Below are 57,671 nucleotides of genomic sequence, written 5' to 3'. Positions count from 1 at the left end.
CAGATCCTGCCAATCATTAAGATTATTTGAGCGCGTAGAGACAATGACTGAGCAGCACGCGGGCAGCCGCATTCGGGTCGACAGCCTGACCCCCGACGGGCAGGAAACCGCAGCGCAGTGGGCGCAGCGACTGGGTTTGCCGCTGGACGACGCCGACGCGGATTTCGCCCTGCAAGTGGCCGAGGACGGCCTGCAATTGCAGCAACTGGGTGACGACGCGCCCGGCCCGGTGCGCGTGGATTTCATCGAGGGCAAGGCGGCCCATCGGCGTCTGTTTGGCGGCGGCAGCGGGCAGATGATCGCCAAGGCCGTGGGCATTCAGCCGGGCGTGCGCCCGCGGGTGCTGGACGCCACGGCGGGGCTGGGCAAGGACGCGTTTGTGCTGGCGAGTCTGGGGTGCGAAGTTAGCCTGATCGAGCGGCAGCCGATCATCGCCGCGCTGCTTGAAGACGGCCTGGCGCGCGGGGTAAAGGACCTGGAAGTGGGCGGGATCATCGCGCAGATGCGTCTGTTGACCGGCAACTCCATCGAGCTGATTCGCCAATGGGAAGGCGAGCCGCCCCAGGTCATTTACCTTGATCCGATGTTCCCGCACCGGGAAAAAACCGCGTTGGTGAAGAAGGAAATGCGCCTGTTCCGGCCTCTGGTGGGCGACGACATGGACGCCCCAGCGTTGCTGGAAGCGGCACTGGCGCTGGCCAGCCATCGCGTTGTGGTCAAACGCCCGCGCAAGGCGCCAAGCATCGAAGGAGCCAAGCCGTCCTATGCGCTGGACGGCAAATCCAGCCGGTACGACATTTACCCGATCAAGGCGTTGAAAATCGCGCGGCCGTGAGCTTCATCCGATTAGATGAACCCGGCAATCATCGGCGCAGTCATCTGCTGTGCCGATGCCAGAACATCCACCGTATGAGTGGGCTCGTCGGAAACAAACCTGACCTGATCCGTAGCCGGAGATAACCGATGAGCGCTTCCACTTTGTCTGTAACCCCATTGCCGTTCGAGCCGCAGTTCGAGCAGATACCTGATGACGAGGCTCAGACGAGCAAAGAACTCGCCGAGGCCATGCACAGTATTCTGGAAACCACCTACAAGGATGGCGGCCATGCCATACGCAGCGTGCATGCCAAAGCCCATGGACTGCTGCATGGGCAGATCCACATTCTGGATAATCTGCCGCCGGAGTTGGCGCAGGGTGTCTTCGCCCACCCCGGCACGCTGGACGTGAAGATGCGCTTTTCAACCAATCCCGGGGATCTGCTCGACGACAAGGTGTCAACGCCACGCGGTCTGGCCATCAAGCTGGTCGGTGTGCAGGGCCCACGCCTGCCGGGCAGTGAAGGGCAGGTCACCCAGGACTTCGTGATGCAGAACGCCAGGGCGTTCACGGCCGCCACGCCGAAGGATTTTCTCAAGACCCTGAAGCTGCTGGCCAAGACCACCGACAAAGTGCCCAACATGAAGAAAGCGCTGTCGGCGTTGTTTCGTGGTCTGGAGTCGACGGTCGAAGCGATGGGTGGGGAGAGTGGCACGCTCAAATCACTGGGTGGGCATCCGATGACCCATGTACTGGGTGAAACTTTTAACACCGTGGTGCCGTTTCTCTATGGCCGCTATTACGCGAAGCTGAGCGTAGTGCCTGTTTCTCCCGAACTCACCGCGTTGACTGACCAGAAGGTCGACCTGAATGGCCATCCCGACGGCCTGCGGGAAGCGGTGCGCAGTCACTTCGTGAGCAAGGGCGGGGTGTGGGACGTACGTATCCAGCTCGCCACCGACCTTGAAAAAATGCCGATTGAAGACGCATCGGTGGAATGGTCCGAAGAGCTGAGCCCGTTCGTGACCGTGGCCCGTATCGAAGTGCCGACACAGGACAGCTGGTCAGAAGAACGCCAGCAGGAAATCGACGACGGCATGGCCTTCAGCCCTTGGCACGGCGTTGTCGAACACCGGCCACTCGGCGGAGTGATGCGGGTGCGCAAGCCGTCCTATGAACTGTCTTCAGGCTTCCGCGCCAGCCACAACGGCTGCCCGATGCACGAGCCTCGCTGACAAGCTGGTCGTCAAATTCTATGGTGTCTTCCACTCCGCATTCCCGGCTAAAGCCAGTCCCACGATGAGTACGCGGTCGATTAGTGGGACCGGCTTCAGCCGGGAAGGGGCCGCTGTGATCACCATCCGATTTGTGGTGTCACGTCCGACGCCTTCCCCGCTAAAGCCAGTCCCGCTATGAGTACGCGGTCGATTAGTAGGACCGGCTTCAGCCGGGAAGAGGCCGCTGTGATCACTATCGGATTTGTGGTGTGTCGTCCGACGCCTTCCCGGCTAAAGCCAGTCCCGCTATGAGTACGCGGTCGATTAGTGGGACCGGCTTCAGCCGGGAAGAGGCCCGTGTTAGCACCATCAGTTCTAGGTTGTGGCGTCTGACGCTTTCCCGGCTAAAGCCGGTCCCACAGTGAGCACTGACCATCAGCGTCTAAACCCGATATGCCTTCAAGAACAGCGCCACCACATCCCTGGCATGGTGGTCGGCAGCGTGCTCGTCCGGTATTTCCCCGGTGCCGATCAGAAGCCTGAAATGGTGCACGCCTTTGATCAAACTCAAAAAATGCCCTGCCGCATTAAGCGGCGATTCAAAATGCAGCCCGTTTTTACCGCTGAGCTTACTCAAAAACCGCGCAAGTTCGTGCAGGACCCGCTGCGGTCCTGCTTCGAAGAACACCTGAGTCAGCGATGATTCCTGAGGCCCCAAAGCGATGATCAAACGGTTCAGGTCGATGGACTCAGGGCTGTTGATCAGCGTTTGAAACCCTCTGGCAATACCCAGTAATACCTTTTCAACGTGCTCATCATCGGGCACGTCCACGAATAACTCGGGCACCTGCTCCTCGCAGCGAGCAACCACCGCGCAGGAAAACAATGTCTCCTTGTCGGTGAAGTGGCTGTAGACGGTGAGCTTGGAGACCCCGGCTTCAGCGGCAACGGCATCCATGCTGGTGTTGGCGTAACCGTTGCGAATGAACAGGTTCTTGGCCGCTTCGAGAATGGCCTGGCGCTTGGCCAGATCCTTAGGGCGGCCGGGTCCGGCGGGGGAGGTTGAGTCGGTCATGGGGTCGTCAGGCATCTTCGTTGAATTAGTGGACTGTTAAGTTCGGTAATTTTAAATATACTCGCCGGTACAATTATTCAAAGCTCTCCTGCCAAGGTGCCTCATCATGCTCCGCGACGCCCTGCTTCGTGCCCAGCTTCTTGCGCTGCCGGTCGGCTTGATCGCTGCACTTGCCGGTTGTCGTCAGGAGGCGCCGGTGACCGCCGCAGTGCGTCCTGCCATGGTGGTGCAACCGCATCCAGCTACCCAGTCCATTGACAGCTATCCGGGCGAAGTGCGTGCCCGTTTCGAGCCGGAACTCGCCTTCCGCATTCCCGGCAAGGTCAGTAAGCGCCTGGTCGAGGAGGGCGAGCGGGTCAAGGCCAACCAGCCGCTGGCCGAACTCGACGCCCAGGACGTGCGCCTGCAACAGGACGCCACCCGCGCGCAAGTTGCAGCCGCTGAAGCCAACCTGCAGACGGTCCGCTCCGAGCGCGACCGCTACAAAACGCTGATGGACCGGCAGATGGTCAGCAAGTCGCTGTACGACAACGCAGAAAACACCTACCGCGCCGCAGACGCCCGGCTTAGACAGCTCAAGGCTGAATCGACCGTCGCTGACAATCAGACCGGCTACGCCGTGCTTCGTGCGTCGCAGGAGGGTGTCATCGCCAGACGACTGGTGGAAGTCGGTCAAGTGGTAGCTGCCGGACAAACCGTCTTCACCCTGGCCGCCGACGGCGAGCGTGAAGTTTCAATCAGCCTCCCGGAGCAGAATTACGGCCGCTTCAAGATCGGCGACCCTGTTTCCGTCGAACTCTGGACCCAGCGCGAGCAGCGTTTCCCGGGGCGTATCCGCGAGCTGTCGCCGGCTGCCGATCCGCGTTCGCGCACCTTTGCCGCACGCATTGCCTTCGCCGGCGGGAAAGTCCCGGCAGAACTGGGCCTGAGCGCCCGGGTGTACATCCAGTCCGAACACGCCGTGCCGTTGTCCGTGCCGCTGTCGGCGCTGACAGCCGAAAACGGCGTGACCTACGTCTGGCGTCTGCAAAGCGACTCCACCCTGAAACGCACGCCGGTGCAGGTCGGCGCTTACGGGCAGGAAACCGTGCCGGTGCTCAGCGGCTTGCAGGCCAGCGACTGGGTCGTCGCAGCGGGCGTGCACGTGCTGCACGAAGGCGAGCAGGTGCGCCCGGTCGACCGTAGTAATCGGGCGGTCAAGCTGGCGGCGAAGGAGTAGCGGGATGCGTTTCAATCTGTCCGAATGGGCGCTGCGTAATCGGCAGATGGTCCTGTATCTCATGATTCTGCTGGCCGCAGTCGGCGCGCTTTCCTACACCAAACTGGGGCAGAGTGAGGATCCGCCCTTCACCTTCAAAGCCATGGTCATTCGCACCCTCTGGCCGGGCGCGAGTGCCGGAGAGGTGTCGCGGCAAGTCACCGACCGCATCGAGAAGAAGCTGATGGAAACCGGCGATTACGAGCGCATTGTCTCGTTCTCGCGCCCCGGTGAATCCCAGGTCACGTTTGTCGCGAGGGACTCGCTGGTCTCCGCCCGACTGCCGGAACTCTGGTATCAGATCCGCAAGAAGATCAGCGACATCCGTCAGAACCTTCCGACCGGTGTGCAGGGCCCGTTCTTCAACGACGAATTCGGCACCACATTCGGCAATATTTATGCGCTCACGGGGGAGGGTTTCGACTACGCGGTGCTCAAGGATTACGCCGACCGCATCCAGATCCAGCTGCAGAGGGTCAAGGACGTCGGCAAGGTCGAGCTGCTCGGTCTGCAGGACGAGAAGATCTGGATCGAACTCTCCAACGTCAAACTCGCCACCCTCGGCCTGCCGATGCAATCGGTGCAGCAGGCACTGGAAGCCCAGAACGCGGTGGTGGCGGCGAGCTTTTTCGAGACGCCCAGCGAGCGCGTTCAACTGCGTGTAACCGGGCGTTTTCAGACCGTCGACGAGATCCGCAGCTTCCCGATCCGCGTGGGTGACCGCACATTCCGCATCAGTGATCTGGCCGATGTGCGCCGTGGCTTCAACGACCCGCCCGCGCCGCAGATGCGCTTCATGGGTCAGGATGCCATCGGGCTCGCCGTCGCCATGAAAGACGGCGGTGACATTCTGGTGCTGGGCCGTGCACTGGAGGGCGAGTTCGCCCGTTTGCAGAACAACCTTCCGGCCGGCATGCAGCTGCGCAAAGTCTCGGACCAGCCTGCGGCGGTGAAAACCAGCGTCGGCGAATTCGTTCAGGTGCTCGCCGAGGCGTTGGGCATCGTGCTGCTGGTGAGCTTTTTCTCTCTCGGCGTGCGCACCGGAATGGTGGTGGCGCTGACGATTCCACTGGTGCTGGCGATGACCTTCGCCTGCATGTATTACCTCGGCATCGGCCTGCACAAGATTTCCCTCGGCGCGTTGGTGCTGGCGTTGGGCTTGTTGGTGGACGACGCAATCATCGCCGTGGAAATGATGGCCATCAAAATGGAGCTAGGTTACGACCGGCTAAAGGCCGCCAGCTTCGCCTGGACCAGCACGGCGTTCCCGATGCTTACCGGCACGCTGATCACCGCAGCAGGTTTCCTGCCCATCGCCACCGCGCAGTCGAGTACCGGGGAGTACACCCGCTCGATCTTTCAGGTGGTGACCATCGCGCTGATCGCCTCATGGATTGCCGCCGTGGTGTTCGTGCCGTATCTGGGCGCACGGCTGTTGCCGGATCTGGCGAAGATCCATGCGGCCAAACATGGCGCCGGGGCACACGCTCCTGACCCTTACGGCACGCCGTTCTACCGACGTGTTCGCGGGCTGGTGGGTTGGTGCGTGCGGCGCCGCAAGACGGTTATCGTGCTGACGATTGCGCTGTTCGTCCTGTCGATTTTCATGTTCCGCTTTGTGCCGCAGCAGTTTTTCCCGGCGTCCGGTCGACTGGAGCTGATGGTTGACCTGAAGCTCGCCGAAGGTGCCTCGCTCAGCAGCACCGCCGAGCAGGTCATACGGCTGGAAGCGATGATCAAGGAACACGCCGGCGTTGAGAATTACGTGGCCTATGTCGGCACCGGTTCGCCAAGGTTTTACCTGCCGCTGGATCAGCAACTGCCCGCGGCAAGCTTTGCCCAGTTCGTCGTGCTGGCGAAAACCATTGAAGACCGCGAAGCACTGCGCACCTGGCTGATCCAGACCCTCGATGAGCAGTTTCCGATGCTGCGACCTCGCGTCACCCGCCTGGAAAACGGCCCGCCCGTGGGCTATCCGGTGCAGTTCCGCGTCACCGGCGAGCACATCGACGAGGTGCGTGCGCTGGCCCGCAAGGTGGCGGCGAAGGTCAGGGAAAATCCCCATGTGGTCAACGTGCATCTGGACTGGGAAGAGCCAAGCAAAGTCGTTTATCTCAACGTCGATCAGGACCGGGCCAGGGCGCTGGGCGTGACCACGGCGGACCTGTCGCGTTTTCTGCAAAGTCAGCTGACCGGGTCGAGCGTAAGCCAGTACCGCGAGGACGACGAGTTGATCGAAATCCTGCTGCGCGGTACGGAGCAGGAACGCCATGAGCTGGGCAGCCTAGCCAGCTTGTCAGTGCCCACCAACAATGGCGGCAACGTCGCCTTGTCCCAGGTGGCGACGCTGGAATACGGTTTTGAGGAGGGCATCATCTGGCACCGCAACCGCTTGCCGAACGTGACGGTGCGCGCCGATATTTACGGCAAGGAGCAACCGGCGACGCTGGTGAAACAGATTCTGCCGACGCTGGAAGACGTGCGCGCGCAGTTGCCCGACGGGTACTTGCTGGAAGTGGGCGGCACGGTGGAGGACTCGGCCCGCGGGCAGAACTCGGTGAACGCTGGGGTGCCGCTGTTCATCGTGGTGGTGCTGACCTTGCTGATGATCCAGCTGCGCAGTTTCTCCCGTACGTTCATGGTGTTTCTCACGGCGCCGCTGGGGCTGATCGGTGTGACGCTGTTTCTGCTGCTGTTCAATCAGCCGTTCGGCTTCGTGGCGATGCTGGGCACCATCGCGCTGTCGGGGATGATCATGCGTAACTCGGTGATTCTGGTTGACCAGATCGAGCAGGACATCGCGGCGGGTCTGGGTCGCTGGCAGGCGATCATCGAGGCGACGGTGCGGCGCTTCAGGCCCATCGTGCTCACCGCGCTGGCGGCGGTGCTGGCGATGATCCCGCTGTCACGCAGCGTGTTTTTCGGCCCCATGGCCGTCGCCATCATGGGCGGCCTGATTGTCGCCACCGCGCTCACCCTGCTGTTTCTGCCGGCGCTGTATGCGGCGTGGTTCAGGGTGAACAAGGATGAGCGGGTCGAGGGTTAATGGCTTGACCCGCTACGGCGTGCGTTACAGCGCGCCGAACACCTTCTTCGCCAGACCGGTCGCCGCCGCTGCCGGGTTGGCGCGGATGCTTTCTTCCTGTTTGGCGATCATCTCGAACAGGCCGTTCAACGCCTTCTCGGTGACGTAGCCTTCGATGTTCGAGCTCTTCGCGTCCAGCACGCCCAGCGTCGCGGCCTGACCGGCGAAGGCGTTGTATTTCTGCGCCAGGCCGACTTTGTCAGTGGCCTGTTTGACGATGGGCAGGAACTTGGCGCGGATCTGTTCGCGGCTGGAAGTGCTCAGGTACTGAGTGGCCGAGTCCTTGCCGCCGCTGAGGATAGCCTTGGCATCCGACACACTCATCTTTTTCACGGCATCGACCAGCAATGTCTGCGCCTGGGGCATCGCCGCTTCCGCCGCCTGGTTCATGCTGGTTTCCAATTGATCGACCTGCGCGCCCATGCCGAACTGCTTCATCTTCTTGGCGACTTTGCCCAGGTTGCCGGGCAGCTCGATGCGCACGTCCTTGTTATTGCTGAACCCACCCGGTACGCCCAGTTGCTTGACGGCGACTTGCGCGCCTTGGGTCAGGGCATCTTTCAGCCCGCCGGTGGCGTCCGATTGCGACAGATCATTGAGCGACAGCGCGAAGGCACTGGCCGACAGCAGCAGGCCGGCACACACGCCGGTGAACGAGAGAGTACGACGCAACATGGGTAATGTCCTTTTCAGAGGTCTGTGATCCACGCCTGATTAACGGGCGGGGCTCAAACGAATTTTGACGGGCGGTTTTTCGTCCAGCGTCAGGTCTACCGTGTAGCGCTCGGTGCTGATCATCAGCAGCTTGCCGTCCACCTCGATGCGCGCGCTGACCGAGTAAGTGCGCCCCGGCTGGACCTGTTTCTGATCGTAGGTCAGGTGAAACGGCAGCGGCACCTGGCCTTTGATCGGACCGTTCTGGCTGGCGAGGATCTGCGCGGGTGCGTCCGCCAGCGATACGTCCTGGAGCGTGACCTTCAGCGTAGCCGTCGGTGGAAGCGCCATGCGCTGCAGGTAAAACACCTCGCCGTCCACCGAGCCCGGCAGGTTGTCCGGCGCATGGGCGCAAGCGGCCAGCAGGGTGGTCATGAGGGTGAGCAGGATGTGTTTCATGTGATTGTCCTTGTCAGGTGAAACGTTAGGTAGGGCGTGCGTCGTCGTTTAGGCGATCGGCGCGGCCCCGACGACTTCATCACTGCGGTGCAACGCCACCTGGCGAATCGACAGCCTGATTTCCGCTGGCAATACGCGCTTGGCGGCGCCTTCCGCCAGATCCCCCAACATATCGTGATAGCTCAATTTGCCGGCGGCGTCGGTGCGCAGGACACCCTGATCCAGCAGGGTCTGAATGAAATGCCGAAACAGGCTCTTGTCGAAAAACTCCGGCGCATTCAGGCCGTGCAGGATCGACAGCCGCTGGGCCATCGTCGTGCACAACTCTTCAAGCTCTTCGGCGGTGAGTGTGTGCTGACCGCTGTTGAGCAGCAGGGAAATCGCCATGTAGAAACGCTGCAGGGTCTGGGCAATCGCCCGCGACAACACCGTCAGCAGCACAAAGGCCCGCGAGCTTGGCGCCGGGCGCAGGTACACGCCGTTCTCGAATCGCAGCAGCCCCTGTTCAACAAACGCTGCCAGCCACTGATCGATGACCTCATCCAGATCGTCCAGCGACCAGCGGATGAACAGCTCCGATTGCAGGTACGGATACAGCGCCCGCGTATACCGCAGAATTTGCTCGCGGCTCATGCGCGACGAGCTCTGGAAGAAGCACGCCAGCAACGAGGGCAGCGCGAAAATGTGCAGCACGTTGTTGCGGTAGTAAGTCATCAGGACGGCATTTTGCTCGTCCAGGTACAGAATCTTGCCCAGCGCATCGCTGAGTTCCGAGAGCAGATTCATGCCCTTGACGTGCTCGATCAGCGCGCGGCCATCGCCGTCGGGCAGCGTCGTATGGGGCGAGTAAGGAACGGTGCGCAACAGCGTCAGGTACAGATCCAGCACCCGCGCCAGGGCTTGATCGTCCAGAGCGTGTTTCGCCGTCGACAGCAACGCCAGCGCCACCAGATTTACAGGGTTGATCGCTGCGGCTTCGTTCAGGTGGCGGGCGACGCGCTCGCCCAGACGGTGGGTGGTCTCGTGGAGCCAGTCCGGTTTGAACACCGGGCCCAGTTCCTGAGTGCGCCAGTCCGGCTGCTCGTGGTCGAGAAACTCGGTCAGCTTGATCGGCTCACCGAAGTTGACCGAGACCTGGCCGAAGCGCTGCTTCAGCGCGCCGATGACTTTGAAGATGTCGAAGATCGACTCTTTCTTTTTCGCCGCACCGCGCAGCTCACCCAGGTAAGTCCGGCCTTCCAGCACGCGTTCGTAGCCGATGTACACCGGCACAAACACGATGGGCATGCGCGAATTGCGCAGGAAACTGCGCAAGGTGATCGCCAGCATCCCGGTTTTGGGCTGCAACATGCGCCCGGTGCGCGAACGTCCGCCTTCGACGAAGTACTCGACCGGGAAACCTTTGGTGAACAGGGTGTGCAGGTATTCGTTGAACACCGCGGTGTACAGCGGATTGCCCTTGAACGTGCGGCGCATGAAAAACGCGCCTCCGCGCCGCAACAGGCCGCCGATGACCGGCATATTGAGGTTGATGCCAGCGGCGATGTGCGGGGGAGTCAGGCCGTTGCGAAACAACAGGTACGACAACAGCAGGTAGTCGATGTGACTGCGGTGGCACGGCACATAAATGATCTCGTTGCCCTGGGCGACGTTCTGCACGCCCTCCAGGTGACTGACCTTGATGCCGTCGTAAATCTTGTTCCAGAACCAGCTCAGCACCACTTCCAGGAAACGGATGGCGGTGTATGTGTAGTCCGAGGCGATCTCGTTGCCGTAATGCAGGGCTTTTTCCCGGGCCTTGGCTTCGGTGATTTTCTCCCGGGCGGCCTCGTCGAGAATGGCCTGCCTGACCAGCGGATCCGCCACCAGCCCTTTGACCAGATGGCGACGGTGCGAAAGGTCCGGGCCGATCACCGACGTTTTCAGGTTGCGGAAATGCACACGCAGCAGGCGTTGAGCCATGCGCACCGTTCGCTCGTACCCCTTGTTCTGATCGACCAGCTCACGCAGATGAACCGGCGCCGAGAACTGCACGCGGGTCTTGCGGCCCAGGATCAGAATGGTCACCAGACGACGCAGACGCCCGGTCACCGCCCAGCTGTCGGCAAACAGCAGTTTCCACGGGCTGTCTTCCTTGTCCGGGGACTGACCCCAGAACACGCTGACCGGAATGATTTGCGCGTCTTCCGTAGCGTTTTGCGTGACCGCGCTGACCAGACGTTCAAGGGTCGGCGGTGCGCCGCGTTTGTCGTGGCGCCCCAGCCAGTCAGGCTCGGGGGTCAGGTAGAAAAACGCAGCCGGCTCGGTCAGGTTGCCAACGGCCACGGACAACACCGGGCGCGGCAGACCGGCCTTGCGGCATTCGGTGTCGAGGACCGCGAGATCGCTCATCGAAGGGTTTTGCAGCGCATAGAACACCGGGCGGCTGCGGTCGAGATTGAGGGTGAAGGACGACTGGTTGATGGTTTCCGAGCGCACCCACAGGTAAAGCAGGCGGCGCACGGTGCCGAATACAAGACGGCGAAACGGGGAACGGGTCATAGAGTTCTGCTGAGAGGGGCGACGCCCGCGAGGCCGCCAGTTTGCCGCATCTGGTGGGGATGGGCAAAGCGGCGCGGGCGCCCGACGGGATGACGTCTCAGGACGTATGCCAGGTGATTTCTTCTTCACCATCAACGCTGATGCGAATCCATTGATCGGCTTCGGCGTCGCTCTCTTCCTCGACCCACGTCCCCGGCGCGCAACGCACTTCAACGTTCAACGCGGCGAAGGCGGCGCGGGCGCAGGCGATATCGTCTTCCCACGGGGTTTTGTCGCTGTCCAGGCACAGGCTGTTCCACTTGCCGACGGCTTTGGGAATCCAGGTCACCGGCACGTCGCCCGCCTGGCATTTCCAGGTCTGGCCCTTTTGCTTCCATTCGGTGCAAGGGCCGATGGCCGCGGTCAGCCAGGCAGTGATCGCCTTGTGATCAACGTCAGCGTCTTTCAGGTAAATCTCGATATCGGGTTGGCGCATGGATGCCTCTTGGTTGTTCTGGAAAATCCACTCGCGGATTCAGTCTGTTCGGGTGTTTCGAGCCGTCAGCTCAGGACGAAATAATCGTAGCGCATGGACACCGTGACCTCGAACGGCTCGGCCTGCCCGATCACGTTCGCACGACGTTCGGCACTGGCGCGCCAGCCGTGGGGTGTCATGGCCAGCAGATTGGCACGGGCCTGGCCGTCCACCAGCGTCAGCGTAAAGCGCAGGGTTTCGCTGTGCTGCAGGCTCATGCCTTCGGGCACCAGCGCCAGGTGCTTGTCATCGCTGTAGTCGCGGACTTCGTCGTACAGGCGCTGACGCAATTCCATCAGGTGGTCATTGGTCGGTCCTACACGCATCAGGCCGCCGCCCGGCGACAGCAGACGCTTGGCCTCGGCCCAGTCCAGCGGGCTGAACACGCTGGCGATGAACTGCATGCTCGCATCCGGCAGTGGCACGCGCGCCATGCTGGCAATCAACCAAGTGATGTTCGGATCACGCTTGCAGGCGCGCTTCACCGCTTCGCGGGAGATGTCCAGCGCGTAGCCGTCTGCGTCGGGCAGACCCTGGGCAATCTGGGCGGTGTAATAGCCCTCGCCGCACCCGATATCGAGCCAGTACGCGGGAGCACGCTCGGCAGCCAGTTCGGCGAGACGCTTGGCGACTGGGGCGTAATGCCCGGCGTTGAGGAAGTCGCGCCGCGCCTCGACCATTGCCTGATTGTCGCCAGGGTCGCGGCTGTTCTTGTGCTGCACGGGCAGCAGATTCAGATACCCCTGACGGGCGCGGTCGAAGCGGTGGCCGGCCGGGCACACGACGCCGTTATCCGCTGAATCCAGCGGTGCGGAGCAGATCGGGCAGGTCAGCATCAGGCGAGCAACTTGACCAGGGTCTGGTAGTAGATCTCGGTCAGCACGTCGAGATCGCTGGCGAGAATGCGTTCGTTGACCTGATGGATCGTCGCATTGACCGGCCCCAGTTCGACCACCTGGGTGCCGAGGGTGGCGATGAAGCGACCGTCCGACGTACCGCCGCTGGTCGACGCACGGGTGTCGCGGCCGGTGACGTGTTTGATGCTCGCCGACACCGCGTCCAGCAATGCGCCCGGTTCGGTGAGGAACGGCAGGCCGGACAGCGCCCATTCCACGTGCCAGTCCAGGTCGTGTTTGTCGAGAATATCGGCCACGCGTTGCTTGAGGCCTTCGACGGTGGATTCGGTGGAGAAACGGAAATTGAACACAGCCACCAGATCCCCGGGGATCACGTTGGTGGCGCCGGTGCCGGAATTCAGGTTGGAAATCTGGAAGCTGGTCGGCGGGAAGAAATCATTGCCGTAGTCCCAGTGCTCGGTGGCCAGTTCAGCCAGCGCAGGTGCTGCCAGATGAATAGGGTTCTTCGCCAGATGCGGGTAGGCAACGTGGCCCTGAATGCCTTTGACGGTGAGGGTTGCGCCCAGTGAGCCGCGACGGCCGTTCTTGACGACATCGCCTACCAGCGTTGTGCTCGACGGTTCGCCAACGATGCACCAGTCCAGACGTTCATTACGCGCCGCCAGACGCTCGACCACCGCTTTGGTGCCGTGATGGGCCGGGCCTTCTTCATCGCTGGTGATCAGGTAGGCGATCTTGCCCTTGTGGTCCGGGTGATCGGCGACGAAACGCTCGGTGGCGACAATCATGGACGCCAGGCTGCCTTTCATGTCCGCCGCGCCACGGCCGCAGAGCATGCCGTCTTCGTCGATCAGCGCGCTGAACGGATCATTCTGCCAGGCCTGAACCGGGCCGGTCGGCACCACATCGGTGTGACCGGCGAAGCACAAAACGGGACCGTCCTGACTGCCATGGGTGGCCCAGAAGTTGTCCACGTCCTGAATGCGCATCGGCTCCAGGGCAAAACCGGCATCGCTCAGGCGTTTCATCATCACGGCCTGGCAGTCGGCGTCCAGTGGCGTGACGGATGGGCGACGGATCAGGTCGCAGGCGAGTTGCAGCGTGGGCGAGAGGTCGGCTGGGGCTGTCATGAAAGGTCCGAGATATTGAGTGAAGGCAAGGCATAAACCGGCGAATAGCTTAAAGCAAAACGGCGACCCGAAGGCCGCCGTTTAGTACAGCGCCCCATTGTTTCAGGCGGTAGCGGGTTCGTCTGCCGGTTTTGGTTTCGGCAGTGACGACAGAAACGCCATGACCAGCGCCGCCAGATACGGCAGCGATTGCACCAGCAGCATGATGACCCAGAAGCGCATGTCGTTGCTCGGCAGACCCTGCACCAGACAGATGCCCAACGCGGCGCCCCACAGCATCAGCATGATGAACAGCTCTTCGCGCGCCTCGGAAATCGCCACCAGCAAGCCATGGCTTTCGGCGTTTTTCGGGGTGCGGAAGAACGGAATGCTGGTGGTGAAGAACCCGTACAGCACCGCTTTGGCGATGGTGTGGGACAACGCCAGTCCCGCAAGCGCCGCATAGAACGCGTCCGTGAGGTTCACGCCCACGGCGCGACGGTACAGAAAGATGATCTTGCCGACCTTGAAGAAGAACAGCGCCAGCGGCGGAATCGCGAAAATCAGCAGCGGCGGGTCAACACGGTTGGGCACGATGATCATCGCCGACGACCAGAGCAACGCGCCGACCGTGAAGAAGATGTTCATGCCATCGGCCACCCACGGCAGCCAGCCGGCGAGGAAGTGATAACGCTGGCCGCGGGTGAGTTCAGTGTCCTTGCCACGCAGCAGGCTGGCGGCGTGACGCTTGATGATCTGAATCGCGCCATAGGCCCAGCGGAAGCGCTGCTTCTTGAAGTCGATGAAGGTGTCGGGCATCAGGCCCTTGCCGAAGCTGTTGTGGGCGTACGCGGCTGAATAGCCTTTTTCGAACACGCGCAGGCCCAGCTCGGCGTCTTCGCAGATGCACCAGTCCGCCCAGCCCAGTTCTTCCAGAACCGAGCGACGGGTCATGGTCATGGTGCCGTGCTGAATAATCGCGTCGCGGTCATTGCGGGTGACCATGCCGATGTAGAAGAAGCCTTTGTATTCCGAGTAGCAGAGCTTCTTGAACGCACTTTCGTGCTGATCCCGGTAGTCCTGCGGTGATTGCACCACAGCGATTTTCGGATCGGCGAAATGCGGGACCATGTGCTTGAGCCAGTTGCGGTCGACGCAGTAATCCGAGTCGATTACCGCAATCACTTCGGCGTCCGGCGCAGTATGCGGGATGAGGTAATTCAGGGCGCCGCCCTTGAACCCGGCCAGCGGTGCGACGTGGAAAAACTTGAAGCGCGGACCGAGCATTTCGCAGTGGGCCTTGACCGGTTCCCACACGGCGGGGTCCTTGGTGTTGTTGTCGATCAGCAACACTTCGAAATCCGGGTAATCCAGCGCGGCCAGTGCGTTGAGGGTCTGTTTGACCATCTCCGGCGGCTCGTTGTAGCAGGGCACGTGAATTGACACTTTTGGTCTGTAGGCCGAATCCCCTTCAACGGGCAGGAATTCGCGGCGGCGCTTGTGCGTCCACACCGCTTCGGCCAGTTCGTGGGCCTCGGTCAGCAGCACAATGAACACGCCGAACGCGCCCAGCGCCAGTAAAAATCCTACGAGCAGACTGAACCAGGTGCTGTATTGCTGGCTGTAGTCGTATCCGATCCAGACCAGAACCGAGCCGCAGAGGAAGGCGATAAAGGTCAGGAATGTGCGGCCACGCTGACGCAGCGCCGAACCGTCAATCAGCAGCAAGGCGAGGGCCAGCATCGCTAACACTGCAGAGCCGATTGCCAGCACGCGCCACTGCGGGATCGCCACGACCGGTCCTTCGAAATTGAATTTCTGCTGGCGGGCGGCGTTGTACACGCCCCAATAGGCACCAACCGAGCCTTCGTCGCTGGCTTTCCACGGCTGATCGAAGGCCTCGATCACGAAGTAGTTGAAGCCTTGACGGTTGAGCTTGTTGACCAGCGTGCGCAGGTAAACCGCCTGATCCGCCTGGGTGGCGTCCGCACCGCCGCGCATGTGGCCATTGCTCGGCCAGCCGACCTCAGAGAGCAGCAGCGGTTTTTTCGGGAACATGCGTTTCAGTTCGCGGGCGCGGTCGAGCACGTACTGCCCGGCTTTATCCATCGGGATGTATTCCCAGTACGGCAGGATGTGCGCGGCGATCAGGTCAACGTGTTTGGCCAGTTCCGGGTACTTCTCCCAGATATGCCACTGCTCGGACGTGGTCACCGGGACTTTGACGGCGGCGCGTACGCGGTCGAGGGCGGCCATCAAGTCTTTGGGTTTGATTTCTTCGCGGTACAGCGCTTCGTTGCCGACCACCACGCGAACCACACTGCGCGTGGTGTTCGCCAGCTCGATCGCCGTGGTGATTTCGCGCTCGTTGCGCTCCAGGTCCGGGCTGATCCAGATACCGAGGGTCACCCGCAGGCCGAACTCCTCCGCCAGCTTGGGGATGTCCTTGAGCGTGCCGTCCACCGAGTAGATACGGATGTTGTCCGTCTGCTTGCTCATCAGCTCCAGGTCCTGACGCATTTCTTCGTCGGACGGGTAGAGATCTTTTTGTGGATTCTGGCCCAGCCGGAAAGGCGAATAGGAAAAGCCGGAGATCTGCTCAGGCCAGTTGGGCGCGGTGACGGGGCGGTTGATCAGCGCCCAGAAGCCGGTAAACAGCGCAGCAATCGCCACGACGACAACGAGGTTGAGTCCAAATTTACGCGATGACATAGATGCTTCAGGTTCCAAGAGGGGAACGGGGAGGAGTGACAGGGTACAGCGGGCCAGAACTTTGGCAACCGACACGTGTTGAAGTTCTGTTCGGCCATGCCTGTAGGGCTTGGCGTGTTCGTGGGTGGCTTGTGGGGAACGGGGCGACTTTCAGACCAAACGACTGCCACTCAGCGCTTTGCGAATCGCCTTCAGGGCCTATAATGCGCGCCGGTTTTTTGGGGTATTGGTCATGAGCACAGAAGATCCGCGTTTCGCTGGCGTCGCCCGCCTGTACGGCATCGAGGGCCTGGAACGCCTGCGCGCGGCCCACGTGGCAGTGGTCGGCATCGGCGGTGTGGGTTCCTGGGCGGCGGAAGCGATGGCGCGCTGTGGCGTGGGCGAGATTTCCCTGTTTGATCTGGACGACGTGTGCGTCAGCAACAGCAACCGCCAGTTGCACGCTTTGACCAGCACCGTTGGCCGCGCCAAGGTCGACGTCATGGCCGACCGTCTGCGTGAGATCAATCCTGATTGCGTCGTCCATGCCGTCGCCGACTTCGTCACCCGCGAAACCATGGCCGAATACATCACGCCGGACATGGACTGCGTGCTCGATTGCATCGACAGCGTCAACGCCAAGGCCGCGCTGATCGCCTGGTGCAAACGCCGCAAGATCCAGATCATCACCACCGGCGGCGCAGGCGGGCAGATCGACCCGACCCTCATTCAGGTCTGCGACCTCAACCGCACGTTCAACGATCCGCTGGCGTCAAAGGTGCGCTCGACCCTGCGCCGCGACTACGGCTTTTCCCGCACGGTCACCCGCCATTACAGCGTGCCGTGCGTGTTTTCCACCGAGCAACTGCGCTACCCCAAGCCGGACGGCAGCATTTGTCTCCAGAAAAGCTTCGTCGGCGATGGCGTAAAGCTGGACTGCGCGGGTGGTTTCGGCGCGGTGATGATGGTCACGGCCACATTCGGGATGGTCGCCGCGACCAAGGCCGTGGACAAAATCGTCGCCGGCGTACGACGCCCGTCAGAGCGGGCCAAGCCGCAGCCAACGGCTTGAAGGTCGAGGCGTGGGAGCAATCTCGCTGACGCCTTCTTCGTGAACCGCCGCCGGTAGTCCTGCAAATGAATGACCTGTGGGAGCGAGCTTGCTCGCGAAGAGGCCGGTACATCCGCTAAATATCCAGTGGTTGAAAGATCCTTTCGTGAGCAAGCTCACTCCCACAGGTTTTGTGTACGCCGAAGATTCTAAAGTGTTGCTCGGGACCCATTGTGGGAGCGAGCTTGCTCGCGAAGAGGCCGGTACATCCACTAAATATCCAGTGGTTGAAAGAACGCTTTCGCGAGCAAGCTCGCTCCCACAGGTCCCATGTTTGCCGGGCAACAGCGCGGCGCCTGGACGAAGGGGAATTTCTACCGTGCGAGCTGCCGCATCTTCTGAAGCACCGCATTCAGCCCGTTGCTGCGGGATGCCGACAGCTGACGGCTCAAGCCCAGCTGCGTGAACCACTCAACCAGATCCACCTGCTGCAGTGCTTGCAACGACAGGCCGTTGACCCGGGCCAGCAGCAACGCCACCAGACCCCGAATCAAACGCGCGTCACTGGCGGCGCGGAACTGCCAGTGAGCGTCGATCACGTCGCCCACCAGCCAGACCTTGCTCTCGCAGCCGTCCACCAGATGCTCGTCGGTCTTTTCATCGTCGCTCATGGGGGGAAGGCGGTCGCCCCATTGCATCAGCAATCGTGCGCGCTGCTCCCAGCTCAGTGACCCGTTGAAGGTTTCCAGCGCCGTGCGGGCATCGGTCGGCAGGCTCATCGCAACAACTCCAGCGCTTGATCCAGTGCAGTGAAAAACCGCTCCAGGTCCTCGGAATCGTTGTACAGCCCCAGCGACACGCGGATAGCGCCGGAGAGGCCCAAACCACTGATCAACGGGATGGCGCAGTGGTGACCGGCGCGAACGGCAACGCCTTGTTCGGTCAGCAGGTGCGCAAGATCGGCGTTATGCACGCCCTCGACCACGAAACTCACCAGCGCCACATGGGGGTCGCCCAGCACCTGCACGCCGTCGCGCAGCATCAACCCGGCGCGCAACCGCTCATGCAGGCGCGCTTCGTATTCGGCGACGGCTGACTGATTGAGACCGTTGAGGTAATCCAGGGTGGCGCCGAGGCCGATCACCGCGCTGATGGGCGGCGTGCCCGCTTCAAATCCCAGCGGCGCGGGGCGAAAAGTTGCCGTCTGATAACCGGTCTGCAGGACCATCTCGCCGCCGAACTGCCAATGCTGCAACTGCGCCAATGCGTCATGTCGCCCGAACAGCACGCCCACGCCATCCGGGCCATAGAGCTTATGGCTGGAAAACACATAGAAGTCGCAGCCAATGTCCTGCACATCGTGTCGGCCATGGACGACACCTTGGGCGCCATCAATCACCGTCAGCGCGCCATGGGCCTGGGCCAGCGCGACCAGTTGCCGAACCGGCTGCCAGGTGCCGAGCACGTTGGACAACTGGCTGACCGCCAGCAAACGGGTGCGGGGAGTAATCAGCTCGGCGGCGGCCTCGACATCAATCACGCCGGCCTCGGTGATGGGCAGCACCACCAGCTTCAGATTGCGACGCAGGGCCAGTTGCTGCCAAGGCAACAGATTGGCGTGATGCTCCAGCGCGCTGATGACAATCTCGTCGCCGGCCTGAAACACGCGCTCCAGGCCATAAGCGAGCAAGTTGAAGGCGGACGTGGCGCCGTGGGTGAAAACGATCTGCCCGGACGCTCCGGCATTCAGCCATTCGCCGGCCTTGCGCCGCGTGTCCTCGAAGGCCTGAGTCGCCATGGCGCCCGGCAGGTGCTGGGCGCGATGCACATTCGCTGCGCCGTTGGCGTAGTAATGCACCGTCGCGTCGATCAGGGCATGGGGCTTTTGTGCGGTGGCGGCGCTGTCCAGGTAGGTCTGGCCTTGCCGTTGCAGGGCGTCGATGGCCGGAAAGTCAGCGCGCCAGGGAGAAATGAGGGGCATATCAGTCACGCTCGTTGAGGCGGGTTCGGTACCCCGAGGGATACCGAACCCGCACGCAGCATCGATCAGTTGTGAGCGTGCAGCGCTTCGTTCAGCTCGATGGCCGACTTGTGGGATTTGCATTCCACGGCGCCGGTCTGCGAGTTGCGACGGAACAGCAGGTCCGGTTGACCGGCCAGCTCACGGGCCTTGACGACCTTGACCAACTCGTTCTTGTCGTCCAGCAGCGCCACTTTGGTGCCGGCGGTAACGTACAGACCGGCTTCAACGGTGTTGCGATCGCCCAACGGAATGCCGATGCCGGCGTTCGCGCCGATCAGGCAGCCTTCGCCGACCTTGATCACCATGTTGCCGCCGCCCGACAGCGTGCCCATGGTCGAGCAACCGCCGCCCAGGTCCGAACCCTTGCCGACGAACACGCCAGCCGACACGCGACCTTCGATCATGCCCGGGCCTTCGGTGCCGCCGTTGAAGTTGACGAAACCTTCGTGCATCACGGTGGTGCCTTCGCCAATGTAGGCGCCCAGACGCACGCGCGCGGTGTCAGCGATGCGCACACCCGCCGGCACGACGTAGTCGGTCATTTTCGGGAATTTGTCCACCGAGAAGACTTCTAGAAAATGGCCTTTCAGGCGGGCTTCCAGCTGACGCTCGGCCAGTTCGCCCAGGTCGATGGCGCCCTGGCTGGTCCATGCGACGTTCGGCAGCAGCGGGAACACGCCGGCCAGGCTCAAACCGTGGGGCTTGACCAGACGATGGGACAGCAGATGCAGCTTGAGGTAAGCCTCGGGAGTGGAGGTCAGGGCGGTGTCTTCGGCCAGCAGCGTGGCAACCAGCGGGTTGTGGCTCTCGGCCAGTCGGGTCAGCAGCGCGGCCTGGGCGTCGTCGACGCCTTTGAGGGCATTGGCCAGACGCGAGGACAGATCAGTGTTGAATGCGATGGCCTGATTGCCACCGGTGTAGCCCAGGATCGGCGCGATGGCGGCGACGATTTCAGCCGACGGGTTGAGCAGTGGCAGGGCGTAGAAAACTTCCAGCCAGGTGCCTTGACGGTTTTGTGTGCCAACGCCAAAGGCCAGGCTGAACAGAGAAGTGGACATGCAGATACCTCGTTATTTAGGGCTATCTCAATCAGGCGATAGCCGCAGCGTACAGTTCGGGTTTGAAGCCAATCAGGGTTTTGTCGCCAAGATCCAGCACCGGGCGCTTGATCATCGAGGGCTGAGCGAGCATCAGCTCAATGGCCTTTTCCTGATCGAGTTCGGCTTTCTGCGCCTCGTCCAGTTTGCGAAAGGTCGTGCCGGCGCGGTTGAGTACCGTCTGCCAGCCATGCTCGTTGCACCAACGGGTCAGGTGGTCGCGATCGATGCCTTGGGTCTTGTAGTCGTGGAAATCGTAATTCACCGATTTTTCATCGAGCCAGGTGCGCGCCTTTTTCATCGTGTCGCACGCCTTGATCCCAAACAGGTGCATCGTGTGGGTTTCCTTGGCCATGGGCCTGCTCCTTTCGGGACGGTTGAAAAAAACGGTGGAGGATTATGCCACGTACACGCCGGGTAAGCGCGGCGCGCCGACGCTTTGTCCATTTGAGACAGGTTTACGGGCGATGAACGCTGGCGACGCCGGCCGACCACGACTGATGTATCAACACCCCATGACCATCGCAGCCGCGAAGATGGGCACTTTGCCGGACGCATCGGGTCTGTTGCCGATGTCAGTCATGTGTCACACGCTTGGGGAAACACGCAATGCAAACAGCCTATACCGTCCTTATCTTGTTGACGCTGGTAGGTGTCTCGCGATTGCTGGCCCGGGTGATTCCGCTGCCGTTGCCGCTGGTGCAGATCGCCGCGGGCGCCTTGCTGGCCTGGCCGACCCTGGGCCTGCACGTGGCGCTCGACCCTGAGCTGTTCCTGTTTCTGTTCCTGCCGCCGCTGTTGTTTTCCGATGGCTGGCGGATGCCCAAGCGCGACCTCTGGCGCTATCGCGGCGCGATTCTGACCCTCGCGGTCGGGCTGGTGATTTTTACGGTGATCGGCGCCGGTTACTTCATCCACTGGCTGCTGCCTTCCATTCCCTTGCCCGTCGCCTTTGCGTTGGCGGCAGTGCTGTCACCGACGGACGCCGTGGCGGTCTCGGCCATCGCCCAGGACCGGCTGCCCGCGCCGATCATGCGCATGCTCCAGGGCGAAGCATTGATGAATGACGCGACCGGCCTGGTCACTTTCAAGTTCGCGCTGGCAGCCGCCATTACCGGGGTGTTTTCCCTGACCGATGCCAGCCTGAATTTTGTGCTGGTCGCCTGCGGCGGTCTGGCCGTTGGCGTTGCGCTGAGTTGGGTGGTGGGGCGTCTGCGCAGCTGGATGATCACCCGGGGCTGGGATGATCCAGCAACCCACGTCGTCTTCATGTTGCTCCTGCCGTTCGCCGCTTACGTGCTGGCCGAGCGCCTTGAGCTGTCCGGTATCCTCTCGGCGGTGGCGGCGGGGATGATGCAAAGCTGGGTCGATCTGCTGCCGCGCCAGACCAGCACCCGATTGCTCAATCGCAGCGTGTGGACCCTGTTGGAATTTGCGTTCAACGGCCTGATCTTTCTGCTGCTGGGCTTGCAGTTGCCGGACATCATCACCGCCGTCACCCACCACGAAGCCACGCTGTGGCCGACCCTGTTGTGGCGGTGCCTTGATGTGCTGGCGATTTTCGTCGTGCTGGCGGTGTTGCGTTACATCTGGGTGCAGAGTGTCTGGCGGCTGATGATCCAGATCCGGCGGTGGCGCGGCAGGGGCGACGGCACACTGGATCTGTCGACCCGTTCGTCATTGCTGCTGACCGTGGGCGGAGTGCGCGGTGCTGTCACGCTCGCGGGTACGTTGTCGGTGCCGATGCTGATCAGCGCCGGCGTCGAATTTCCCGAGCGGGACTTGCTGATTTTCATTGCCGCCGGGGTGATTCTGCTGTCGCTGGTGTCGGCGAGCATTGGCTTGCCGCTGCTCCTGCGTGGGCAGGTCAGTGAACCGGACATGCGCATGAAGCGCGAAGTGCGGGACGCCTGGAAGCGCACGGCTCAGGCGGCCATTCAGACACTGGAGAACGAGGCGATCCCGGCAGCGACGGATTCGCCCGACGCCGCGCAGGCGGTGCTCGCCATGGAAGTGAAGGCGCGGATCATGTCCGAATACCGCCAGCGTCTGGATATCTTCAATGACACCGCCGAGGCTCAGGCCCTGGCGTTCCAGATGGATCAACTGGAGAAACGCATGCGCCTTAACGCCCTGCGTGCTCAGCGCCTGAAGCTGTACGACCTGCACCGCCATCACCAGATCGGCGATGACGTGCTGCGGCTGGTGCTGGCAGAACTCGATTTGAACGAAGCCAATCTGGGGCTGGCGCACTGAAGCTGCAGGCTGGCCTCAGTGCGCCAGGTATCACCGGCTCGTCACGAAATCCCGGATGCGCTGCGCGGCTTCGATGCACTCGGCCAGCGGTGCAACCAGTGCCATGCGCACGCGACCGGCACCGGGATTGAAGCCGTCGACCTCGCGGGACAGGTAGGAGCCTGGCACCACCGTCACGTGCTGGGTGACGAACAGATCCCGGCAGAACGCCGCGTCATCAGTCCCGACGCTGGGCCACAGATAGAAACCGCCGTCCGGGTGTTGCACGTCCATGACCGGGCTGAGGATTTCCAGCACGGCGTCAAACTTTTCCCGGTACAGCGTGCGGTTGGCGCGCACGTGTTCTTCATCGCTCCAGGCCGCGATGCTCGCCAGTTGCGTCTGCACCGGCATCGCGCAGCCGTGGTAGGTGCGGTAGAGCAGAAACGCCTTGAGAATCTCGGCATCGCCGGCGACGAAACCCGAGCGCAGGCCCGGCAGGTTCGAGCGCTTGGACAGGCTGTGAAAGACCACGCAGCGCTTGAAATCCAGACGACCCAGTTCGGCGCAGGCGCTGAGCAGGCCGGGCGGCGGGGTCGCTTCGTCGAAATACAACTCGCTATAGCACTCGTCCGCGGCGATCACGAAATCGTGCTTGTCGGCCAGGACGATGAGCTTCTTCAGGGTTTCCACCGGGATCAGCGCACCCGTCGGGTTGCCCGGCGAGCACAGGAACAGAATCTGGCAGCGGTCCCAGACGTCAGCGCTGACCGCGTCGAAATCCGGGTTGAAACCGTGCTCGGGAAGGCACGGCAGATAGTGCGGGGTGGCACCGGCCAGAAACGCCGCGCCTTCATAGATTTGGTAAAACGGGTTGGGACTGACCACCAGACCGTTGTCAGCGCGGTTGACGACCGTCTGGGTGAAGGCGAACAGCGCCTCACGGGTGCCGTTGACGGGCAGCAAGTGTTTCGCTGCATCCAGCCAGCCGGCAGGCACGCTGAAACGGCGCTCGCACCATGTGGCGATGGCTTCACGCAACGCAGGAATCCCGGCCGTGGTCGGGTAGACCGCCATCTGGTCAAGGTTGTCTGCCAGCGCCTTGGCGACGAACTCCGGCGATTTGTGCTTGGGTTCGCCGATCGACAGGGCGATCGGACGTTTGTTCGGATTCGGCGTAACGGCACCGAGCAACGCACGAAGTTTCTCGAAAGGGTAGGGCTGAAGCTGCTGCAGGGCGTTATTCATGTCGAATCGTTCTCAAGGCTGGGCGCCCGCACTCGTGTTCACGATGTGGCAGGGCGCCGTTGAATCAAGTCGTTAAGTCGTGCCGTCCTGGCGGATTCAAATGCTGATGCGCAACTCGCTGCCGGGCTCGGGATTGACGCTGAGCTGCTCGACGATTTCATCCTGCAGGCGCCGGCACAGTTGTGGGTCGGACAGCGGCTGGTGGTTTTCATCAGTCAGGAAGAAAACGTCTTCCACGCGCTCGCCCAACGTAGCGATCTTGGCGTTCTGCAACGACAGATCGAACTCCAGGAAGATCTTGCCCAGTCGCGCCAGCAACCCGGGTCGATCCGGCGCACTGAGTTCCAGCACCGTGACCGGCCGTTGCGCGTCGTTGGAAATCGTCACCACGGGCGCGAAGGCAAAGTGCTTGAGCTGACGCGGTACGCGGCGCTTGATGATGGTCGGGTAATCGTCGGGGTTGCGCAGCGCCTCGGTCAGGCCTTCGCGAATGGCCTTGATGCGCTCCGGATTGTCACCGATCGAACCGCCTTCGCTGTCGAGCACAATGTAGGTGTCGAGGGTGAACTGGCTGGTGGACGTGATGACCCGGGCGTCGTGGATGTTCAGGTTCAGCTGGTCCATCGCCGCCACAGTCACGGCGAAGAAATCGTGCTGGTCGGGCGCATAAATGAAGATCTGCGTGCCGCCTTCGAACTCGCGCTGGGTGGTTTCCTTGATCAGCACCAACGGGCCGCCATCGGCTGGCTGCTGCAAAATCGCGTCGCTGTGCCAGGCCACGTCGCCGGCGGTGTGACGCAGGAAATAGTCATCACCCAGTTGCGACCACAGTTGCTCGACGTCGTCGGGATCGGTGCCGCTGCGCACCAGAATATCCAGGGCGGCACTTTGCGTGCGACGGATCTGCTCCTCGCGGTCGACCGGGTTCTCCAGCCCACGCTTGAGCGCGCGCTTGGTCTCGGTGTACAGCTGGCGCAACAGGCTGGCCCGCCACGAGTTCCACAGCGTCGGATTGGTCGCGTTGATGTCGGCGATGGTCAGCACATAGAGGTAATCCAAGTGCACTTCATCGCCAACGAACTGGGCGAAGTCGTGAATCACCTGCGGATCGGACAAGTCCTTGCGCTGGGCGGTGGTCGACATCACCAGATGGTTCTGCACCAGCCAGACAATCAGCTGGGTGTCCCAATTGGGCAGGTGATGACGAATGCCAAACGCTTCGGCATCCACCGCGCCCAGTTCCGAGTGATCGCCGCCGCGGCCCTTGCCGATGTCGTGGTAAAGCCCGGCCAGATAAATGAGCTCCGGCTTGGGCAGTTTGGCCATGAGCTTGCTGGCCAGCGGGAATTTCTCTGACACCTGCGTGTATTGCAGCTTACGCAGGTGCTTGATCAGGTTCAGCGTGTGGGCATCGACCGTGTAGATGTGGAACAGGTCGTGCTGCATCTGCCCGACGATATGGCCGAACTCCGGCAGGTACAGGCCGAGAATGCCGTAGCGGTTCATCCGCCGCAGATTGCGATGGATGCCGATCTCGCATTTGAACAGCTCGATGAACAGGCTGGTGTTGCGGATATCGTTGCGGAAATCGTCGTTGATCAGGTAGCGGTGTTCCCGCAGCAGCCGGATGGTGTCGGCCCGCACGCCTTTTATTTCCGGGCGCTGCGCCATCAGCACGAAGATCTCGATCATCGCGAAGGGCGTACGCTTGAAAACGTTTGGATGGGTCGCTTCGATGTAACCGTCATGCAGCTGGAAGCGCGAGTTGATGGTCTCGGTGACCGTGCCTTCGTCGTCCGCCAGGATGACTTCTTCGAAGTGCTGAATGATCAGGTCGCTGAGCTGCGCGATGCTCATGACCACCCGGTAGTACTTCTGCATGAAGCGTTCAATGGCCAGCTTGGCGTCGCTGTCTTCGTAGCCCAGCAGGCGCGCGATACTGGTCTGGTAATCGAACAGCAGACGGTCTTCGGAACGCCCGGCGAGCATGTGCAGCGCGTAACGGACCTTCCAGAGAAACTCCTGGGAGGACGCCAGCAGCGCGTTTTCGCTCTCCAGCAGAAAGCCCTCGTCGGCCAGTGCGTGCAGATTCAGCGTGCCGTACTGGCGACGGGCAACCCAGAGAATGGTCTGAATATCGCGCAGCCCACCGGGCGAGCCTTTGACGTTGGGCTCGAGGTTGTATTCGGTGTCGAAATACTTGTGATGGCGGTTCTTCTGCTCGGCGCGTTTGGCCAGGAAGAACTCTTTGCTCGGCCACATTTCGCGGGTGCTGGTGACGGCGAGCATGCGCTGACGCAGTCGCTCGGGACCGGCAATCGTGCGGCTCTCCATCAAATTCGTGATGACGGTCAGATCGGCGCGGGCCTCGGTGGCGCATTCGTCCACCGAGCGCACGCTCTGACCGACTTCCAGGCCGATGTCCCACAGCAGCGTCAGAAAGCGCTCGATGGAATCGCGGAAAACTTCATGGTCGGCGCTGTCCAGCAGGATCAGCAGATCGATGTCGGAGTAGGGGTGCAGTTCGCCGCGACCGTAGCCGCCGACCGCCAGCAAGGCGATGTCGGCGTCTTCGCTCCAGTCGAACTGATCCCAGGCCTGCTGCAGGATGTTATCGACAAACCAGGCACGGTCTTCGATCAGCCGGCGAATTTCCCGGCCGGACTTGAAGCGTCCGTCCAGCACTTCGCGCGCCTGACGGATGGCTTTCTTGAAGGCGGGTATGGGGCTGGCCTTCAGTGCCAGCTCGGCCTGAAACTGGCCGCGATCGAACAAATCTGGGTCCACCTGCGGCATCGAACTGCTTTCCTTCTATCTATACCGACCGTGCTAAACCGACCGTGCTGGCTGTACCGGCTTTGATCGCGGGTGACTTCGCGATCAGGCCGAGGTGCGGGCGATGGTGTCATCGCTGCGCAGGGTGAAGATCTCATAACCGGTCGCGGTCACCAGAATGGTGTGCTCCCACTGCGCCGACAGCTTGCGGTCCTTGGTGATGGCTGTCCAGCCGTCGCCCAGCAGGCGCGTGTCGGCCTTGCCCTGGTTGATCATCGGCTCGATGGTGAAGGTCATGCCTTCTTTCAGCTCCATACCGTGCCCGGCCTTGCCGTAGTGCAGCACTTGTGGCTCTTCATGGAAGACCTTGCCGATGCCGTGGCCGCAGTATTCGCGGACGACCGAGAAGCCGTTCTTCTCTGCATGCTTCTGGATCACTTCGCCGATATCGCCCAAATGCGCGCCGGGCTTGACCACTTCGATGCCTTTATAAAGGCATTCCTGGGTGACGCGGGACAGACGCTCGGCCCATTCGGGCACCTGGCCTACGTGGAACATCTTGCTGGTGTCGCCGTGGTAGCCGTCCTTGATGACGGTCACGTCGATGTTCAGCACGTCACCATTCTTCAGCGGCTTCTCGTTCGGGATGCCGTGGCAGACCACGTGGTTGATCGAGGTGCAGATCGATTTAGGGAAACCCTTGTAATTCAGCGGCGCCGGAATGGCCTTCTGCTCGTTGACGATGTAGTCGTGGCAGATGCGGTCCAGTTCATCGGTGGTCACGCCAGGCTTTACATAGTCACCGATCATTTCCAGCACGTCCGCAGCCAGGCGGCCGGCAATGCGCATCTTTTCGATGTCTTCGGGGGTTTTCAGTGTCACGGTCATTAAACAGGCTCTCTCGGCGCGGCGGGGCCACGGCTTGATACGGAAAAAACGCGATTCTACCAGACCGTCGTCAGGCGGGTTATCATCCCGTCCCCGATCGTGGCGGGCAGGGTGCCTGACCGCTTGCGCGAGGAGGACAAAAGCGTCGGAAAAACAGGCTCTTATTTCGAGTTCCGTTATCCAGTCTTTTGTGATATAAAATGCGCCGCTTTACGGGGTCTGCCCCGAAAGCTCTAACCCACACACGTGTCGACACGATGACCTGGGTGCCTTCGGCTCAAGCCGCTGGTTGGTCATTGGGATACGTGGAGGCCTAACCCGACTTATCAAGGAACTATCATGTCCCAAGTCAACATGCGCGATATGCTGAAGGCCGGTGTGCACTTCGGTCACCAGACCCGTTACTGGAACCCGAAAATGGGTAAATACATTTTCGGCGCGCGCAACAAGATCCACATCATCAACCTTGAAAAAACCCTGCCTATGTTCAACGAAGCTCTGACTTTCGTTGAGCGCCTGGCTCAGGGCAAAAACAAGATCCTGTTCGTCGGCACCAAGCGTTCCGCTGGCAAGATCGTCGCTGAAGAAGCAGCACGTTGCGGTTCGCCGTACGTCGATCACCGCTGGTTGGGCGGCATGCTGACCAACTTCAAGACCATCCGCGCTTCCATCAAGCGTTTGCGTGATCTTGAAATCCAGGCAGAAGACGGCACTTTCACCAAGCTGACCAAGAAAGAGGCGCTGATGCGCACTCGCGATCTGGAAAAGCTGGATCGTAGCCTGGGTGGTATCAAGGACATGGGCGGTCTGCCAGACGCTCTGTTCGTTATCGACGTTGATCACGAGCGCATCGCGATCACCGAAGCCAACAAGCTGGGTATCCCGGTCATCGGCGTTGTCGACACCAACAGCAGCCCTGAAGGCGTTGACTACATCATCCCGGGCAACGACGACGCAATCCGCGCCATCCAGTTGTACATGGGTTCGATGGCTGACGCTGTGATCCGTGGTCGCAACAACAATGCTGGCGGCACCGACGTTTACGCTGAAGAAGCTCCAGCGGCAACTGTTGAAGGCTGAGTAACAAACGCCTGGCGTTGACTCAGTACGCAAAAAGGGGGCTTGGCCCCCTTTTTGCCACCTCGAAAACCATCTGACGTTGCCATCGATCTTATTGTCATGTGCAGCAGTCACCATGGATTTTCAAGAATTTGAACGCCCGTCTTGCGGGTGGAATGGTTGAAGACCTATCCAAGAGGATTTTGAAATGGCAGAGATTACTGCAGCGTTGGTCAAAGAACTGCGCGAGCGTACCGGCGAAGGCATGATGGATTGCAAAAAGGCCTTGACCAAGGCTGGCGGCGACATCGAAAAAGCCATCGACGATATGCGTGCTTCGGGCGCAATCAAGGCAGCCAAGAAAGCAGGCAACGTTGCTGCTGAAGGCGCCATCTCCATCAAGGACGACGGCAAAGCTGCTGTCCTGATCGAAGTCAACTCCCAGACCGACTTCCTGGCTCTGCAGGACGACTTCAAGGCATTCGTCGCCAAGAGCGTCGAGAAAGCCTTCGCTGACAAGCTGACCACCGTTGAACCTCTGGTTGAAGCGATGGAAGCTGATCGTCTGGTGCTGGTCGGCAAGGTTGGCGAGAACGTCAACATCCGTCGTCTGGCGCGCATCGAAGGCGACGTGCTGGGTTCGTACCTGCACGGCAACAAGATCGGCGTGGTTGTCGTCCTCAAGGGCGGCGATGCAGAGCTGGCGAAAGACATCGCCATGCACGTAGCAGCGACCAACCCTGAGTTCCTGCTGCCGTCGGACGTTTCGCCAGAAGCGATCGAGCGCGAGAAGAATGTCTTCATGCAGTTGAACGAAGACAAGCTGAAAGGCAAGCCTGCTGAAATCGCCGAGAAGATGGTTGGCGGTCGTATCAGCAAGTTCCTGGCTGAAGCCAGCCTGGTTGAGCAAGCGTTCGTCAAGAACCCGGAAATCAAGGTCGGTGAACTGGCCAAGAAAGCCGGCGCTGAAATCGTTTCCTTCACCTACTTCAAAGTAGGCGAAGGCATCGAGAAGCCAGTCGACAACTTCGCTGAAGAAGTCGCTGCTCAAGTAGCTGCAAGCAAGCAATAAGACGGTTTTCCAACTGTCGCCCCGAAGAGGCTGCCCGCTAACGCGCGCAGCCTCTTTGTCAAAGCGGTACGCGGAATTGTTATTGCTGCACTGAATTTGTTTTTGCAGGGGGCTGGGCCTACGAGGCTGCATTTCCCTGAAGCAGTGACCTAGAGTTAGCGCAGGCCGAAAACGGCCCGCAACTCGAACGATTTTTTTCAAACGCCGCAGGAGAGATTCGCAATGGCTCAGCAGGGCAGTGGCTATCAAGCTCGCTATAAACGCATTCTACTCAAGCTCAGCGGCGAGGCCCTGATGGGGTCGGAAGAGTTCGGCATCGACCCCAAGGTGCTGGATCGCATGGCGCTGGAAGTCGGTCAGCTGGTCGGCATCGGTGTTCAGGTCGGTCTGGTCATCGGCGGCGGTAACCTGTTCCGCGGCGCAGCGCTGAGCGCGGCCGGCATGGACCGGGTCACGGGTGACCACATGGGCATGCTGGCCACCGTGATGAATGCGCTGGCCATGCGTGACGCGCTGGAGCGGGCCAACATCTCGGCCATCGTGATGTCAGCCATTTCCATGGTGGGTGTGACCGATCACTACGACCGTCGCAAGGCCATGCGTCACCTGAATGCCAAGGAAGTCGTGATCTTCGCGGCCGGTACCGGCAATCCGTTCTTCACCACGGATTCGGCAGCGTGCCTGCGCGCAATCGAGATCGACGCCGATGTCGTGCTGAAAGCAACCAAGGTCGATGGTGTGTACACTGCCGATCCATTCAAGGACCCGCATGCCGAGAAGTTCGATCGTCTGACCTATGACGAAGTGCTGGATCGCAAGCTGGGTGTAATGGATCTGACAGCCATCTGTCTGTGTCGTGACCACAAGATGCCACTGCGTGTCTTCAATATGAACAAGCCCGGCGCCCTGCTGAACATTGTGCATGGCGGCGCGGAAGGTACTTTGATCGAGGAAGGCGAACAATGATCAACGAAATCAAGAAAGACGCTCAAGAGCGGATGAAAAAATCCCTTGAGTCCCTGGCCCATGCATTCGGCCAGATCCGTACCGGCAAGGCGCACCCGAGCATTCTCGGCAGTGTCATGGTGCCGTACTACGGCTCCGACACCCCGCTGAGCGGCGTCGCCAACGTCACCGTGAAGGATTCCCGTACGCTGCAGGTCGTGGCGTTCGAGCGCAACATGCTTTCTGCGGTCGACAAGGCCATTCAGAGTGCTGGCCTGAACCTCAACCCGACCAACCTGGGCGAGATGCTGTTGATCTCCATGCCTGCCTTGACGGAAGAGACCCGCAAGGGCTTCACCAAGCAGGCTCGCAGCGCTGCCGAAGACGCCCGCGTTGCCGTGCGCAACATCCGCCGTGACGCTTTGGGTGAACTGAAGAAGCTGGTCAAGGACAAGGAAATCAGCGAAGACGAAGAGCGCCGCGCCGCTGCCGACATCCAGAAGCTGACGGACAAGGCTGAGGCGGACATCGACGCCGCGACCAAGTCCAAAGAAGCGGACCTGATGGCCGTATAAGGGCCGGGAAGCTTTCATGGATAAGACAAAGCTGGCTGCGCCGGCATCGGTGCCGCGTCATGTCGCGATCATCATGGATGGGAACAACCGCTGGGCCAAGAAGCGCCTGCTGCCCGGTGTAGCAGGCCACAAGGCCGGGGTCGACGCTGTTCGTGCGGTGATTGAAGTCTGCGCCGAGGCCAAGGTCGAGGTGCTGACCTTGTTCGCGTTTTCCAGCGAGAACTGGCAACGCCCGGCGGATGAAGTCGGCGCGCTGATGGAATTGTTTTTCACGGCGCTGCGTCGCGAGACCAAGCGCCTGAACGAGAACGGCATCAGCCTGCGCATCATCGGCGACCGTTCGCGGTTTCATCCCGAGCTGCAGGCCGCCATCCGCGAAGCCGAGCAGCGCACGGCTGAAAACAGCCGCTTCGTTCTGCAGATCGCCGCCAACTACGGCGGTCAGTGGGATATCGCTCAGGCTGCCCAGCGGCTGGCCCGCGAAGTTCAGGCAGGCCATCTGCGGCCGGACGACATCACGCCGGAACTGCTGCAGACCTGCCTGTCCACTGGCGACCTGCCGTTGCCCGACCTGTGTATCCGCACGGGCGGCGAGCACCGCATCAGCAATTTCCTGCTCTGGCAGCTGGCCTATGCCGAGCTGTATTTCTCCGACCTGTTCTGGCCGGACTTCAAACACGATGCCATGCGCACTGCGCTGGCCGATTTCGCTTCTCGCCAACGCCGCTTCGGGAAAACCAGCGAGCAGGTAGAAGCTGGAGCCCGCGCTTAATGCTCAAACAACGAATCATCACTGCGCTGATCCTTGCGCCGCTGGCCCTGTGCGGCTTCTTCCTGCTGGCAGGCGGCAGCTTCGCGTTGTTCATCGGCGCGGTCGTCGTGCTCGGCGCCTGGGAATGGGCGCGACTTTCCGGCTTCGAAGCGCAATCGGCCCGCGTTCTGTACGCTGTGGTGGTCGCTGCGCTGTTGTTTCTGTTGTATCTGCTGCCGGACCTCGCGCCCTGGTTACTGGTGGCGGCGCTGATCTGGTGGCTGGTGGCAACCTGGCTGGTGCTCACCTATCCCGAGTCCAGCGAGCACTGGTCCAGTGCCCTCTGCAAACTGCTGATCGGTTTGCTGATACTGCTGCCGGCCTGGCAGGGTCTGGTATTGATCAAGCAAATGCCGTTGGGCAACTGGCTGATCCTGTCGGTGATGATTCTGGTATGGGGCGCCGACATTGGCGCCTACTTCTCCGGCAAGGCATTCGGCAAGCGCAAGCTGGCGCCGAAAGTCAGCCCGGGTAAAAGCTGGGAAGGCCTTTATGGTGGTCTGGCGGCGTGTCTGGTGATCACTGCGGTGGTGGGTGTCTACCGCGGCTGGTCGCTGGGTGAAATCATCTTCGCGTTGGTATGTGCGGCGATTGTCGTGCTGATCTCGGTCGTCGGTGATCTCACCGAGAGCATGTTCAAGCGCAAATCCGGGGTCAAGGACAGCAGCAACCTGCTCCCGGGCCATGGTGGTGTGCTGGATCGCATCGACAGCCTGACTGCCGCCATTCCGGTGTTCGCCTTGCTGCTCTGGGCTGCTAAAGACTGGGGCGTGATGTGAGTACGCCTCAGCTCATTACCGTGCTGGGCGCGACGGGCTCGGTGGGTTTGAGCACGCTCGATGTCATCGCGCGGCATCCGTCGCGTTATCAAGTGTTTGCCCTGACGGGTTACACGCGCCTGGCCGAGCTGTTGGCGTTGTGCGTTCGTCATACCCCGCAGTTTGCCGTTGTGCCGACGACGGCGGCCGCCCGCCAGTTGCAGGACGACTTGCGCGCGGCCGGTCTCGATACTCGCGTGCTGGTAGGGGAGGGCGGGCTCTGTGAAGTGTCTGCGCACCCTCTGGTGGATACCGTGCTGGCCGCCATTGTCGGCGCCGCCGGTTTGCGCCCGACCCTGGCCGCTGTTGAGGCGGGCAAGAAAGTCCTGCTGGCCAACAAGGAAGCGCTGGTCATGTCCGGCGCCCTTTTCATGCAGGCTGTTCGCCGCAGCGGCACGGTACTGCTGCCGCTCGACAGCGAGCACAACGCGATCTTCCAGTGCCTGCCCCGTGATTACGAAAGCGGTCTCGAGAAGGTCGGCGTCAGACGCATTCTGCTGACGGCATCTGGTGGCCCGTTCCGTCAGACACCGCTCGCCGAGCTGGAGCACGTCTCCCCGGATCAGGCCTGTGCCCATCCGAACTGGTCCATGGGCCGCAAGATATCCGTCGATTCCGCCAGCATGATGAACAAGGGCCTCGAGCTGATCGAAGCCTGCTGGCTGTTCGATACGACGCCTGCGCGGATCGAGGTGGTGATTCACCCTCAGAGCGTGATCCATTCAATGGTCGATTACGTCGACGGCTCGGTGCTGGCGCAGTTGGGTAATCCCGACATGCGCACGCCGATTGCCCACGCGCTGGCCTGGCCCGAGCGCATCGACTCGGGCGTCGCGCCGCTGGATCTGTTCAGCATCGCGCGACTGGACTTCGAAGCACCGGACGAAGTGCGCTTCCCATGCCTGCGTCTGGCGCGGCAAGCTGCCGAGGCGGGTGACAGTGCGCCTGCGGTTCTGAACGCGGCCAATGAAGTCGCGGTCGCTGCGTTTCTGGACAAGCGCATTCGCTACCCGGAAATCGCGAGTATGATCGACGAAGTTCTGAACCTTGAGCCTGTCGTCGCCGTGTCCGAGCTGGAGACAGTGTTCAAGATCGACGCACGTGCCCGCGCGTTGTCCGAGCAGTGGCTCGGTCGCAATGGTCGCTAGGCGGTCGGTTCAGGCAGTCGTGTTTTTGATGATTTGCATGCAATGTGGGCTTCAACGCACCGCTAGATCGGTACCCGGAGAGCAGCGATGAGCGCGCTATATATGATTGTCGGCACCCTGGTTGCGCTGGGCGTGCTGGTGACGTTTCACGAGTTCGGTCACTTCTGGGTGGCGCGTCGCTGTGGCGTCAAGGTCCTGCGTTTCTCGGTGGGCTTCGGCATGCCGCTGCTGCGCTGGAGTGATCGCAAGGGCACCGAATATGTCGTGGCGGCGATTCCCCTCGGCGGCTACGTGAAAATGCTCGACGAACGGGAGGGCGACGTTCCCCCCGAGCTGGCTGACCAGTCCTTTAACCGCAAGTCGGTTTATCAGCGCATCGCCATTGTGATTGCCGGCCCGGTCGCCAACTTTTTGCTGGCGATTGTATTTTTCTGGGTACTCGCCATGCTGGGCAGCCAGCAGGTTCGGCCTGTCGTGGGCGGTGTGGAGCCAGGCAGTATTGCGGAGAAGGCCGGGCTCAGTTCCGGTCAGGAAATCGTCTCGGTTGATGGCGAGGCCGTTACCGGATGGGCGGGTGTGAACCTGCAACTGGTGCGTCGCCTGGGCGAGAGCGGCAGCATCGCGTTGAAGGTTCGCGAGCAGGGTTCTGACGTGGAAACCCCGCGTTCGCTAGTGCTCAACGACTGGCTCAGGGGCGCAGCCGAGCCGGACCCGATTCGTTCGCTGGGTATTCGCCCGTGGCGTCCGGCCTTGCCGCCGGTCTTAGCAGAACTCGACCCGAAAGGCCCCGCACAAACCGCCGGGCTGAAAACCGGCGACCGCCTGCTGGCTCTTAATAAAGAGCCTGTCGACGAATGGCAGAAGGTCGTTGACTGGGTTCGTGTCCATCCCGATACGCGAATTTCAGTCAGCGTGGAGCGTGACGGCGCACAGCTGGAGGTGCCCGTTGATCTGGTGACACGTGGCGAAGGCACTGCGGCGACCGGGTATCTCGGTGCCGGCGTGAAAGGCGTGGATTGGCCGCCGGAGATGTTGCGCGAGGTCAGCTATGGCCCTGTAGCCGCCGTCGCAGAAGGCGCGCGGCGTACCTGGACCATGAGCGTGCTGACCCTCGATTCGCTGAAGAAAATGTTGTTCGGCGAGCTCTCGGTAAAAAACTTGAGCGGACCGATAACCATTGCTAAAGTGGCGGGCGCTTCGGCCCAGTCAGGCGTAGGTGACTTCCTGAATTTCCTCGCTTATCTGAGCATAAGCCTGGGCGTTCTCAATTTGCTGCCCATACCCGTGCTGGATGGGGGGCACTTGCTGTTTTATCTGATCGAGTGGGCGCGTGGTCGACCACTGTCAGAGAAGGTGCAGGGCTGGGGGGTTCAGATCGGTATCAGTCTGGTGGTTGGAGTGATGTTGCTCGCACTGGTCAACGATCTGGGACGACTGTAAAAGCTACGCCGAATTGTGAATCTGCCGCATTTTGCGGCAGTTTGTTTATTGCCAGTTGGAATAAGAAAGGACTTCATGAAACGTCTGCTGCTAACTGCGGTTCTTGCCGTACTGATGATCGCCGAAGTTCACGCCGAGTCCTTCACTATCTCCGATATCCGGGTCAACGGTCTGCAGCGGGTTTCCGCCGGCAGCGTGTTTGGCGCGCTGCCGTTGAACGTGGGTGAACAGGCCGATGATGGGCGTCTTGTCGACGCAACTCGCGCGCTGTTCAAAACCGGATTTTTCCAGGACATCCAGCTGGGCCGCGACGGCAACGTCCTGGTCATCACAGTTGTCGAGCGTCCGTCGGTCTCGAGTATCGAGATCGAAGGCAACAAAGCGATCACCACTGAGGACCTGATGAAGGGTCTGAAGCAGTCGGGTCTGGCCGAAGGCGAAATCTTCCAGCGCGCTACGCTGGAAGGCGTCCGCAACGAGCTGCAACGTCAGTACGTTGCCCAGGGCCGCTACTCTGCAGAAGTCGCCACCGAAGTCGTGCCGCAGCCGCGTAACCGTGTGGGTCTGAAGATCAACATCAACGAGGGCGCAGTTGCCGCCATCCAGCACATCAACGTGGTGGGTAACTCGGTCTTCCCTGAAGACGATCTGGTCGATCTGTTCGAACTGAAAACCACCAACTGGCTTTCCTTCTTCAAGAACGACGACAAGTACGCCCGTGAGAAACTCTCCGGCGACCTGGAACGTCTGCGTTCGTACTACCTCGACCGCGGCTATATCAACATGGATATCGCCTCGACCCAGGTATCCATCACGCCCGACAAGAAAAGCGTGTACATCACCGTCAACATCCATGAAGGCGAGAAGTACAGCGTCAAGTCGGTCAAGCTGAGCGGTGACCTCAAGGTCCCTGAAGATCAGGTTAAATCGCTGCTGCTGGTCAAGCCGGGCCAGGTGTTCTCCCGCAAGGTGATGACCACGACCTCCGAGCTGATCACCCGCCGTCTGGGCAACGAGGGTTACACCTTCGCCAACGTCAACGGTGTGCCGACGCCTAACGATGAAGACCACACCGTCGATATCACTTTCGTCGTCGACCCGGGCAAGCGTGCTTACGTCAACCGCATCAACTTCCGTGGCAACACCAAGACAGCGGACGAAGTGCTGCGTCGCGAAATGCGCCAGATGGAAGGCGGCTGGGCATCCACGTACCTGATCGACCAGTCCAAGACCCGTCTTGACCGTCTGGGCTTCTTCAAGGAAGTGAACGTTGAAACCCCGGCGGTGCCTGGCACCGACGATCAGGTTGACGTGAACTACGCCGTTGAAGAGCAGGCGTCCGGTTCGATTACCGCCAGTGTCGGCTTTGCGCAGAGCGCCGGTCTGATCCTTGGCGGTTCCATCAGCCAGAACAACTTCCTGGGTACGGGTAACAAGGTCACCATTGGTTTGACCAAAAGCGAATACCAGACCCGCTACAACTTCAGCTACGTCGATCCGTACTTCACGCCGGACGGTGTAAGCCTTGGTTACAGCGCGTTCTACCGCAAGACGGACTACAGCGACCTCGACGTCGACGTCGCCAGCTACTCGGTCGACAGCTTGGGTGGCGGTATCAATATGGGCTACCCGATCAGCGAGACCTCTCGCCTGAACTTCGGCCTGTCGGTACAGAAAGATGAAATCAGCACCGGTAAGTACACCGTCGATGAGATCTTTGATTTCCTTGAGAAGGAAGGAGACAGCTTCACCAACTTCAAGGCATCGGTCGGCTGGTCGGAATCCACGCTGAACAAAGGCACATTGCCGACCCGCGGCAGCTCCCAGAGCCTGACCCTGGAAACCACTATTCCGGGCAGCGACCTGTCGTTCTACAAGCTGGATTATCGCGGTCAGCTGTTTCACCCGATCACCAACAACTACACCCTGCGTCTGCATTCGGAGCTGGGTTATGGTGATGGCTATGGCTCGACATCCGGTCTGCCGTTCTATGAGAACTACTACGCGGGTGGTTTCAACTCGGTTCGTGGTTTCAAGGACAGCACGCTCGGTCCGCGCAGTACACCAAGTCGTGGCCCTGCGAACGGCGGTAAGCCAGGAACCATCGCTGACCCGGATCAGGATCCGCTGCCGTTCGGTGGTAACGTCCTGATCACTGGCGGTGCGGAAATCCTGTTCCCGCTGCCGTTCATCAAGGACCAGCGTTCTCTGCGGACTTCGTTGTTCTGGGACGTGGGTAACACCTTCAACACCAACTGCGGTTCGCAGAAAACTACGCTCGACGGGCAAAAAGTCCAATGCAACGGCCCTGATCTGTCCGGCCTTGCGAGCTCCGTCGGTGTCGGCGTGACATGGGTCACTGCGTTGGGTCCGTTGAGTTTTGCCCTGGCGATGCCGGTCAAGAAACCGGACGACAGCACCGAAACCCAGGTCTTCCAATTCTCTCTCGGTCAGACCTTCTAAGGGTCTGATCACTGCTAACGACAACGGATTCTGTAGGAGTTACATCGTGCGTAAGTTGACCCAATTGGCATTGCTGGCAACGGTTCTGATCGCAGGCCCGGCATTTGCTGACATGAAAATCGCAGTACTGAACTACCAGATGGCCCTGCTCGAATCCGACGCAGCCAAGCGGTACGCAGTGGATGCAGAGAAAAAATTCGGTCCTCAGCTGACCAAACTTAAGGCTCTGGAAAGCAGCGCCAAAGGCATTCAGGATCGTCTGGTTGCCGGTGGCGACAAGATGGCCCAGCCTGAGCGCGAGCGTCTGGAACTGGACTTCAAGCAAAAGGCCCGTGACTTCCAGTTTCAGTCCAAAGAGCTGAACGAAGCCAAGGCGGTTGCTGACCGCGACATGCTTAAGCAACTCAAGCCGAAGCTGGACCAGGCGGTAGAAGAAGTTATCAAGAAAGGCGGCTTTGACTTGGTGTTCGAGCGCGGTGCCGTGATTGACGTCAAGCCGCAATACGACGTCACTCGCCAGGTTATCGAGCGCATGAATCAGCTGAAGTAAGTTAATGACCGCGACCATCACACTCGGCCAATTGGCCGAGTTCCTCGGTGCCACCCTGCGTGGCCCGGCGGACAAGCAAATCACGGGACTGGCAACCTTGCAGGAAGCCGGTCCCGATCAGGTCAGCTTTCTGGCTAATCCCCAGTACCGAAAATTCCTCGCGACCACCCAGGCCGCTGCCGTGCTGCTCAAGCCGGCGGACGCTGAAGGGTATGCTGCCGATGCATTGCTGGTGCCGGATCCGTACCTGGCTTACGCCCGCATTTCCCATCTGTTCGATCCCAAGCCCAAGGCTGCCGTCGGTGTGCACCCGACTGCCCTGGTGGCGGCGGACGCGTTCGTCGACCCGGCAGCCAGCGTTGGCGCCTATGCGGTCATCGAAAGCGGCGCACGGATTGCGGCCGGCGTGACCATTGGCGCCCATTGCTTCATCGGCGCTCGCAGCGTGATTGGCGAGGGCGGCTGGCTTGCCCCGCGCGTCACCCTGTATCACGACGTCCGTATCGGGCAGCGTGTGGTGATCCAGTCCGGTGCGGTGCTGGGTGGCGAAGGTTTTGGTTTTGCCAATGAGAAAGGCGTCTGGCAGAAGATCGCGCAGATTGGCGGTGTGACCATCGGTGACGACGTCGAGATTGGCGTGAACACCGCCATCGACCGCGGCGCCATGGATGACACTCGCATCGGCAATGGCGTAAAGCTGGATAACCAGATTCAGATCGCTCACAACGTCCAGATCGGCGACCACACGGCCATGGCCGCGTGCGTCGGCATCTCGGGCAGCGCGAAGATCGGCAAGCATTGCATGCTTGCAGGCGGTGTCGGGCTGGTGGGCCATATCGAGATCTGCGACGGGGTTTTCGTCACCGGCATGACCATGGTCACCCGGTCGATCACCGAGCCTGGATCGTATTCTTCGGGGACGGCGATGCAGCCAGCGGCGGAGTGGCGCAAGAGCGCGGCACGCATGCGTCATCTCGATGACATGGCGCGACGTCTGCAGCACCTGGAAAAGATTGTCGAGGCAGTGACCTCAGGCGGTAAAGCTTCATCTGATGGCTGATACTTTTTTCTTATCAAGCGTGCACAGCCGATAAACTGCCTCCTTGATTTGCTAGAGGAGTGACGCGCGTTAGTCGCGCCCTCCCACTCTTTACTACAGGCTTCCCTTCGAAATGATGGACATCAACGAAATCCGTGAATATCTGCCGCACCGTTACCCGTTCCTGCTTGTGGACCGTGTGGTGGAGCTGGATGTCGAGACCAAGAGCATTCGTGCCTACAAGAATGTCAGCATCAACGAGCCTTTCTTCAACGGTCACTTCCCTCAGCACCCCATCATGCCGGGCGTGCTGATCATTGAGGCCATGGCTCAAGCGGCCGGCATCCTGGGCTTCAAGATGCTCGATGTGAAGCCTGCCGACGGCACCCTGTATTACTTCGTCGGCTCCGACAAGCTGCGTTTTCGCCAGCCCGTGCTGCCGGGGGATCAGCTGATCCTCGAAGCGAAATTCCTGAGCTGCAAGCGTCAGATCTGGAAGTTCGAATGCCAGGCATCGGTCGATGGCAAGCCGGTCTGCTCGGCTGAAATCATCTGTGCGGAACGCAAACTATGAGTTTGATTGACTCTCGCGCAATCATCGATCCGACGGCCGTGCTGGCCGACAATGTGGAGGTCGGCCCGTGGTCGATCGTCGGACCTGGTGTGGAAATCGGCGAGGGTACAGTGATCGGACCGCATGTGATCCTGCGCGGCCCGACCAAAATCGGCAAACACAACCACATCTACCAGTTTTCCTCGGTAGGTGAGGACACGCCTGATTTGAAATACAAAGGTGAAGCGACACGTCTGGTGATCGGTGACCACAACGTCATCCGTGAAGGCGTGACCATCCACCGTGGCACCATACAAGACCGCGCCGAAACCACCCTCGGTGATCACAACCTGATCATGGCCTACGCGCACATCGGTCATGACAGCGTCATCGGCAATCACTGCATTCTGGTCAATAACACTGCATTGGCTGGCCATGTGCACGTGGATGACTGGGCCATTCTGTCCGGGTTCACCCTGGTGCATCAGTACTGCCATATCGGCGCCCACAGTTTTTCCGGCATGGGCACGGCCATCGGCAAGGACGTTCCGGCGTTCGTCACCGTGTTCGGCAACCCGGCCGAAGCCCGCAGCATGAACTTCGAAGGCATGCGCCGTCGCGGCTTCTCCGAGGAAGCGATCCATGCGCTGCGCCGCGCCTACAAGACCGTCTACCGTCAGGGCCTGACCGTGGAGCAGGCGATCGTCGAGCTGAGCGAACCTGCTGCGCAGTTCCCTGAAGTCGAGCTGTTCCTCAAGTCCATTCAGTCCTCGACTCGCGGCATCACCCGCTGACCATGGCTCGCTTGCGTATTGCGCTGGTGGCCGGAGAGGCCTCCGGCGACATTCTCGGCTCCGGCTTGATGCGTGCGATCAAGGCACGGCATCCGGACGCCGAATTCATCGGTGTCGGCGGACCGCTCATGGAAGCTCAGGGCATGACGTCGTATTTTCCGATGGAGCGCCTGTCGGTCATGGGCCTCGTGGAAGTGCTGGGCCGTCTGAAGGAGCTGCTCGCCCGTCGCAAGGTGCTGATTCAGACCCTCATCGACGAAAAGCCCGACGTGTTCATCGGCATTGATGCGCCGGATTTCACCCTCAATATCGAGCTCAAACTGCGTCAGGCCGGCATCAAGACCGTTCATTACGTCAGCCCGTCCGTATGGGCGTGGCGGCAGAAGCGTGTTCTGAAGATCCGCGAAGGCTGCGACCTGATGCTGACGTTGCTGCCGTTCGAAGCCCGTTTCTACGAAGAGCAAGGCGTGCCGGTGCGCTTTGTCGGGCACCCGTTGGCCGACACCATTCCGCTGCAGGCGGATCAACGGGCGGCGCGCGCCGAACTTGGCCTGGGCGAAGGCCCGGTGGTTGCGTTGATGCCGGGCAGTCGCGGTGGTGAAGTCGGGCGTCTCGGTGCCCTGTTTTTCGACGCAGCCGAGCGCCTTCTGGCCGCGCGTCCCGACATCTGTTTCGTGCTGCCGTGTGCCAGCCCTCAGCGCCGTGAACAGATTGCGCAACTGCTGCAAGGCCGCGATCTTCCACTGACTCTGCTCGACGGCCGGTCCCACGTAGCGTTGGCAGCCTGCAATGCCGTGCTGATCGCTTCCGGGACCGCGACCCTCGAAGCGCTGCTGTACAAACGACCGATGGTGGTTGCCTATCGTCTGGCGCCACTGACCTACTGGATACTCAAGCGGATGGTGAAAAGCCCGTACGTGTCGCTGCCGAACCTGCTGGCCCAGCGCTTGCTGGTTCCGGAGCTTCTGCAGGACGCGGCGACCGCCGAGGCCCTGGCGCAGACGCTGTTGCCGTTGCTGGACAACGGCGACGTACAGGCGGCCGGCTTCGACGCGATTCACCGAACCTTGCGTCGCGATGCTTCCAATCAGGCCGCCGAAGCGGTGCTGAACCTGATTGGCGCAACGCCTTCACAATGAGCAGGCAATCAATGCAAATGGGTCTGGACTTCAATCTTGTCGAGGATCTGGTCGCCGGTGTCGACGAAGTCGGCCGGGGCCCGCTGTGCGGCGCCGTGGTCACTGCGGCGGTCATTCTTGACCCCAAGCGCCCCATTCTGGGCTTGAACGATTCGAAGAAACTCACCGAAGCCAAGCGCGAAAGACTGTTCGACGAGATCTGCGAGAAAGCGCTGTGCTGGCACATCGCGCGGGCTGAAGTCGAAGAGATCGACGAGCTGAACATTCTTCACGCCACCATGCTGGCGATGAAGCGCGCGGTGGAAGGCTTGATCATCACGCCGAAACTGGCGCTGATCGACGGCAACCGCTGCCCGCAGTTGTCGGTGCCCAGCGCGCCGGTCATTCAGGGTGACGCCCATGTGCCGGCTATTGCCGCAGCCTCGATTCTGGCCAAGGTCAGTCGCGACCGGGAAATGGCGCGCATGGAACTGCTCTATCCGGGCTACGGCATTGGCGGCCACAAGGGTTATCCCACGGCCGTGCACCTTGAGGCCCTTGCGCGTTTGGGTCCGACGCCCATTCACCGGCGCTCCTTCGGCCCGGTCCGTCAGGCCTGGGCGGCACGGGACATGATGATCTCCACCGGCTTCATGTCGCTGCCACTCAGTTGATCGCGGGCTGATGTTTTTCTGAATGGCCGGTACAATCCGGCCTTCGTTTTTTGTGCACCATAGGATCAACCATGCCGGCTTCTTTCGTTCACCTACGCCTGCACACCGAATACTCCCTCGTTGATGGTCTGGTCCGTGTAAAACCTTTGGTCAAGGCGCTCACGGCCATGAACATGCCTGCCGTGGCGGTGACCGACCAACACAACATGTGTTCGCTGGTGAAGTTCTATAAAGCCGCCATGGGGGCGGGGATCAAGCCGATCTGCGGCGCCGACATCTGGCTGGCCGGGCGCGACCGCGATGCGCCCCTCAGTCGTCTGAGCCTGCTGGTGATGAACCCCAAAGGCTACCTGAACCTCACCGAACTGATTTCCCGTGGTTTTATGCACGGCCAGCGCAATGGCCTGGTCGTCATCGAGCGCGAGTGGGTGGCCGAGGCCAGCGAAGGGCTGATTGCCCTCTCAGCGGCGAAGGAAGGCGAGATCGGTATGGCCCTGCTCGGTGGCAATCCGGCCGAAGCCGACGAGTTGCTGAAAGAGTGGCTAACAGTTTTCCCGGAGCGCTTCTACATCGAAGTCCAGCGCACCAACCGCATCAATGACGAAGAACATGTGCACGCCGCCGTCGCCCTTGCCGAGCGCCACGGCGTGCCGCTGGTTGCCAGCAACGACGTGCGCTTTATCAAGCAGGAAGATTTCGAAGCCCACGAAACCCGCGTCTGCATCGGCGAAGGCCGGGCGTTGGACGACCCGCGCCGCTCGCACAACTACAGCGATCAGCAGTACCTGAAGAGCGCGGAGGAGATGGCCGAGCTGTTCAGCGATCTGCCGGACGCGCTCGCCAACACCGTCGAGATCGCCAAGCGCTGCAACATCGATGTCCAGCTGGGCAAGCACTTTTTGCCCAACTTCCCTATCCCCGATGGCATGACCATCGATGAGTATTTCCGCAAGGTGTCCTTCGAGGGCCTGGAAGAACGTCTCGCGGTGCTGTGGCCGAAGGAGACCACGCCGGACTATGAGGCCAAGCGACAGGTCTACGTCGACCGCCTGAATTTCGAGCTGGATATCATCATCCAGATGGGCTTCCCCGGTTACTTCCTGATCGTTATGGACTTCATTCAGTGGGCCAAGAATAACGGCGTGCCGGTGGGTCCGGGCCGGGGGTCGGGTGCCGGTTCGCTGGTGGCCTACGTGCAGAAGATCACCGACCTCGACCCGCTGGAATACGACCTGCTGTTCGAACGTTTCCTCAACCCCGAGCGGGTCTCCATGCCCGACTTCGACGTCGACTTCTGCATGGACGGTCGCGATCGGGTCATCGAGTACGTGGCCGAGAAATACGGCCGCAACGCGGTCAGCCAGATCATCACCTTCGGTTCCATGGCCGCGAAGGCGGTGGTCCGAGACGTGGCGCGGGTGCAGGGCAAGTCCTACGGATTGGCCGATCGTCTGTCGAAGATGATTCCCTTCGAAGTCGGCATGACCCTGGAAAAAGCCTACGAGCAGGAAGAGATCCTGCGCGACTTCCTCAAGGTGGACGAAGAAGCGGCAGAAATCTGGGAGATGGCGCGCAAGCTCGAAGGCGTTGTGCGTAACGTCGGCAAGCACGCCGGTGGTGTGGTTATCGCGCCGACCAAGCTGACTGACTTCTCGGCGATCTACTGCGATGAAGAGGGCGGCGGTCTGGTCACCCAGTTCGACAAGGACGACGTCGAGTCGGCCGGTCTGGTGAAGTTCGACTTCCTGGGTCTGCGCACCCTGACCATCATCGACTGGGCACTGAAGACGATTAACCGCGACCGTGCGAAGGTCGACGAAGAGCCCCTCGACATCGCGTTCATCCCGCTGGACGACATGCCGACCTACGAGCTGCTGCAGCGCGCCGAAACCACGGCCGTCTTCCAGCTTGAATCCCGCGGCATGAAAGAGCTGATCAAAAAGCTCAAGCCCGACTGCCTGGAAGACTTGATCGCACTGGTGGCACTGTTCCGTCCCGGTCCGTTGCAATCGGGCATGGTCGATGACTTCATCAACCGCAAGCACGGCCGTGCGGAGCTGTCGTACCCCCACGTCGATTACCAGTACGAAGGCCTCAAACCGGTGCTCGCGCCGACATACGGCATCATCCTGTACCAGGAACAGGTGATGCAGATTGCTCAGGTCATGGCCGGGTACACCCTCGGCGGCGCGGACATGCTGCGTCGTGCGATGGGCAAGAAGAAGCCCGAGGAGATGGCCAAGCAGCGCGGCGGTTTCATTGAGGGTTGCAAGACCAACAATATTGACCCGGACCTGGCCGGTAACATTTTCGACCTGGTGGAAAAATTCGCCGGTTACGGCTTCAACAAGTCGCACTCGGCGGCCTACGGACTGGTTTCGTACCAGACCGCCTGGCTCAAGCGTCACTACCCGGCGCCTTTCATGGCAGCGGTGCTTTCAGCGGATATGCACAACACCGACAAGGTCGTGACCTTGATCGAAGAAGTGCGGATCATGAAGCTGCGCCTTGATGCGCCGGACGTGAACAACTCTGAATTCAAGTTCACCGTGAACGACGACGGCCGCATCGTCTATGGCCTCGGCGCGATCAAGGGCGTCGGCGAAGGCCCGGTGGAAGCCATCACTGAAGCGCGTCAGGAAGGCCCGTTCGCCGACCTGTTCGATTTCTGCGCCCGCATCGACCTCAAGCGCGTCAACAAGCGCACCCTCGACGGCCTGATTCGCAGCGGGGCGCTGGACCGTCTGGGGCCGTTTTTCTACGACGAGCCGAAACAGTATCAAGCCAACATCGACCGCAACCGCGGCGTCCTGCTGGCCGCACTTGAAGAAGCCATTCAGGCGGCCGAGCAAACCGCGCGCAGTCACGACAGCGGCCATGCCGATCTCTTCGGCGGCCTGTTCGTCGAAGCCGACGCCGACGTGTACGCGAACCATCGCAGCGCCAAAGAGGTCACGCTCAAGGAGCGGCTGCGTGGGGAGAAAGAAACCCTGGGCCTGTACCTGACCGGGCACCCGATCGATGAATACGAAGGCGAGATCCGCCGTTTCGCCCGCCAGCGCATCGTCGATCTGAAGCCCTCGCGGGAAACCCAGACCATCGCCGGCCTGATCATCGCGCTGCGGGTGATGAAGAACAAAAAGGGCGACAAGATGGGCTTTATCACCCTGGACGACCGTTCGGGGCGTATCGAAGCGTCGCTGTTTGCCGACTCGTTCCAGGCTGCCCAGTCGCTGCTGCAGACCGACGCGATGGTGGTGGTGGAAGGGGAGGTCAGCACCGATGATTTCTCCGGCGGCCTGCGTTTACGGGCCAAACGAGTGATGAGCCTGGAAGAGGCGCGCACCGGGCTGGCAGAGAGTTTGCGCCTGAACGTGCGTGCCGAAGCGCTCAAGGGCGACCGGCTGCGCTGGCTGGGCGAGCTGTGCAAGAAGCATCGCGGCGCGTGCCCGATCACCCTCGACTACACCGGGCAGGAAGCCAGGGCACTGCTGCAGTTCGGCGAAGCGTGGCGGATCGATCCCGCAGACAGCCTGATTCAGGCGCTGCGTGACCAGTTCGGACGAGAGAACGTCTTCCTGCAGTATCGCTGACACCGATCAGCTCAACATTTGCGACTCGACACTTTAAACTCGACCGAAAGGCGCCCGCTCCATTAAGGTAGGGCGCTTATCGGATCAACCGGCCGGCCTCTTGGCCGTCGACCCAAGACGGATGCCTATGAACCCGAATTTTCTGGATTTCGAACAGCCGATTGCTGACCTGCAAGCCAAGATTGAAGAGCTGCGTCTGGTAGGCAATGACAACTCGCTGAACATCGGCGACGAAATCTCTCGACTGCAAGAGAAGAGCAATACGCTCACCGAAAGCATTTTCGGCAACCTGACCAGTTGGCAGATCGCGCGCATGGCGCGTCATCCGCGTCGTCCGTACACGCTGGACTACATTCAACACATCTTTACCGAGTTCGACGAGCTGCATGGCGATCGCCACTTCTCCGACGACGCCGCTATCGTCGGCGGCATTGCCTGTCTGAACGACCAGCCGGTGATGGTGATCGGTCATCAGAAAGGCCGCGAAGTGCGCGAGAAGGTTCGCCGCAACTTCGGCATGCCGCGTCCCGAAGGCTACCGCAAGGCCTGCCGCCTGATGGAAATGGCCGAGCGCTTCAAAATGCCGATCCTGACCTTCATCGACACGCCGGGCGCCTATCCAGGCATCGACGCCGAAGAGCGTAACCAGAGCGAAGCCATCGCCTGGAACCTGCGCGTCATGGCGCGCCTGAAGACCCCGATCATTGCCACCGTGATTGGCGAAGGCGGTTCGGGCGGCGCACTGGCCATTGGCGTATGCGATCAACTGAACATGCTGCAGTACTCGACCTATGCAGTGATCTCGCCGGAAGGCTGTGCTTCCATCCTGTGGAAAACCGCCGAGAAGGCGCCGGATGCGGCCGAAGCGATGGGCATCACTGCCGAGCGTTTGAAAGGTTTGGGCATCGTTGACAAGGTAATCAACGAGCCGTTGGGCGGCGCGCACCGTGATCCGGCCGCTGCCGCTGCATTGATCCGCGAAGAACTGAGCAGCCAATTGAGCATGCTCCAGAAGTTCGATAACGACGCGCTGCTGGCCCGCCGTTACGACCGTCTGATGAGCTATGGCCTTTAACCGGACCGTTCTGCACGAAGAGTGTCACCGAACCCGGTGACGCTCACCGGTCCGGCGAGCTTTAAGCAGGGTTAACCAGCATGAGCAAACCGGACAGCATCACACTCGCACTCTCCAGACGTCTGCTGTCGCGCCTTGAACCCTGGCGCGCTGCCGTCGCCTGGCGCGTCGCATTCTCCGGCGGGCTCGATTCCACTGTCCTGCTTCACTTGCTGGCCGAACTGGCCAGGATTCACGCGCTTCCTCCGCTGACCGCTGTTCACGTCAACCATGGCCTTCAAGCTGTGGCGGCCTCGTGGCCGGTGCATTGCCGGCAGATGTGTCAGATTCTCGGGGTGCCGATGGAGGTCATCGACGTCCAGGTGCGGCCCGGTGCCAGCCTCGAACAAGCCGCGCGTGACGCTCGTTACGCCGCGTTCAACTCAACCCTCGGGCCCGGCGAGGTGCTGCTTACCGCCCAGCACCGTGACGATCAGGCCGAGACGCTGCTGTTCCGTCTGCTGCGTGGCGCCGGGGTGCGCGGGCTGGCCGCGATGCCGGCGCAGCGTCCTTTGGGCGCAGGACCGTTATTTCGGCCGCTGCTGGATGAATCTCGCGCCACGCTCGAGGCTTATGCCAGGGAACAGGGGTTGAGCTGGATCGAGGACCCGAGCAACAAAGACAGCCGCTTTTCGCGCAACTACCTGCGCAGTCATGTACTGCCGCTGGTGACAACCCGCTGGCCGCAAGCGATCGCGAGCATGGCCCGCAGCGCCGCGCATCTGGCCGAAGCCCAGCAGTTGCTGGACGAGCTGGCGATGCAGGACCTCTCACTCGCTGACACGCCATGCCCCTGGCCGTGGCTAGACATGCCCTCCCTTGAACTGGCGCCGCTCGAAGCGCTGTCACCCGCCCGGCAACGCAACGCACTGCGCCACTGGCTGGCGCCGCTCACTCGATTGCCGGACACCGATCACTGGGTGGGCTGGGACTCGTTGCGCGACGCCGGGCCGGACGGTCGCCCCATCTGGCGACTGGCCGATGGTCAGATGCACCGAGCCGAAGGGCGTATCTGGTGGCTGTCGGGGATCTGGCTGAAAAACGTCGCCGGCTCGCAACACTGGTCCATGGCGTCGCAACCTCTCGCGCTGCCGGGCAACGGCATGCTGCAGATCCTTGGCGCTGCGCCTGCGGGTGGCTTGCATGTGCACTACCGCCAGGGCGGCGAAACTTTCGATGTGCCGGACAGAGGCCGACGCGACCTGAAAAGGCTGCTCAACGAGAAGGGCGTGCCGGTTTTTCTGCGCGGCCGATTGCCGCTGTTGTACCGCGGCGAGCAATTATTGGCCGTGGCAAACCTTCCGGGACTGGACGCCAGCCCCCGTGGCGACTGGCGATTGCACTGGTTGCCACCGACGAATGACCAAAGTTTGAGCTGAAAGGGCCTTTCCGGTAGACTACGCTCCCTTCTTGATACAGCTTATGTCGATCCTTCCGGAACGACGCAAGTTGCCGATTACCAGCCAGTTTTTACTGGACGATTCTCAAAAATGTGGCAAACCACGGACAGACCTTTTCAAGGCCGGTCGCTGACTTGGGCGCGACAGATTCGAAGATCCACAGTGAAACACGCAGGTTGTCGGGGGCTTCGGCCTTCCTTCGCTTTCCCCGGCGGCTCTGACCGCTTTAACGCAGACTTCTAGGGTTTTTCATGACGCGCTACATCTTCGTCACGGGCGGTGTTGTTTCTTCATTGGGGAAAGGCATCGCCTCGGCTTCATTGGCGGCCATCCTGGAGGCGAGGGGACTTAAGGTCACCATGCTCAAGCTGGACCCCTACATCAACGTCGATCCCGGCACCATGAGCCCGTTCCAGCACGGTGAGGTGTTCGTCACCCACGACGGCGCCGAGACTGACCTGGACCTGGGTCACTACGAGCGTTTCATTCGCACCACCATGACCCAGAACAACAACTTCACCACCGGCCGTGTGTACGAACACGTCCTGCGCAAAGAGCGCCGTGGTGATTATCTGGGCGCGACCATTCAGGTGATCCCGCACATCACCGACGAAATCAAGCGTCGCATCATCAAGGGCGCCGGCGATGCCGACGTCGCCATGGTCGAAATCGGCGGCACCGTGGGCGACATCGAGTCTCAACCGTTCCTTGAAGCGATCCGTCAGCTGCGTTTCGAAGTGGGCGCCAAGCGCGCCATGCTCATGCACCTGACGCTGGTTCCGTACATCGCCACCGCGGGCGAAACCAAGACCAAGCCGACTCAGCATTCGGTCAAGGAACTGCGTTCGATCGGCCTGCAGCCAGACGTACTGGTCTGCCGTTCCGACCACCCGATCGACATTTCTTCGCGCCGCAAGATCGCGCAGTTCACCAACGTTGAAGAGCGCGCGGTCATCGCCCTCGAAGACGCCGACACCATCTACAAGATCCCGGGCATCCTGCATTCCCAGGGTCTTGACGATTTCGTCGTCGAGCGCTTCGGCCTGCAGTGCGGCAGCGCCGACCTGTCCGAGTGGGAAAAGGTCGTCGACGCCAAGCTCAACCCGGAACACGAAGTCACCATCGCGATGGTCGGCAAGTACATGGAGCTGCTGGACGCCTACAAGTCGCTGATCGAAGCGATGAGTCACGCCGGCATCAGCAACCGTACCAAGGTTAATCTGCGTTACATCGACTCCGAGGACATCGAGAATCAGGGCACCGGCCTGCTCGAAGGCGTCGACGCGATTCTCGTCCCGGGCGGCTTCGGTCTGCGCGGCGTCGAGGGCAAAATCACGGCCGTGCAGTTTGCTCGCGAAAACAAGGTACCGTACCTGGGCATCTGCCTGGGCATGCAGGTGGCCGTCATCGAATTCGCACGTAACGTGCTGGGCTGGAAAGACGCCAACTCCACCGAGTTTGATCGCGCCAGCCAGCATCCGGTCGTCGGTCTCATCACCGAATGGGAAGACGCCACCGGTGCTGTCGAAACCCGTACCGAAACCTCGGACCTGGGCGGCACCATGCGTCTGGGCGCGCAGGAATGCCTGCTGGAACCGGGCTCTCTGGTGCACGATTGCTACGCCAACGACGTCATCGTCGAGCGCCATCGCCACCGTTATGAGGTGAACAACAAGCTGCTGCCGCAACTGGTCGAGGCCGGTCTGAAAATCTCCGGTCGTTCCGGTGATGGCGCGCTGGTTGAAGTGGTCGAGTCCCCTGACCATCCATGGTTCGTGGCCTGCCAGTTCCACCCCGAGTTCACCTCTACGCCGCGCGATGGCCACCCGTTGTTCAGTGGCTTCGTCAAGGCAGCGCTTGCTCAACACCAGAAGAACGGCTGATAGGGATTTATCACATGGCACAGAAAATCATCCGCGTCGGCTCGATCAATATCGCCAACGACAAGCCTATGGTTCTGTTCGGCGGCATGAACGTCCTCGAGTCGCGCGACATGGCGATGCAGGTCTGTGAGGAGTACGTGCGAGTGACCGAGAAGCTCGGCATTCCGTACGTGTTCAAGGCCAGCTTCGACAAGGCCAACCGTTCCTCGGTGACTTCATACCGCGGCCCGGGCCTTGAAGAAGGCATGCGGATTTTCCAGGACATCAAGCAAGCCTTTGGCGTGCCCATCATCACCGACGTGCACGAGCCTGAGCAGGCCGCTGCGGTGGCGGAAGTCTGCGACATCATTCAGTTGCCGGCTTTCCTGTCCCGTCAGACCGATCTCGTTGTGGCCATGGCCAAGACCGGCGCCGTGATCAACATCAAGAAAGCCCAGTTCCTCGCGCCCCACGAGATGAAACACATCCTGGCCAAGTGCGTCGAAGCGGGCAACGATCAGTTGATCCTGTGCGAGCGTGGTTCGAGCTTCGGCTACAACAACCTGGTTGTCGACATGCTCGGTTTCGGCATCATGAAATCGTTCGAATACCCGGTGTTCTTCGACGTGACCCACGCCCTGCAGATGCCGGGCGGTCGCTCCGATTCTGCCGGTGGTCGTCGCGCCCAAGTGACCGATCTGGCCAAGGCCGGCATGAGCCAGGGCCTGGCCGGTCTGTTCCTCGAAGCCCATCCGGATCCGGACAACGCCAAGTGCGACGGTCCCTGCGCCCTGCGCCTGGACAAGCTGGAACCGTTCCTGGCCCAGCTCAAGGCGCTCGACGAACTCGTTAAAAGCTTCCCGACGATCGAAACGGCGTAAAACCCGCTTCTCCGGCGCCGAGCCCTCCGGTAGAGTGCCGTTCGTTGTTTTCCCGACCAAAGGGTCGGGAAAATTGTCGTTTCAGGGCCTGCCCGTTGTCCTAGAGCCCTGAGACGCCGAATCGTTTTCCCAGCTGCGTCGTTTTCGTCAATCTTGGAGTGTTAACAACAATGGCAAAAATCGTCGACATCAAAGGTCGTGAAGTTCTCGACTCCCGTGGCAATCCCACCGTGGAAGCAGACGTGCTCCTCGACAACGGCATCATCGGCAGCGCTTGCGCGCCATCCGGTGCTTCCACCGGCTCGCGTGAAGCGCTCGAGCTGCGTGATGGCGACAAGAGCCGTTACATGGGCAAGGGCGTTCTGAAGGCTGTGGCCAACATCAATGGCCCGATCCGCGACCTGCTGCTGGGCAAAGACCCGGTTGACCAGAAAGCCCTGGATCACGCGATGATTCAGCTGGACGGCACCGAGAACAAAGCCAGCCTGGGCGCCAACGCGATCCTCGCCGTGTCCCTGGCCGCTGCCAAGGCCGCCGCTCAGGACCAGGACCTGCCGTTGTACGCGCACATCGCCAACCTGAACGGCACCCCGGGTGTTTACTCGATGCCGGTCCCGATGATGAACATCATCAACGGTGGCGAGCACGCTGATAACAACATCGATATCCAGGAATTCATGATTCAGCCGGTGGGCGCCAAGACCTTCTCCGAAGGCCTGCGCTGGGGCACCGAGATTTTCCACCACCTCAAAGCGGTGTTGAAAGCACGCGGCCTGAACACTGCCGTGGGTGACGAAGGTGGCTTCGCGCCGAACCTGAACTCCAACGGCGACGCGCTGGACGCCATCGCCGAAGCCGTTGCCAACGCGGGCTACAAGCTGGGCACCGACGTGACCCTGGCGCTGGACTGCGCAGCCAGCGAGTTCTACAAGAACGGCAAATACGTGCTGAGCGAAGAAGGCGAGTACGACTCTGCCGGTTTCGCCGACTACCTGGCTGATCTGGTCAGCAAGCACCCGATCATCTCCATCGAAGACGGTCTGGACGAGTCGGACTGGGATGGCTGGAAAGTCCTCACCGACAAGATCGGCGACAAGATCCAGCTGGTGGGCGACGACCTGTTCGTGACCAACACCAAGATCCTCAAAGAAGGCATCGACAAGAAGATCGGTAACTCGATTCTGATCAAGTTCAACCAGATCGGCACCCTGACCGAAACGCTGGAAGCCATCCAGATGGCCAAGGCCGCGGGTTACACCGCCGTGATCTCGCACCGTTCCGGTGAAACTGAAGACTCCACCATTGCCGACTTGGCCGTGGGCACAGCGGCTGGCCAGATCAAGACCGGTTCGTTGAGCCGTTCCGACCGCATCGCCAAGTACAACCAGCTGCTGCGTATCGAAGAGCAACTGGGCGCCAAAGCGGTTTACCGTGGTCGCGGCGAGTTTCGCGGCTGATCGCAAAGATGGTAAAAAGGCAGCAGGCGTTGTAGGAGAAGTCACTGAAGCGTGACCTCTCTTATCGTCCTGATCCATGAGCCCGGTGACCACCGGGCTTATGGGCATTTGAAATGGTCGGTTTTGCTGTCTTTATTCGCCGGGTAACAGATATTCACAATGCGCAGTCCTAACTGGTTGTTCCTCGTTCTGCTTTTGATGCTCGCTGGCTTGCAGTATCGCCTATGGGTAGGTAATGGCAGTCTCGCGCAGGTGGCCAGTCTGACTCAGCAAATCGCCGATCAACACGCCGAAAACGATGCTCTGCTGGAGCGTAACCGAGTCCTCGACGCGGAAGTGCTGGAGCTGAAAAAAGGCCTCGAAACCGTTGAAGAGCGTGCCCGTCATGAATTGGGCATGGTCAAGGACGGCGAAACCCTTTATCAGTTGGCACAGTGACGTTGGTGTAATGACTCAATCCCTTCCTGCCTTCTGGGCAGTGATTCCCGCAGCGGGCGTTGGCGCGCGCATGGCGGCAGACCGTCCCAAGCAGTACTTGCAACTGGGCGGCCTCACGATTCTTGAACACAGCCTGCTTTGCTTTCTCGATCACCCCCGGCTCAAGGGCCTGGTGGTCAGTCTGGCTGTGGATGACCCTTATTGGCCTACGTTGCCTTGCGCGCTGGACTCCCGTATCCAGCAGGTCGCGGGCGGCAAAGAGCGTGCGGACTCGGTGCTCAATGCGCTGCTTCACCTGCACTCCAACGGCGCCGATGACAACGATTGGGTGCTGGTGCATGACGCCGCGCGCCCGAATCTGGCGCGTTCGGACCTCGATAATCTGCTCGGCGAGCTGGCGGATGATCCGGTCGGCGGCTTGCTGGCGGTGCCGGCGAAAGACACCCTCAAGCGCGCCGATGCCAATGGCCGCGTGACCGAAACCGTGGATCGCAGCCTGATCTGGCAGGCCTATACGCCGCAGATGTTTCGTCTGGGTGCACTGCACCGGGCGCTGGCGGACAGCCTGGTGTCGAATGTGGCGATCACCGATGAAGCCTCGGCGATCGAATGGGCCGGGCAATCGCCGCGTCTGATTGAAGGGCGCGCCGATAACATCAAGGTCACCCGCCCGGAAGACCTGGAGTGGCTGCGCCAGCGACGTGTCGAATTCAACGGCTGATCGGCTCAAACGCTGTATTCCTCCCGCGACGCCAAGCCCGCCTTCAGATAATCCACCAGCTTTCTCACCTTGGGCGACAGATGCCGCTGCTGCGGGTACAGCGCCCAGACGGCGGTGTTCGGCGGCTGATGGGCATCCAGCAAGGACACCAGCGCGCCACGCTTGAGATGCTCCAGCACGTAGTAATCCGGCAACTGACACAGCCCGACCCCGCGCAGTGCCGCATCCAGCACCGCCTGCCCACTGTTGCAGCGCCAGTTGCCCTGCACCCGCTGGGAAAATTCCCGTCCGTTTTGCTGCAACTGCCAGCTGTCCGAGCTGCCGATCAGGCAATTGTGTCGCGCCAGTTCCGACACGCTGTGGGGCCGGCCGTACCGTTCGAGATAAGCGGGGGAGGCGCACAGGTACATCCTGCGTGGCGCCAGTCGTGCGGCGACCAGTCGTGATTCCTGCAAGCGGCCCAGACGGATCGCCAGGTCCAGGCCTTCATGCACAAGGTCCAGCGTGTTGTTGGTCAGCTCGATGTCCACGCGCAGTCGCGGGTTTTCCTCCATGAAACGTGTCACCAGCGGGGCGATGAACCTTTCGCCGTACGCCACGGCACAGGTCATCCGTAGCAGCCCCTTCGGCTCGCTGGTCAGGTCGGTGACCGCACGCAGCGCTTCCTCGCGTCCGTCCTGCAAGCGCTGGCAGTGATGCAGAAACGTCTGACCCGCTTCGGTCAGAGCGACTTTTCGGGTGCTGCGATAGAGCAAGCGTGTCTGCAAGCGCTCTTCCAGTCGCGCGATCTGGCGGCTGATGTGCGACGACGACACCCCAAGCCGCTCCGCCGCAGCGGTGAACTGCCCGCACTCGGCCACGGCGACGAACTCGTCCAGACCTTCCCAGCGATTGACCTGCATCGATTGTCCCTGCACAGCATTAATGTTTTGCTTTCAGGCGGATTATTCATCAGCCAGCACTGCATTACACTCCGGGCTCGTATTTATTTAGCTGGAGATCATGATGATCAAGTCACGTGCTGCCGTTGCCTTCGCGCCCAATGAACCACTGCAGATCGTCGAAGTGGACGTTGAGGCCCCGAAAGCCGGCGAAGTGTTGATTCGTACCGTCGCATCCGGCGTTTGCCACACCGATGCCTACACCTTGTCCGGTGCGGATTCCGAAGGCGTCTTCCCGTGCATTCTTGGTCACGAAGGCGGGGGCGTCGTCGAGGCTATCGGTGAGGGCGTGACTTCCCTCGCCGTAGGCGACCACGTGATTCCGCTGTACACCGCCGAATGCCGCGAGTGCAAATTCTGCAAGTCCGGCAAAACCAACCTCTGCCAGAAAGTTCGCGCCACCCAGGGCAAAGGCCTGATGCCCGACGGCACCACCCGTTTCAGCTACAACGGCCAGCCGATCTACCACTACATGGGCTGCTCGACGTTCTCTGAATACACAGTGGTCCCGGAAATCTCTCTGGCGAAAATCCCCAAGGAAGCGCCGCTGGAGAAGGTCTGCCTGCTGGGTTGTGGCGTCACCACCGGCATCGGCGCGGTCCTGAACACGGCCAAGGTCGAGGAGGGCGCCACTGTGGCGGTCTTCGGTCTCGGCGGTATCGGCCTGGCGGCGATCATTGGCGCAAAAATGGCCAAGGCCTCGCGCATCATCGCGGTCGACATCAACCCGTCCAAATTCGACGTGGCCCGTGAATTGGGGGCGACCGAGTTCGTCAATCCCAAGGATCACGACAAGCCGATTCAGGAAGTGATTGTCGAAATGACCGACGGCGGCGTGGATTACAGCTTCGAGTGCGTAGGTAATGTGAACTTGATGCGTGCGGCGCTGGAATCGTGCCACAAGGGCTGGGGCGAATCGGTGATCATCGGCGTTGCCGGCGCGGGTCAGGAAATCTCCACGCGTCCGTTCCAGCTCGTCACCGGTCGCGTCTGGCGCGGTTCGGCCTTCGGCGGCGTCAAAGGCCGCACCGAACTGCCAAGCTACGTCGAAAAAGCGCAGACCGGCGAGATCCCGCTGGACACCTTCATCACCCACACCATGGGCCTGGACCGGATCAACGAAGCTTTTGACCTGATGCATGAAGGCAAAAGCATCCGTACCGTCATTCATTTCTGAGGAGCAGCGGCAAGCTCCCAGGCTGTAAGCCGCAAGAGCGTCGTGTCATGACCTCTTGCCGCTCAAGGCTTGGAGCTTGCCGCCCGGAGAAGCCCATGAGTCTGGAAAATATCTCGTGCCAGAAAAGCTTCGGCGGCTGGCACAAGCGTTACAAACATCATTCCGACGTGCTCGGCTGCGACATGGTGTTCGCGGTGTATCTGCCTCCGCAGGCGGAGCAGGGCGGCAAGCTGCCGGTGGTCTATTGGCTGTCGGGGCTGACGTGCACCGATGAGAACTTCATGCAGAAGGCCGGTGCGCTGCGCGTGGCGGCGGAACTGGGGCTTATCATCGTGGCGCCGGACACCAGCCCCCGTGGCGCCGACGTGCCGGATGATCCCGACAAGGCCTACGACTTCGGCCTGGGCGCCGGCTTTTATCTGAACGCCACCGAGCAACCGTGGGCGCGGCACTATCGCATGTACGATTACGTGATCAGCGAGCTGCCCGCGTTGATCGAGGCGCACTTTCCGGCCTCGGACAAGCGCAGCATCAGCGGGCACTCCATGGGCGGCCACGGCGCGCTGGTCGGTGCATTGCGCAATCCGGGCCGCTATAAATCGGTGTCGGCGTTTTCGCCCATCTGCAACCCGATGGATTGCCCGTGGGGGCAGAAAGCCTTTTCGCGCTACCTGGGCGAAGACCGTTCCCGCTGGCGTGAATGGGACGCCAGCGTGCTGATCGCCGAGGCCACCGAGCGCTTGCCACTGCTGGTGGACCAGGGCGATCGCGACGACTTCCTCGGCAATCAGCTCAAGCCGGAATCGTTGGTTCAGGCGGCGAAGGCGGCCGGTCATCCTCTGGAATTGCGCATGCAGCCGGGGTATGACCACAGCTACTACTTCATTGCCAGCTTCATCGAAGACCACTTGCGCCACCACGCCCGAGCCCTGGCCGGCTGACGTCCTCGCGCTCAATTGCAGCGTCACGGGCAATTGAGCGCGGGCCGACCCTAATGTCGGTCAAAGTAGGTAGAATCACGCCCTGACTTTTTCAGGGCGTTTTTTTATGCGTATTGGCCACGGCTACGATGTGCACCGTTTCGCTGAAGGCGATTTCATTACCTTGGGCGGCGTGCGGATTGCGCACACGTCGGGTTTGCTCGCGCACTCCGATGGCGATGTAGTGCTGCATGCGCTGAGCGATGCCCTGTTGGGTGCTGCCGCGCTGGGCGACATCGGCAAGCACTTCCCGGATACCGATCCGCAATTCAAGGGCGCCGACAGCCGGGTTCTGCTTCGTCATGTGCTCAAGCAAGTCCAGGCAAAGGGCTGGAAGGTCGGCAACGTCGACGCGACGATCGTTGCGCAGGCGCCGAAGATGGCCCCGCACATCGAAAGCATGCGCGCCTTGATTGCCGAAGACCTGCAAGTCGACATCGACCAGGTCAACGTC

48 protein-coding genes (1 of these 48 running past the window's edge) are annotated in these 57,671 nt (G+C 61.1%); 32 read left to right on the top strand and 16 right to left on the bottom strand.

Annotated elements, in window-relative coordinates; genetic code table 11:
• Window positions 1-43 precede the first annotated feature (43 nt).
• A complete protein-coding gene (locus QWI20_RS04615) occupies window positions 44-835 on the top strand; it encodes a class I SAM-dependent methyltransferase (protein ID WP_369304402.1) in 792 nt (263 codons plus the stop codon).
• Between the two features lie 128 nt (window positions 836-963).
• A complete protein-coding gene (locus tag QWI20_RS04610; protein WP_369304401.1) occupies window positions 964-2,052 on the top strand; it encodes a catalase family protein in 1,089 nt (362 codons plus the stop codon).
• Between the two features lie 424 nt (window positions 2,053-2,476).
• On the opposite strand, the gene QWI20_RS04605 is transcribed toward QWI20_RS04610, so the two are convergent.
• Window positions 2,477-3,124, bottom strand: a complete 648-nt coding sequence (locus QWI20_RS04605) for a TetR/AcrR family transcriptional regulator (RefSeq protein WP_369304400.1) — start codon at window positions 3,122-3,124, stop codon at window positions 2,477-2,479.
• A gap of 91 nt (window positions 3,125-3,215) precedes the next feature.
• Here QWI20_RS04605 and QWI20_RS04600 point away from each other — a divergent pair, with 91 nt between their 5' ends.
• Both QWI20_RS04600 and QWI20_RS04595 read left to right on the top strand, forming a co-directional pair.
• A complete protein-coding gene (locus QWI20_RS04600) occupies window positions 3,216-4,328 on the top strand; it encodes an efflux RND transporter periplasmic adaptor subunit (RefSeq protein ID WP_369304399.1) in 1,113 nt (370 codons plus the stop codon).
• A 4-nt stretch (window positions 4,329-4,332) separates the two neighbouring features.
• On the top strand, window positions 4,333-7,413 hold the full coding sequence (locus QWI20_RS04595; protein WP_369304398.1) for an efflux RND transporter permease subunit: 3,081 nt from the start codon (window positions 4,333-4,335) through the stop codon (window positions 7,411-7,413).
• A gap of 24 nt (window positions 7,414-7,437) precedes the next feature.
• On the opposite strand, the gene QWI20_RS04590 is transcribed toward QWI20_RS04595, so the two are convergent.
• From QWI20_RS04590 to QWI20_RS04560, 7 genes are all read right to left on the bottom strand, one after another.
• Entirely contained in the window at window positions 7,438-8,127 is a 690-nt protein-coding gene (locus tag QWI20_RS04590) for a DUF4197 domain-containing protein (RefSeq protein ID WP_369304397.1), read from the bottom strand.
• A gap of 39 nt (window positions 8,128-8,166) precedes the next feature.
• Window positions 8,167-8,565 (bottom strand): YbaY family lipoprotein, encoded by a 399-nt coding sequence (locus QWI20_RS04585; RefSeq protein WP_369304396.1) that lies wholly within the window; start codon window positions 8,563-8,565, stop codon window positions 8,167-8,169.
• Between the two features lie 48 nt (window positions 8,566-8,613).
• On the bottom strand, window positions 8,614-11,106 hold the full coding sequence (gene plsB / locus QWI20_RS04580) for a glycerol-3-phosphate 1-O-acyltransferase PlsB (protein WP_369304395.1): 2,493 nt from the start codon (window positions 11,104-11,106) through the stop codon (window positions 8,614-8,616).
• A 97-nt stretch (window positions 11,107-11,203) separates the two neighbouring features.
• The gene (locus tag QWI20_RS04575) at window positions 11,204-11,581 is read right to left on the bottom strand and encodes a hypothetical protein (RefSeq protein ID WP_369304394.1); all 378 of its coding nucleotides are present in this window, start codon (window positions 11,579-11,581) and stop codon (window positions 11,204-11,206) included.
• Window positions 11,582-11,646: 65 nt separating this feature from the next.
• The gene (locus QWI20_RS04570; protein ID WP_369304393.1) at window positions 11,647-12,456 is read right to left on the bottom strand and encodes a putative RNA methyltransferase; all 810 of its coding nucleotides are present in this window, start codon (window positions 12,454-12,456) and stop codon (window positions 11,647-11,649) included.
• Complete coding sequence (gene dapE, locus QWI20_RS04565; RefSeq protein ID WP_369304392.1) at window positions 12,456-13,607, bottom strand: succinyl-diaminopimelate desuccinylase; 1,152 nt, start codon at window positions 13,605-13,607, stop codon at window positions 12,456-12,458. Before dapE ends, QWI20_RS04570 begins: the two co-directional genes overlap by 1 nt.
• Before the next feature lie 102 nt (window positions 13,608-13,709).
• Window positions 13,710-16,298: a glycosyltransferase family 2 protein gene (locus tag QWI20_RS04560; protein ID WP_346630073.1), complete on the bottom strand. Its 2,589-nt coding sequence runs from the start codon at window positions 16,296-16,298 to the stop codon at window positions 13,710-13,712.
• 232 nt (window positions 16,299-16,530) lie between these two features.
• Between QWI20_RS04560 and tcdA the strand changes: the two genes are divergently transcribed.
• Window positions 16,531-17,349: a tRNA cyclic N6-threonylcarbamoyladenosine(37) synthase TcdA gene (gene tcdA / locus QWI20_RS04555; RefSeq protein WP_369304391.1), complete on the top strand. Its 819-nt coding sequence runs from the start codon at window positions 16,531-16,533 to the stop codon at window positions 17,347-17,349.
• A 353-nt stretch (window positions 17,350-17,702) separates the two neighbouring features.
• Here the strand turns inward: tcdA and QWI20_RS04550 are convergent, their stop codons facing one another.
• From QWI20_RS04550 to QWI20_RS04535, 4 genes are all read right to left on the bottom strand, one after another.
• Window positions 17,703-18,107, bottom strand: a complete 405-nt coding sequence (locus QWI20_RS04550) for a SufE family protein (RefSeq protein ID WP_369304390.1) — start codon at window positions 18,105-18,107, stop codon at window positions 17,703-17,705.
• Window positions 18,104-19,309: an aminotransferase class V-fold PLP-dependent enzyme gene (locus QWI20_RS04545; protein ID WP_369304388.1), complete on the bottom strand. Its 1,206-nt coding sequence runs from the start codon at window positions 19,307-19,309 to the stop codon at window positions 18,104-18,106. The genes QWI20_RS04550 and QWI20_RS04545 overlap by 4 nt, the downstream gene beginning before the upstream one ends.
• A 65-nt stretch (window positions 19,310-19,374) precedes the next feature.
• Window positions 19,375-20,409, bottom strand: a complete 1,035-nt coding sequence (gene dapD / locus QWI20_RS04540; protein WP_369304386.1) for a 2,3,4,5-tetrahydropyridine-2,6-dicarboxylate N-succinyltransferase — start codon at window positions 20,407-20,409, stop codon at window positions 19,375-19,377.
• A gap of 31 nt (window positions 20,410-20,440) precedes the next feature.
• Window positions 20,441-20,782 carry an ArsC family reductase gene (locus QWI20_RS04535; protein WP_369304592.1) on the bottom strand — a complete coding sequence of 114 codons (342 nt, stop codon included), beginning with the start codon at window positions 20,780-20,782 and terminating at the stop codon, window positions 20,441-20,443.
• Between the two features lie 275 nt (window positions 20,783-21,057).
• Here QWI20_RS04535 and QWI20_RS04530 point away from each other — a divergent pair, with 275 nt between their 5' ends.
• On the top strand, window positions 21,058-22,704 hold the full coding sequence (locus tag QWI20_RS04530; RefSeq protein WP_369304385.1) for a Na+/H+ antiporter: 1,647 nt from the start codon (window positions 21,058-21,060) through the stop codon (window positions 22,702-22,704).
• Between the two features lie 30 nt (window positions 22,705-22,734).
• On the opposite strand, the gene dapC is transcribed toward QWI20_RS04530, so the two are convergent.
• The 3 genes from dapC to map all read right to left on the bottom strand — a co-directional run bounded on the left by dapC (window position 22,735) and on the right by map (window position 27,594).
• Window positions 22,735-23,931, bottom strand: a complete 1,197-nt coding sequence (gene dapC / locus QWI20_RS04525; RefSeq protein WP_369304384.1) for a succinyldiaminopimelate transaminase — start codon at window positions 23,929-23,931, stop codon at window positions 22,735-22,737.
• A 96-nt stretch (window positions 23,932-24,027) separates the two neighbouring features.
• Window positions 24,028-26,727 (bottom strand): [protein-PII] uridylyltransferase, encoded by a 2,700-nt coding sequence (locus tag QWI20_RS04520; RefSeq protein WP_282369294.1) that lies wholly within the window; start codon window positions 26,725-26,727, stop codon window positions 24,028-24,030.
• Window positions 26,728-26,811: 84 nt separating this feature from the next.
• Window positions 26,812-27,594 carry a type I methionyl aminopeptidase gene (gene map / locus QWI20_RS04515; RefSeq protein ID WP_369304383.1) on the bottom strand — a complete coding sequence of 261 codons (783 nt, stop codon included), beginning with the start codon at window positions 27,592-27,594 and terminating at the stop codon, window positions 26,812-26,814.
• 339 nt (window positions 27,595-27,933) lie between these two features.
• Here map and rpsB point away from each other — a divergent pair, with 339 nt between their 5' ends.
• The 23 genes from rpsB (at window position 27,934) to ispD (ending at window position 54,119) form a co-directional block, all read left to right on the top strand.
• Window positions 27,934-28,674 carry a 30S ribosomal protein S2 gene (gene rpsB / locus QWI20_RS04510; protein ID WP_037014262.1) on the top strand — a complete coding sequence of 247 codons (741 nt, stop codon included), beginning with the start codon at window positions 27,934-27,936 and terminating at the stop codon, window positions 28,672-28,674.
• Between the two features lie 187 nt (window positions 28,675-28,861).
• Window positions 28,862-29,725 carry a translation elongation factor Ts gene (gene tsf / locus QWI20_RS04505; protein ID WP_122537362.1) on the top strand — a complete coding sequence of 288 codons (864 nt, stop codon included), beginning with the start codon at window positions 28,862-28,864 and terminating at the stop codon, window positions 29,723-29,725.
• A 222-nt stretch (window positions 29,726-29,947) separates the two neighbouring features.
• A complete protein-coding gene (gene pyrH, locus QWI20_RS04500) occupies window positions 29,948-30,691 on the top strand; it encodes a UMP kinase (protein WP_037014256.1) in 744 nt (247 codons plus the stop codon).
• Window positions 30,688-31,245 (top strand): ribosome recycling factor, encoded by a 558-nt coding sequence (frr, locus tag QWI20_RS04495; protein ID WP_065989845.1) that lies wholly within the window; start codon window positions 30,688-30,690, stop codon window positions 31,243-31,245. Before pyrH ends, frr begins: the two co-directional genes overlap by 4 nt.
• Window positions 31,246-31,261: 16 nt before the next feature.
• Entirely contained in the window at window positions 31,262-32,017 is a 756-nt protein-coding gene (uppS, locus tag QWI20_RS04490; protein ID WP_369304382.1) for a polyprenyl diphosphate synthase, read from the top strand.
• Complete coding sequence (locus QWI20_RS04485; protein ID WP_369304381.1) at window positions 32,017-32,835, top strand: phosphatidate cytidylyltransferase; 819 nt, start codon at window positions 32,017-32,019, stop codon at window positions 32,833-32,835. The genes uppS and QWI20_RS04485 overlap by 1 nt, the downstream gene beginning before the upstream one ends.
• Window positions 32,832-34,022 carry a 1-deoxy-D-xylulose-5-phosphate reductoisomerase gene (ispC, locus tag QWI20_RS04480; RefSeq protein ID WP_369304380.1) on the top strand — a complete coding sequence of 397 codons (1,191 nt, stop codon included), beginning with the start codon at window positions 32,832-32,834 and terminating at the stop codon, window positions 34,020-34,022. The genes QWI20_RS04485 and ispC overlap by 4 nt, the downstream gene beginning before the upstream one ends.
• 87 nt (window positions 34,023-34,109) lie before the next feature.
• Complete coding sequence (rseP, locus tag QWI20_RS04475; RefSeq protein ID WP_369304378.1) at window positions 34,110-35,462, top strand: RIP metalloprotease RseP; 1,353 nt, start codon at window positions 34,110-34,112, stop codon at window positions 35,460-35,462.
• Window positions 35,463-35,537: 75 nt separating this feature from the next.
• Window positions 35,538-37,925, top strand: a complete 2,388-nt coding sequence (bamA, locus tag QWI20_RS04470) for an outer membrane protein assembly factor BamA (protein ID WP_369304377.1) — start codon at window positions 35,538-35,540, stop codon at window positions 37,923-37,925.
• A 46-nt stretch (window positions 37,926-37,971) separates the two neighbouring features.
• Window positions 37,972-38,475: an OmpH family outer membrane protein gene (locus tag QWI20_RS04465; protein ID WP_037014235.1), complete on the top strand. Its 504-nt coding sequence runs from the start codon at window positions 37,972-37,974 to the stop codon at window positions 38,473-38,475.
• A 4-nt stretch (window positions 38,476-38,479) separates the two neighbouring features.
• Window positions 38,480-39,535: a UDP-3-O-(3-hydroxymyristoyl)glucosamine N-acyltransferase gene (gene lpxD, locus QWI20_RS04460; protein WP_369304376.1), complete on the top strand. Its 1,056-nt coding sequence runs from the start codon at window positions 38,480-38,482 to the stop codon at window positions 39,533-39,535.
• Between the two features lie 112 nt (window positions 39,536-39,647).
• A complete protein-coding gene (fabZ, locus tag QWI20_RS04455) occupies window positions 39,648-40,088 on the top strand; it encodes a 3-hydroxyacyl-ACP dehydratase FabZ (protein WP_037014232.1) in 441 nt (146 codons plus the stop codon).
• The gene (gene lpxA / locus QWI20_RS04450) at window positions 40,085-40,861 is read left to right on the top strand and encodes an acyl-ACP--UDP-N-acetylglucosamine O-acyltransferase (RefSeq protein ID WP_192170831.1); all 777 of its coding nucleotides are present in this window, start codon (window positions 40,085-40,087) and stop codon (window positions 40,859-40,861) included. The genes fabZ and lpxA overlap by 4 nt, the downstream gene beginning before the upstream one ends.
• Before the next feature lie 2 nt (window positions 40,862-40,863).
• Window positions 40,864-42,000, top strand: coding sequence for a lipid-A-disaccharide synthase (lpxB, locus tag QWI20_RS04445; protein ID WP_369304375.1), 1,137 nt, complete (start codon window positions 40,864-40,866; stop codon window positions 41,998-42,000).
• An 11-nt stretch (window positions 42,001-42,011) separates the two neighbouring features.
• Window positions 42,012-42,653 (top strand): ribonuclease HII, encoded by a 642-nt coding sequence (rnhB, locus tag QWI20_RS04440; protein WP_369304374.1) that lies wholly within the window; start codon window positions 42,012-42,014, stop codon window positions 42,651-42,653.
• Between the two features lie 71 nt (window positions 42,654-42,724).
• The gene (gene dnaE, locus QWI20_RS04435; protein WP_369304373.1) at window positions 42,725-46,246 is read left to right on the top strand and encodes a DNA polymerase III subunit alpha; all 3,522 of its coding nucleotides are present in this window, start codon (window positions 42,725-42,727) and stop codon (window positions 46,244-46,246) included.
• A gap of 127 nt (window positions 46,247-46,373) precedes the next feature.
• Window positions 46,374-47,321 (top strand): acetyl-CoA carboxylase carboxyltransferase subunit alpha, encoded by a 948-nt coding sequence (locus QWI20_RS04430; RefSeq protein WP_369304372.1) that lies wholly within the window; start codon window positions 46,374-46,376, stop codon window positions 47,319-47,321.
• Window positions 47,322-47,401: 80 nt separating this feature from the next.
• Window positions 47,402-48,739 carry a tRNA lysidine(34) synthetase TilS gene (gene tilS / locus QWI20_RS04425; RefSeq protein WP_369304371.1) on the top strand — a complete coding sequence of 446 codons (1,338 nt, stop codon included), beginning with the start codon at window positions 47,402-47,404 and terminating at the stop codon, window positions 48,737-48,739.
• A gap of 272 nt (window positions 48,740-49,011) precedes the next feature.
• Window positions 49,012-50,643 carry a CTP synthase gene (locus QWI20_RS04420; RefSeq protein ID WP_369304370.1) on the top strand — a complete coding sequence of 544 codons (1,632 nt, stop codon included), beginning with the start codon at window positions 49,012-49,014 and terminating at the stop codon, window positions 50,641-50,643.
• Window positions 50,644-50,657: 14 nt separating this feature from the next.
• Window positions 50,658-51,503: a 3-deoxy-8-phosphooctulonate synthase gene (gene kdsA, locus QWI20_RS04415; RefSeq protein ID WP_369304369.1), complete on the top strand. Its 846-nt coding sequence runs from the start codon at window positions 50,658-50,660 to the stop codon at window positions 51,501-51,503.
• Between the two features lie 170 nt (window positions 51,504-51,673).
• Entirely contained in the window at window positions 51,674-52,960 is a 1,287-nt protein-coding gene (gene eno, locus QWI20_RS04410; RefSeq protein WP_122537377.1) for a phosphopyruvate hydratase, read from the top strand.
• A gap of 159 nt (window positions 52,961-53,119) precedes the next feature.
• Window positions 53,120-53,398, top strand: a complete 279-nt coding sequence (gene ftsB, locus QWI20_RS04405) for a cell division protein FtsB (protein ID WP_037014212.1) — start codon at window positions 53,120-53,122, stop codon at window positions 53,396-53,398.
• 10 nt (window positions 53,399-53,408) lie between these two features.
• Window positions 53,409-54,119: a 2-C-methyl-D-erythritol 4-phosphate cytidylyltransferase gene (gene ispD / locus QWI20_RS04400; protein WP_369304368.1), complete on the top strand. Its 711-nt coding sequence runs from the start codon at window positions 53,409-53,411 to the stop codon at window positions 54,117-54,119.
• Between the two features lie 5 nt (window positions 54,120-54,124).
• Here the strand turns inward: ispD and QWI20_RS04395 are convergent, their stop codons facing one another.
• Window positions 54,125-55,021, bottom strand: a complete 897-nt coding sequence (locus tag QWI20_RS04395) for a LysR substrate-binding domain-containing protein (RefSeq protein WP_369304367.1) — start codon at window positions 55,019-55,021, stop codon at window positions 54,125-54,127.
• Between the two features lie 103 nt (window positions 55,022-55,124).
• Here QWI20_RS04395 and QWI20_RS04390 point away from each other — a divergent pair, with 103 nt between their 5' ends.
• The 3 genes from QWI20_RS04390 to ispF all read left to right on the top strand — a co-directional run.
• Window positions 55,125-56,237: an S-(hydroxymethyl)glutathione dehydrogenase/class III alcohol dehydrogenase gene (locus tag QWI20_RS04390; RefSeq protein WP_108120933.1), complete on the top strand. Its 1,113-nt coding sequence runs from the start codon at window positions 55,125-55,127 to the stop codon at window positions 56,235-56,237.
• A gap of 95 nt (window positions 56,238-56,332) precedes the next feature.
• Window positions 56,333-57,178 carry an S-formylglutathione hydrolase gene (gene fghA / locus QWI20_RS04385; protein ID WP_172610986.1) on the top strand — a complete coding sequence of 282 codons (846 nt, stop codon included), beginning with the start codon at window positions 56,333-56,335 and terminating at the stop codon, window positions 57,176-57,178.
• Between the two features lie 106 nt (window positions 57,179-57,284).
• Window positions 57,285-57,671: the 5' portion of a 2-C-methyl-D-erythritol 2,4-cyclodiphosphate synthase gene (gene ispF, locus QWI20_RS04380; RefSeq protein ID WP_282369373.1), read on the top strand. 87 nt of this gene lie beyond the right edge of the window; 387 of the gene's 474 nt are visible here — the first part of the coding sequence; its start codon is at window positions 57,285-57,287; the stop codon falls past the right edge of the window.

The organism is Pseudomonas sp. W2-17 (assembly GCF_041060445.1).
Classification (GTDB): domain Bacteria; phylum Pseudomonadota; class Gammaproteobacteria; order Pseudomonadales; family Pseudomonadaceae; genus Aquipseudomonas.
The sequence above is the reverse complement of the archived record's forward strand: the minus strand, read 5'-3'. Positions and strand labels throughout refer to the sequence as shown.

Excerpts from the sequence above, each read along its gene's own strand:
- QWI20_RS04615 (WP_369304402.1), top strand. The coding sequence starts at position 44 with ATGACTGAGCAGCACGCGGGCAGCCGCATTCGGGTCGACAGCCTGACC.
- QWI20_RS04610 (WP_369304401.1), top strand. The coding sequence starts at position 964 with ATGAGCGCTTCCACTTTGTCTGTAACCCCATTGCCGTTCGAGCCGCAG.
- QWI20_RS04605 (WP_369304400.1), bottom strand. The coding sequence starts at position 3,124 with ATGCCTGACGACCCCATGACCGACTCAACCTCCCCCGCCGGACCCGGC.
- QWI20_RS04600 (WP_369304399.1), top strand. The coding sequence starts at position 3,216 with ATGCTCCGCGACGCCCTGCTTCGTGCCCAGCTTCTTGCGCTGCCGGTC.
- QWI20_RS04595 (WP_369304398.1), top strand. The coding sequence starts at position 4,333 with ATGCGTTTCAATCTGTCCGAATGGGCGCTGCGTAATCGGCAGATGGTC.
- QWI20_RS04590 (WP_369304397.1), bottom strand. The coding sequence starts at position 8,127 with ATGTTGCGTCGTACTCTCTCGTTCACCGGCGTGTGTGCCGGCCTGCTG.
- QWI20_RS04585 (WP_369304396.1), bottom strand. The coding sequence starts at position 8,565 with ATGAAACACATCCTGCTCACCCTCATGACCACCCTGCTGGCCGCTTGC.
- plsB (WP_369304395.1), bottom strand. The coding sequence starts at position 11,106 with ATGACCCGTTCCCCGTTTCGCCGTCTTGTATTCGGCACCGTGCGCCGC.
- QWI20_RS04575 (WP_369304394.1), bottom strand. The coding sequence starts at position 11,581 with ATGCGCCAACCCGATATCGAGATTTACCTGAAAGACGCTGACGTTGAT.
- QWI20_RS04570 (WP_369304393.1), bottom strand. The coding sequence starts at position 12,456 with ATGCTGACCTGCCCGATCTGCTCCGCACCGCTGGATTCAGCGGATAAC.
- dapE (WP_369304392.1), bottom strand. The coding sequence starts at position 13,607 with ATGACAGCCCCAGCCGACCTCTCGCCCACGCTGCAACTCGCCTGCGAC.
- QWI20_RS04560 (WP_346630073.1), bottom strand. The coding sequence starts at position 16,298 with ATGTCATCGCGTAAATTTGGACTCAACCTCGTTGTCGTCGTGGCGATT.
- tcdA (WP_369304391.1), top strand. The coding sequence starts at position 16,531 with ATGAGCACAGAAGATCCGCGTTTCGCTGGCGTCGCCCGCCTGTACGGC.
- QWI20_RS04550 (WP_369304390.1), bottom strand. The coding sequence starts at position 18,107 with ATGAGCCTGCCGACCGATGCCCGCACGGCGCTGGAAACCTTCAACGGG.
- QWI20_RS04545 (WP_369304388.1), bottom strand. The coding sequence starts at position 19,309 with ATGCCCCTCATTTCTCCCTGGCGCGCTGACTTTCCGGCCATCGACGCC.
- dapD (WP_369304386.1), bottom strand. The coding sequence starts at position 20,409 with ATGTCCACTTCTCTGTTCAGCCTGGCCTTTGGCGTTGGCACACAAAAC.
- QWI20_RS04535 (WP_369304592.1), bottom strand. The coding sequence starts at position 20,782 with ATGCACCTGTTTGGGATCAAGGCGTGCGACACGATGAAAAAGGCGCGC.
- QWI20_RS04530 (WP_369304385.1), top strand. The coding sequence starts at position 21,058 with ATGCAAACAGCCTATACCGTCCTTATCTTGTTGACGCTGGTAGGTGTC.
- dapC (WP_369304384.1), bottom strand. The coding sequence starts at position 23,931 with ATGAATAACGCCCTGCAGCAGCTTCAGCCCTACCCTTTCGAGAAACTT.
- QWI20_RS04520 (WP_282369294.1), bottom strand. The coding sequence starts at position 26,727 with ATGCCGCAGGTGGACCCAGATTTGTTCGATCGCGGCCAGTTTCAGGCC.
- map (WP_369304383.1), bottom strand. The coding sequence starts at position 27,594 with ATGACCGTGACACTGAAAACCCCCGAAGACATCGAAAAGATGCGCATT.
- rpsB (WP_037014262.1), top strand. The coding sequence starts at position 27,934 with ATGTCCCAAGTCAACATGCGCGATATGCTGAAGGCCGGTGTGCACTTC.
- tsf (WP_122537362.1), top strand. The coding sequence starts at position 28,862 with ATGGCAGAGATTACTGCAGCGTTGGTCAAAGAACTGCGCGAGCGTACC.
- pyrH (WP_037014256.1), top strand. The coding sequence starts at position 29,948 with ATGGCTCAGCAGGGCAGTGGCTATCAAGCTCGCTATAAACGCATTCTA.
- frr (WP_065989845.1), top strand. The coding sequence starts at position 30,688 with ATGATCAACGAAATCAAGAAAGACGCTCAAGAGCGGATGAAAAAATCC.
- uppS (WP_369304382.1), top strand. The coding sequence starts at position 31,262 with ATGGATAAGACAAAGCTGGCTGCGCCGGCATCGGTGCCGCGTCATGTC.
- QWI20_RS04485 (WP_369304381.1), top strand. The coding sequence starts at position 32,017 with ATGCTCAAACAACGAATCATCACTGCGCTGATCCTTGCGCCGCTGGCC.
- rseP (WP_369304378.1), top strand. The coding sequence starts at position 34,110 with ATGAGCGCGCTATATATGATTGTCGGCACCCTGGTTGCGCTGGGCGTG.
- bamA (WP_369304377.1), top strand. The coding sequence starts at position 35,538 with ATGAAACGTCTGCTGCTAACTGCGGTTCTTGCCGTACTGATGATCGCC.
- lpxD (WP_369304376.1), top strand. The coding sequence starts at position 38,480 with ATGACCGCGACCATCACACTCGGCCAATTGGCCGAGTTCCTCGGTGCC.
- fabZ (WP_037014232.1), top strand. The coding sequence starts at position 39,648 with ATGATGGACATCAACGAAATCCGTGAATATCTGCCGCACCGTTACCCG.
- lpxA (WP_192170831.1), top strand. The coding sequence starts at position 40,085 with ATGAGTTTGATTGACTCTCGCGCAATCATCGATCCGACGGCCGTGCTG.
- lpxB (WP_369304375.1), top strand. The coding sequence starts at position 40,864 with ATGGCTCGCTTGCGTATTGCGCTGGTGGCCGGAGAGGCCTCCGGCGAC.
- rnhB (WP_369304374.1), top strand. The coding sequence starts at position 42,012 with ATGCAAATGGGTCTGGACTTCAATCTTGTCGAGGATCTGGTCGCCGGT.
- dnaE (WP_369304373.1), top strand. The coding sequence starts at position 42,725 with ATGCCGGCTTCTTTCGTTCACCTACGCCTGCACACCGAATACTCCCTC.
- QWI20_RS04430 (WP_369304372.1), top strand. The coding sequence starts at position 46,374 with ATGAACCCGAATTTTCTGGATTTCGAACAGCCGATTGCTGACCTGCAA.
- tilS (WP_369304371.1), top strand. The coding sequence starts at position 47,402 with ATGAGCAAACCGGACAGCATCACACTCGCACTCTCCAGACGTCTGCTG.
- QWI20_RS04420 (WP_369304370.1), top strand. The coding sequence starts at position 49,012 with ATGACGCGCTACATCTTCGTCACGGGCGGTGTTGTTTCTTCATTGGGG.
- kdsA (WP_369304369.1), top strand. The coding sequence starts at position 50,658 with ATGGCACAGAAAATCATCCGCGTCGGCTCGATCAATATCGCCAACGAC.
- eno (WP_122537377.1), top strand. The coding sequence starts at position 51,674 with ATGGCAAAAATCGTCGACATCAAAGGTCGTGAAGTTCTCGACTCCCGT.
- ftsB (WP_037014212.1), top strand. The coding sequence starts at position 53,120 with ATGCGCAGTCCTAACTGGTTGTTCCTCGTTCTGCTTTTGATGCTCGCT.
- ispD (WP_369304368.1), top strand. The coding sequence starts at position 53,409 with ATGACTCAATCCCTTCCTGCCTTCTGGGCAGTGATTCCCGCAGCGGGC.
- QWI20_RS04395 (WP_369304367.1), bottom strand. The coding sequence starts at position 55,021 with ATGCAGGTCAATCGCTGGGAAGGTCTGGACGAGTTCGTCGCCGTGGCC.
- QWI20_RS04390 (WP_108120933.1), top strand. The coding sequence starts at position 55,125 with ATGATCAAGTCACGTGCTGCCGTTGCCTTCGCGCCCAATGAACCACTG.
- fghA (WP_172610986.1), top strand. The coding sequence starts at position 56,333 with ATGAGTCTGGAAAATATCTCGTGCCAGAAAAGCTTCGGCGGCTGGCAC.